This is a genomic window from uncultured Campylobacter sp., from assembly GCF_937981295.1.
Lineage (GTDB): Bacteria > Campylobacterota > Campylobacteria > Campylobacterales > Campylobacteraceae > Campylobacter_B.
In genome coordinates, this window is the sequence record NZ_CALJPC010000071.1 from 57672 (window position 1) to 112550 (window position 54879).

Annotated in this window: 64 protein-coding genes, 1 tRNA gene and 2 pseudogenes (2 of these 67 running past the window's edge); 18 read left to right on the forward strand and 49 right to left on the reverse strand. The window is 47.1% G+C overall.

Going from position 1 to position 54879, the window contains the following annotated elements; translation table 11 throughout:
- The 11 genes from lysA to Q0135_RS06085 all read right to left on the reverse strand — a co-directional run.
- A protein-coding gene (gene lysA / locus Q0135_RS06035; protein WP_297989165.1) for a diaminopimelate decarboxylase crosses the window boundary here: on the reverse strand, nucleotides 1-554 show its beginning. 937 nt of this gene lie to the left of the window's left edge; only the first 554 of its 1491 coding nucleotides appear in the window; it begins with the start codon at nucleotides 552-554; its stop codon lies off the left edge, out of view.
- Nucleotides 555-599: 45 nt separating this feature from the next.
- The gene (locus Q0135_RS06040) at nucleotides 600-1646 is read right to left on the reverse strand and encodes an LptF/LptG family permease (protein ID WP_297989167.1); all 1047 of its coding nucleotides are present in this window, start codon (nucleotides 1644-1646) and stop codon (nucleotides 600-602) included.
- A complete protein-coding gene (gene pth / locus Q0135_RS06045; protein ID WP_297989169.1) occupies nucleotides 1643-2200 on the reverse strand; it encodes an aminoacyl-tRNA hydrolase in 558 nt (185 codons plus the stop codon). The genes Q0135_RS06040 and pth overlap by 4 nt, the downstream gene beginning before the upstream one ends.
- An 8-nt stretch (nucleotides 2201-2208) precedes the next feature.
- Nucleotides 2209-2745 (reverse strand): 50S ribosomal protein L25/general stress protein Ctc, encoded by a 537-nt coding sequence (locus Q0135_RS06050; protein WP_297989171.1) that lies wholly within the window; start codon nucleotides 2743-2745, stop codon nucleotides 2209-2211.
- Nucleotides 2746-2993: 248 nt separating this feature from the next.
- On the reverse strand, nucleotides 2994-4211 hold the full coding sequence (locus Q0135_RS06055) for a type IV pilus twitching motility protein PilT (RefSeq protein ID WP_177388521.1): 1218 nt from the start codon (nucleotides 4209-4211) through the stop codon (nucleotides 2994-2996).
- A complete protein-coding gene (locus Q0135_RS06060; protein WP_297989173.1) occupies nucleotides 4211-5218 on the reverse strand; it encodes a transaldolase in 1008 nt (335 codons plus the stop codon). The genes Q0135_RS06055 and Q0135_RS06060 overlap by 1 nt, the downstream gene beginning before the upstream one ends.
- On the reverse strand, nucleotides 5211-5834 hold the full coding sequence (serB, locus tag Q0135_RS06065; RefSeq protein ID WP_297989174.1) for a phosphoserine phosphatase SerB: 624 nt from the start codon (nucleotides 5832-5834) through the stop codon (nucleotides 5211-5213). Before serB ends, Q0135_RS06060 begins: the two co-directional genes overlap by 8 nt.
- 31 nt (nucleotides 5835-5865) lie before the next feature.
- Nucleotides 5866-6600, reverse strand: coding sequence for a metallophosphoesterase (locus tag Q0135_RS06070; RefSeq protein WP_297989175.1), 735 nt, complete (start codon nucleotides 6598-6600; stop codon nucleotides 5866-5868).
- Nucleotides 6601-6643: 43 nt separating this feature from the next.
- Nucleotides 6644-7651, reverse strand: coding sequence for an N-acetyl-gamma-glutamyl-phosphate reductase (argC, locus tag Q0135_RS06075; protein WP_297989176.1), 1008 nt, complete (start codon nucleotides 7649-7651; stop codon nucleotides 6644-6646).
- A 1-nt stretch (nucleotide 7652) separates the two neighbouring features.
- Complete coding sequence (gene greA / locus Q0135_RS06080) at nucleotides 7653-8144, reverse strand: transcription elongation factor GreA (protein ID WP_297989179.1); 492 nt, start codon at nucleotides 8142-8144, stop codon at nucleotides 7653-7655.
- 48 nt (nucleotides 8145-8192) lie between these two features.
- Nucleotides 8193-9380: a lipid-A-disaccharide synthase gene (locus Q0135_RS06085; protein ID WP_297989182.1), complete on the reverse strand. Its 1188-nt coding sequence runs from the start codon at nucleotides 9378-9380 to the stop codon at nucleotides 8193-8195.
- Between the two features lie 68 nt (nucleotides 9381-9448).
- Here Q0135_RS06085 and Q0135_RS06090 point away from each other — a divergent pair, with 68 nt between their 5' ends.
- The 13 genes and pseudogenes from Q0135_RS06090 to Q0135_RS06155 all read left to right on the forward strand — a co-directional run bounded on the left by Q0135_RS06090 (nucleotide 9449) and on the right by Q0135_RS06155 (nucleotide 19101).
- Complete coding sequence (locus Q0135_RS06090; RefSeq protein WP_297989184.1) at nucleotides 9449-9949, forward strand: hypothetical protein; 501 nt, start codon at nucleotides 9449-9451, stop codon at nucleotides 9947-9949.
- 414 nt (nucleotides 9950-10363) lie between these two features.
- Nucleotides 10364-11143, forward strand: coding sequence for a 5'/3'-nucleotidase SurE (surE, locus tag Q0135_RS06095; protein WP_297989185.1), 780 nt, complete (start codon nucleotides 10364-10366; stop codon nucleotides 11141-11143).
- Nucleotides 11136-11801, forward strand: coding sequence for a ThiF family adenylyltransferase (locus tag Q0135_RS06100; protein ID WP_297989186.1), 666 nt, complete (start codon nucleotides 11136-11138; stop codon nucleotides 11799-11801). The genes surE and Q0135_RS06100 overlap by 8 nt, the downstream gene beginning before the upstream one ends.
- A 216-nt stretch (nucleotides 11802-12017) precedes the next feature.
- The gene (locus Q0135_RS06105) at nucleotides 12018-12341 is read left to right on the forward strand and encodes a hypothetical protein (RefSeq protein WP_297989188.1); all 324 of its coding nucleotides are present in this window, start codon (nucleotides 12018-12020) and stop codon (nucleotides 12339-12341) included.
- Nucleotides 12342-12484: 143 nt separating this feature from the next.
- The gene (locus Q0135_RS06110) at nucleotides 12485-12982 is read left to right on the forward strand and encodes a nitroreductase family protein (RefSeq protein WP_297989191.1); all 498 of its coding nucleotides are present in this window, start codon (nucleotides 12485-12487) and stop codon (nucleotides 12980-12982) included.
- A 2-nt stretch (nucleotides 12983-12984) separates the two neighbouring features.
- Nucleotides 12985-13837 (forward strand): annotated as a pseudogene (modD, locus tag Q0135_RS11425) (ModD protein).
- Between the two features lie 115 nt (nucleotides 13838-13952).
- The gene (gene modA, locus Q0135_RS06125; RefSeq protein ID WP_297989198.1) at nucleotides 13953-14654 is read left to right on the forward strand and encodes a molybdate ABC transporter substrate-binding protein; all 702 of its coding nucleotides are present in this window, start codon (nucleotides 13953-13955) and stop codon (nucleotides 14652-14654) included.
- Nucleotides 14651-15320, forward strand: a pseudogene (locus Q0135_RS06130) (molybdate ABC transporter permease subunit). Before modA ends, Q0135_RS06130 begins: the two are co-directional and overlap by 4 nt.
- A 65-nt stretch (nucleotides 15321-15385) precedes the next feature.
- Complete coding sequence (locus tag Q0135_RS06135) at nucleotides 15386-15931, forward strand: superoxide dismutase family protein (RefSeq protein ID WP_297989201.1); 546 nt, start codon at nucleotides 15386-15388, stop codon at nucleotides 15929-15931.
- A gap of 70 nt (nucleotides 15932-16001) precedes the next feature.
- Nucleotides 16002-16205, forward strand: coding sequence for a hypothetical protein (locus Q0135_RS06140; RefSeq protein ID WP_297989203.1), 204 nt, complete (start codon nucleotides 16002-16004; stop codon nucleotides 16203-16205).
- Nucleotides 16206-16322: 117 nt separating this feature from the next.
- The gene (locus Q0135_RS06145; RefSeq protein WP_297989205.1) at nucleotides 16323-16856 is read left to right on the forward strand and encodes a DUF1104 domain-containing protein; all 534 of its coding nucleotides are present in this window, start codon (nucleotides 16323-16325) and stop codon (nucleotides 16854-16856) included.
- A 466-nt stretch (nucleotides 16857-17322) separates the two neighbouring features.
- Nucleotides 17323-17985: a response regulator transcription factor gene (locus Q0135_RS06150; protein WP_297989207.1), complete on the forward strand. Its 663-nt coding sequence runs from the start codon at nucleotides 17323-17325 to the stop codon at nucleotides 17983-17985.
- Between the two features lie 18 nt (nucleotides 17986-18003).
- Entirely contained in the window at nucleotides 18004-19101 is a 1098-nt protein-coding gene (locus tag Q0135_RS06155; protein WP_297989354.1) for a HAMP domain-containing sensor histidine kinase, read from the forward strand.
- 1048 nt (nucleotides 19102-20149) lie between these two features.
- Here Q0135_RS06155 and Q0135_RS06160 read toward each other — a convergent pair.
- The 6 genes from Q0135_RS06160 to Q0135_RS06185 form a co-directional block, all read right to left on the reverse strand.
- Entirely contained in the window at nucleotides 20150-20746 is a 597-nt protein-coding gene (locus Q0135_RS06160; protein ID WP_297989209.1) for a metallophosphoesterase, read from the reverse strand.
- 83 nt (nucleotides 20747-20829) lie between these two features.
- Nucleotides 20830-22323, reverse strand: a complete 1494-nt coding sequence (locus Q0135_RS06165) for an RNA ligase (protein WP_297989211.1) — start codon at nucleotides 22321-22323, stop codon at nucleotides 20830-20832.
- A gap of 315 nt (nucleotides 22324-22638) precedes the next feature.
- On the reverse strand, nucleotides 22639-23679 hold the full coding sequence (locus Q0135_RS06170) for an isoaspartyl peptidase/L-asparaginase family protein (protein WP_297989213.1): 1041 nt from the start codon (nucleotides 23677-23679) through the stop codon (nucleotides 22639-22641).
- 417 nt (nucleotides 23680-24096) lie between these two features.
- Complete coding sequence (locus Q0135_RS06175) at nucleotides 24097-24534, reverse strand: DUF417 family protein (protein WP_297904949.1); 438 nt, start codon at nucleotides 24532-24534, stop codon at nucleotides 24097-24099.
- Between the two features lie 190 nt (nucleotides 24535-24724).
- Nucleotides 24725-25888 (reverse strand): thiamine-phosphate kinase, encoded by a 1164-nt coding sequence (locus Q0135_RS06180; protein ID WP_297989214.1) that lies wholly within the window; start codon nucleotides 25886-25888, stop codon nucleotides 24725-24727.
- Nucleotides 25889-26013: 125 nt separating this feature from the next.
- Nucleotides 26014-26166, reverse strand: coding sequence for a hypothetical protein (locus Q0135_RS06185; protein ID WP_297989216.1), 153 nt, complete (start codon nucleotides 26164-26166; stop codon nucleotides 26014-26016).
- A 156-nt stretch (nucleotides 26167-26322) separates the two neighbouring features.
- Here Q0135_RS06185 and Q0135_RS06190 point away from each other — a divergent pair, with 156 nt between their 5' ends.
- Together Q0135_RS06190 and Q0135_RS06195 are read left to right on the forward strand one after the other, a co-directional pair.
- Nucleotides 26323-26565, forward strand: a complete 243-nt coding sequence (locus Q0135_RS06190; RefSeq protein WP_297989218.1) for a hypothetical protein — start codon at nucleotides 26323-26325, stop codon at nucleotides 26563-26565.
- Nucleotides 26566-26612: 47 nt separating this feature from the next.
- The gene (locus Q0135_RS06195) at nucleotides 26613-27083 is read left to right on the forward strand and encodes a hypothetical protein (RefSeq protein WP_297989219.1); all 471 of its coding nucleotides are present in this window, start codon (nucleotides 26613-26615) and stop codon (nucleotides 27081-27083) included.
- A 90-nt stretch (nucleotides 27084-27173) separates the two neighbouring features.
- Here the strand turns inward: Q0135_RS06195 and Q0135_RS06200 are convergent, their stop codons facing one another.
- The 22 genes from Q0135_RS06200 to Q0135_RS06305 form a co-directional block, all read right to left on the reverse strand.
- On the reverse strand, nucleotides 27174-28640 hold the full coding sequence (locus tag Q0135_RS06200; RefSeq protein ID WP_297915464.1) for an aldehyde dehydrogenase family protein: 1467 nt from the start codon (nucleotides 28638-28640) through the stop codon (nucleotides 27174-27176).
- A gap of 856 nt (nucleotides 28641-29496) precedes the next feature.
- A complete protein-coding gene (locus tag Q0135_RS06205) occupies nucleotides 29497-30246 on the reverse strand; it encodes an ATP-binding protein (protein ID WP_297989222.1) in 750 nt (249 codons plus the stop codon).
- The gene (locus Q0135_RS06210; RefSeq protein ID WP_297924727.1) at nucleotides 30243-30941 is read right to left on the reverse strand and encodes a 5'-methylthioadenosine/adenosylhomocysteine nucleosidase; all 699 of its coding nucleotides are present in this window, start codon (nucleotides 30939-30941) and stop codon (nucleotides 30243-30245) included. The genes Q0135_RS06205 and Q0135_RS06210 overlap by 4 nt, the downstream gene beginning before the upstream one ends.
- On the reverse strand, nucleotides 30938-31882 hold the full coding sequence (gene fabD / locus Q0135_RS06215; RefSeq protein ID WP_297989223.1) for an ACP S-malonyltransferase: 945 nt from the start codon (nucleotides 31880-31882) through the stop codon (nucleotides 30938-30940). The genes Q0135_RS06210 and fabD overlap by 4 nt, the downstream gene beginning before the upstream one ends.
- 8 nt (nucleotides 31883-31890) lie before the next feature.
- On the reverse strand, nucleotides 31891-32538 hold the full coding sequence (locus Q0135_RS06220; RefSeq protein ID WP_297989224.1) for an FKBP-type peptidyl-prolyl cis-trans isomerase: 648 nt from the start codon (nucleotides 32536-32538) through the stop codon (nucleotides 31891-31893).
- Between the two features lie 50 nt (nucleotides 32539-32588).
- A complete protein-coding gene (locus Q0135_RS06225; RefSeq protein ID WP_297989225.1) occupies nucleotides 32589-33407 on the reverse strand; it encodes a tetratricopeptide repeat protein in 819 nt (272 codons plus the stop codon).
- 1 nt (nucleotide 33408) lies between these two features.
- Nucleotides 33409-33882: an OmpA family protein gene (locus tag Q0135_RS06230; protein WP_291938293.1), complete on the reverse strand. Its 474-nt coding sequence runs from the start codon at nucleotides 33880-33882 to the stop codon at nucleotides 33409-33411.
- 55 nt (nucleotides 33883-33937) lie between these two features.
- Nucleotides 33938-35185, reverse strand: coding sequence for a Tol-Pal system protein TolB (gene tolB / locus Q0135_RS06235; RefSeq protein WP_177389413.1), 1248 nt, complete (start codon nucleotides 35183-35185; stop codon nucleotides 33938-33940).
- Nucleotides 35186-35200: 15 nt separating this feature from the next.
- On the reverse strand, nucleotides 35201-35593 hold the full coding sequence (locus Q0135_RS06240) for a TonB C-terminal domain-containing protein (protein WP_297924718.1): 393 nt from the start codon (nucleotides 35591-35593) through the stop codon (nucleotides 35201-35203).
- An 18-nt stretch (nucleotides 35594-35611) separates the two neighbouring features.
- Nucleotides 35612-36592 carry a TonB C-terminal domain-containing protein gene (locus Q0135_RS06245; protein WP_297962713.1) on the reverse strand — a complete coding sequence of 327 codons (981 nt, stop codon included), beginning with the start codon at nucleotides 36590-36592 and terminating at the stop codon, nucleotides 35612-35614.
- Nucleotides 36585-36983, reverse strand: coding sequence for a biopolymer transporter ExbD (locus Q0135_RS06250; protein ID WP_005869629.1), 399 nt, complete (start codon nucleotides 36981-36983; stop codon nucleotides 36585-36587). The genes Q0135_RS06245 and Q0135_RS06250 overlap by 8 nt, the downstream gene beginning before the upstream one ends.
- Nucleotides 36983-37558 carry a MotA/TolQ/ExbB proton channel family protein gene (locus Q0135_RS06255; protein WP_297894471.1) on the reverse strand — a complete coding sequence of 192 codons (576 nt, stop codon included), beginning with the start codon at nucleotides 37556-37558 and terminating at the stop codon, nucleotides 36983-36985. Before Q0135_RS06255 ends, Q0135_RS06250 begins: the two co-directional genes overlap by 1 nt.
- 2 nt (nucleotides 37559-37560) lie before the next feature.
- Nucleotides 37561-37965, reverse strand: coding sequence for an ATP synthase F1 subunit epsilon (gene atpC / locus Q0135_RS06260; RefSeq protein ID WP_297962715.1), 405 nt, complete (start codon nucleotides 37963-37965; stop codon nucleotides 37561-37563).
- Nucleotides 37966-37975: 10 nt separating this feature from the next.
- Nucleotides 37976-39373, reverse strand: coding sequence for a F0F1 ATP synthase subunit beta (gene atpD, locus Q0135_RS06265; protein ID WP_295151010.1), 1398 nt, complete (start codon nucleotides 39371-39373; stop codon nucleotides 37976-37978).
- A gap of 11 nt (nucleotides 39374-39384) precedes the next feature.
- A complete protein-coding gene (atpG, locus tag Q0135_RS06270; RefSeq protein WP_297900610.1) occupies nucleotides 39385-40293 on the reverse strand; it encodes an ATP synthase F1 subunit gamma in 909 nt (302 codons plus the stop codon).
- A gap of 12 nt (nucleotides 40294-40305) precedes the next feature.
- On the reverse strand, nucleotides 40306-41820 hold the full coding sequence (atpA, locus tag Q0135_RS06275) for a F0F1 ATP synthase subunit alpha (protein WP_297962717.1): 1515 nt from the start codon (nucleotides 41818-41820) through the stop codon (nucleotides 40306-40308).
- Nucleotides 41821-41831: 11 nt separating this feature from the next.
- Complete coding sequence (locus tag Q0135_RS06280) at nucleotides 41832-42362, reverse strand: F0F1 ATP synthase subunit delta (protein ID WP_295099002.1); 531 nt, start codon at nucleotides 42360-42362, stop codon at nucleotides 41832-41834.
- On the reverse strand, nucleotides 42362-42877 hold the full coding sequence (locus Q0135_RS06285) for a F0F1 ATP synthase subunit B (RefSeq protein WP_297989226.1): 516 nt from the start codon (nucleotides 42875-42877) through the stop codon (nucleotides 42362-42364). The genes Q0135_RS06280 and Q0135_RS06285 overlap by 1 nt, the downstream gene beginning before the upstream one ends.
- Nucleotides 42878-42887: 10 nt before the next feature.
- Entirely contained in the window at nucleotides 42888-43310 is a 423-nt protein-coding gene (locus Q0135_RS06290; protein WP_297989227.1) for a F0F1 ATP synthase subunit B', read from the reverse strand.
- A gap of 74 nt (nucleotides 43311-43384) precedes the next feature.
- Entirely contained in the window at nucleotides 43385-44248 is an 864-nt protein-coding gene (locus tag Q0135_RS06295; protein WP_297989228.1) for a ParB/RepB/Spo0J family partition protein, read from the reverse strand.
- The gene (locus Q0135_RS06300; RefSeq protein WP_177389424.1) at nucleotides 44236-45027 is read right to left on the reverse strand and encodes a ParA family protein; all 792 of its coding nucleotides are present in this window, start codon (nucleotides 45025-45027) and stop codon (nucleotides 44236-44238) included. Before Q0135_RS06300 ends, Q0135_RS06295 begins: the two co-directional genes overlap by 13 nt.
- A complete protein-coding gene (locus Q0135_RS06305; RefSeq protein ID WP_297989229.1) occupies nucleotides 45024-45710 on the reverse strand; it encodes a biotin--[acetyl-CoA-carboxylase] ligase in 687 nt (228 codons plus the stop codon). The genes Q0135_RS06300 and Q0135_RS06305 overlap by 4 nt, the downstream gene beginning before the upstream one ends.
- Nucleotides 45711-45724: 14 nt before the next feature.
- Here Q0135_RS06305 and Q0135_RS06310 point away from each other — a divergent pair, with 14 nt between their 5' ends.
- The gene (locus Q0135_RS06310) at nucleotides 45725-45865 is read left to right on the forward strand and encodes a hypothetical protein (protein WP_297962725.1); all 141 of its coding nucleotides are present in this window, start codon (nucleotides 45725-45727) and stop codon (nucleotides 45863-45865) included.
- A gap of 326 nt (nucleotides 45866-46191) precedes the next feature.
- Here Q0135_RS06310 and fmt read toward each other — a convergent pair whose 3' ends face one another.
- The 5 genes from fmt to rplU form a co-directional block, all read right to left on the reverse strand.
- On the reverse strand, nucleotides 46192-47112 hold the full coding sequence (fmt, locus tag Q0135_RS06315; protein WP_297989231.1) for a methionyl-tRNA formyltransferase: 921 nt from the start codon (nucleotides 47110-47112) through the stop codon (nucleotides 46192-46194).
- 118 nt (nucleotides 47113-47230) lie between these two features.
- Nucleotides 47231-47572 carry a hypothetical protein gene (locus Q0135_RS06320; RefSeq protein WP_297989232.1) on the reverse strand — a complete coding sequence of 114 codons (342 nt, stop codon included), beginning with the start codon at nucleotides 47570-47572 and terminating at the stop codon, nucleotides 47231-47233.
- Between the two features lie 127 nt (nucleotides 47573-47699).
- A complete protein-coding gene (gene obgE / locus Q0135_RS06325) occupies nucleotides 47700-48755 on the reverse strand; it encodes a GTPase ObgE (protein WP_297989234.1) in 1056 nt (351 codons plus the stop codon).
- Nucleotides 48756-48865: 110 nt separating this feature from the next.
- On the reverse strand, nucleotides 48866-49123 hold the full coding sequence (rpmA, locus tag Q0135_RS06330; RefSeq protein WP_295151027.1) for a 50S ribosomal protein L27: 258 nt from the start codon (nucleotides 49121-49123) through the stop codon (nucleotides 48866-48868).
- Nucleotides 49124-49133: 10 nt separating this feature from the next.
- A complete protein-coding gene (gene rplU, locus Q0135_RS06335; protein ID WP_040303368.1) occupies nucleotides 49134-49442 on the reverse strand; it encodes a 50S ribosomal protein L21 in 309 nt (102 codons plus the stop codon).
- 219 nt (nucleotides 49443-49661) lie between these two features.
- On the opposite strand from rplU, the gene Q0135_RS06340 reads away from it, so the two are divergent.
- Both Q0135_RS06340 and Q0135_RS06345 read left to right on the forward strand, forming a co-directional pair.
- Nucleotides 49662-50090 (forward strand): hypothetical protein, encoded by a 429-nt coding sequence (locus tag Q0135_RS06340; protein ID WP_040303372.1) that lies wholly within the window; start codon nucleotides 49662-49664, stop codon nucleotides 50088-50090.
- A gap of 168 nt (nucleotides 50091-50258) precedes the next feature.
- Nucleotides 50259-50720 carry a DUF411 domain-containing protein gene (locus Q0135_RS06345; protein ID WP_297989236.1) on the forward strand — a complete coding sequence of 154 codons (462 nt, stop codon included), beginning with the start codon at nucleotides 50259-50261 and terminating at the stop codon, nucleotides 50718-50720.
- Between the two features lie 165 nt (nucleotides 50721-50885).
- On the opposite strand, the gene Q0135_RS06350 is transcribed toward Q0135_RS06345, so the two are convergent.
- The 5 genes from Q0135_RS06350 to rplM form a co-directional block, all read right to left on the reverse strand.
- A tRNA-Gln gene (locus Q0135_RS06350) sits at nucleotides 50886-50959 on the reverse strand.
- A 921-nt stretch (nucleotides 50960-51880) separates the two neighbouring features.
- A complete protein-coding gene (locus tag Q0135_RS06355) occupies nucleotides 51881-52939 on the reverse strand; it encodes an HAD family hydrolase (RefSeq protein ID WP_297989238.1) in 1059 nt (352 codons plus the stop codon).
- Nucleotides 52940-53005: 66 nt separating this feature from the next.
- A complete protein-coding gene (locus Q0135_RS06360) occupies nucleotides 53006-54028 on the reverse strand; it encodes an OmpA family protein (protein WP_297883041.1) in 1023 nt (340 codons plus the stop codon).
- A gap of 99 nt (nucleotides 54029-54127) precedes the next feature.
- Entirely contained in the window at nucleotides 54128-54517 is a 390-nt protein-coding gene (gene rpsI, locus Q0135_RS06365) for a 30S ribosomal protein S9 (protein WP_005869670.1), read from the reverse strand.
- Nucleotides 54518-54519: 2 nt separating this feature from the next.
- Nucleotides 54520-54879, reverse strand: the 3' portion of a protein-coding gene (gene rplM, locus Q0135_RS06370) for a 50S ribosomal protein L13 (protein WP_005869672.1). 66 nt of this gene lie beyond the right edge of the window; the window shows 360 of its 426 coding nt (coding positions 67-426); its start codon lies beyond the right edge, outside the window; it ends in the stop codon at nucleotides 54520-54522.

Consider the following 54879-nt stretch of genomic DNA (forward strand, 5'->3'; position numbering starts at 1 on the left):
ATGTGAAAGTGGATGCCGACGGGATTTAAAAATTTGCTCTTTTTGGCATAAATATACATCTTGCGCGCAGTCTCGATACTAACGCCGAATTTGTTCTCATTTAGCCCCGTGGAGATGTAGGGGTGGGTCTTAGCATCGACGTTCGGATTTACGCGGATGCTGATGCGAGCGGGCTTATTTAGCTTTTGCGCGATCTGCTCGAGGCGCAGCATCTCGGCTTCGCTTTCTAAATTTATCAGCAAGATGTCCGACTTTAGCGCAAACTCGAGCTCGTTATCTTGCTTGCCGACGCCAGAGAATATGATCTTATAGCTCTTTGCGCCGATATATAGCGCGCGGCGCAGCTCGCCGATGCTGACGCAGTCAAAGCCGCTGCCCAGATCCGATAGAAATTTTAAAATGCTTAAATTCGAGCTTGCTTTAATCGCGAAGCAGACGAGCGACTTGCGCGCTGCGAAGGCCTCTTTGAGCGCTATGAAATTCTTTTGTATCTCGTTAAAATCGTAAACGTATAAAGGGGTGCCGTATTTGCGGGCTAAGCTTGAATAATCCATAGAATTTCCACCGATAAATTTTGCGCCATTCTAACAAATCAAGGCTTAACGATGCTTAAAAACTAAAAATGCCGCAAAGCCTAATAGCGCTGTTATGGGCACGATAATGCCAAGTTCTGGGATGATGACGCCGTTGAGAGAAAACCTAATTAACACGAAAAGCACGCCCCAAGCGCACAGCGTAGCGATAAAAAATCCAAAGCTTAGTAGCGCGAGATTAAAAAATCGTCCCGTAACGGGCAGGTAGTAATACAGCACCAATACTGCCAAAGGCGCAAACAATGGAAAAAATATCATATTATAAAGGCTTGCTTTTATAGTGGAGATATTTACGCCTTGATGCGAAAAGGTGCGGATCGAACGCAAAGCATCCCTGATCGAATATACATTACTCGTATCATAAACGCTTGCAATTGAGCTTGGATCAAAGCCCTTAAGCGCCTCGCTCTGCGCGCTAAGCTTACTTTTTAATCCACTTCCTCCAAGTTTAAGCTGCGCTGGTAAAGTAGTAGTATTTACATCGCGCAGATGCCAAATTTTACCTGCGTATTCGCCAGAGCTTGCATGCGAGCGTGAAGCAACGGAGTTATCACCCACATCAAAGATCGTTATATCATTTGCGTTTTTGCCGTTTAGAGCTTTGATGTAGATATATTTACCCTTAAATTTCAAAAACATATCTCCCCCCGTAGGCGATAAATCGGTTAAATTCTTTTGAAATTTTAATGCGTATGCGAACGAGGTGGAATTTAAAGATATAAAGCCCGCGGTGATAAAAAGCGCGATCAAAAACGGCGGCACGATCAGGGCGTTTTTACTCACTCCAAGCGCGTAGAAGCTCACCAGCTCGTTGCTACGGATCATATTAAAGCCCATCAAAATAAGCGCAAAAATAAGACTTAGCGGTAGCGTGTAGCTAAGCGCGACTGCGGCTGTTAGGGCGATATATAAAAGAGCAGTATTTGCGCTTGAAGGAAAATCTTTGAGATTAGTAAGCACATCGATGCCTACATAAAAGCACTCAAGGGCTATTAGCAGGATAAAAAAATACTTCAGATAGGAAAGAGCCGCGTATTTTACGTATAACTTCACACCCTAGCCTTTTTAATCGTAAATTTTTGCGCGATCTGCTCTATATCCGAGCAAATGAGCTCCTCTACCGCGCGCGCGACGTAGGGTAAAATTTCACTCAGCTTCTCGCGCTCGCTTTCGTTAAAATTTCCGAGCACGAAATTTGCCGCATCCTGCCCCTGCTGTTTTTTACCCACGCCGATACGCACGCGCTCGTAATCCGCACCGATTAGCGCATCGATCGATTTGATGCCGTTGTGCCCACCACTACTGCCGCCTTTTTTAAATTTAACGGCGCCCAGATCCAAATCTATATCGTCGTGCACCACAATGATGCGCTCGGGCTTGTAAAAATCATTCACCGCCTTTACGGAGTTGCCGCTTAAGTTCATAAAAGTTTGGGGTTTTAAAAGAAGCAGCGAGCCCTTTTTAAAAAGCTCGCCTTGGAATTTAGACGAGCCGAGCTCGCTAAAGCCGCCCGTCTTTAAAATTTCGTCGATTAGCATAAATCCGACGTTGTGTCTAGTGTCTGCGTATTTCCGAGCAGGATTCCCAAGTCCTGCGATCAGTATCATAGGCGCCCCTATTTAGCCGAAGTAACTCCGACTACCGCTACCGAGCCGTCTAGGATGATGCTGACGCCCTCTTTTACCGGAATGTCTCGGATCAAAAGCGAATCACCTACGTCAAGATCGCTCACATCGAGCGTAAAATCGTTTGGTAGATCTTTGCCGGCGCATTTTACTGCGATACGGCGCTTGGATTGCACCAAAATACCTTTGTTTTTTAAGCCTTTGGCGATGCCCGTTACCTTAACCGGCACTAGATATTTGCTTACCACGTCGTCTTGAACTACGCGTAAATCTACGTGAGTTAGGGTGTTTGTGACGGGGTGCTTTTGGTATTCTTGCACTATAACGCGATATGTCTTACCGCCCACGCTAACCTCGAAAGGAAGATCTTCTTTTGCGCGCATAGCTTTGATAAAGTCGTTTACTTTAAACGCTGCGTTAATATTTTCAAATCCTTTCGCATAAATATTAGCGATTAGATAACCATCTCGTTTTAGGGATTTTGAAGCCCTTTTACCGATACTATCTCTAACGATACCTTCTAACATTAGGTTTCCTTTGTGAAAAAATGAAGCGTGATAATAGCTAAATGTTGCTTTAAATCTATTTAAGCGCCACGATGAAATTTAGAAGTAAAGCCGCACGGAATTTAGCCGATTAAAATTTACGCTAAATCCTGCAAGTCACGGCATATTTGTACACAATGGGACAGACGAATAGAATTCTGCCTGCGCGGCGGCAGGCAGAATTATTTAAAATTTTAAGTTGCAAAATTTAGAATTTTAAAATTTACGACTTAGCGGATCTCTTTTAGCTGTACGACTTCGCCGGCGAGCATCTCCTCGGCGCTCTCTCCGGATTCTGCCGCCAAATCCCTTTTTTTGGCAAGATCGACGTTTTTTATCTGCAGGTCGAGGTCGTTTCGCTTAGAGGCCTTATCCAGCGCCTCCTCACGGGTAATGATACCATCTCTGTAAAGATCGAGCAGGTGCTGATCGAAGGTCTGCATGCCGTAGGTGTTGCGACCATCGGCGATCGCGTCTGGAATTTCATCGTCACGCGCATCAAGTATCATATCCTTAATACGCGTGTTTTTGCGCAAAATTTCAACGACGGCCACGCGCTTGCCCTCGATAGTACGGGCAAGACGCTGAGAGATGACCGCCTCTAGGACGGATGCAAGCGTCATTCGGATACGCTCCTGCTCAGCCTGCTCAAACATCGCGATAATGCGGTTTACCGTCTCTTTTGCGTCGATGGTGTGCACCGTCGAAAACACGAGGTGACCCGTCTCTGCGGCGTGAAGTGCGGTCTCGATCGTCTCCAAATCGCGCATCTCGCCAACGAATATAACGTCCGGATCCTCTCTCAGCGCGGCGCGAAGCGAATCAGCGAAGTTGTTGCAGTCCTCGCCAATAGCGCGCTGATTGATGATGCATTTATCGTCTTTAAATACGAACTCCACGGGGTCTTCAATCGTAACGACGTGGCTGGTTCTTTGTCTATTTATGCGATTTATCATGCTTGCTATCGTGGTCGTCTTTCCGCTTCCCGTAGGCCCCGTAAGTAGCACGACGCCGCGCATAGCCGTGTCGCAAATGTCTTTGATCGAAGGCGGTAGACCTAGATCGTCGATCTCAGGAATTTTAACCGGGATCGTTCGGAAAACCGCGCTGATACCGTCGATTTGAAAGAAAATATTAACGCGGAAGCGATAATCTTCGTTTAGCTTGTAGGTAAAATCCACGCTCTTTTTCTCGATAAGCTCAGGAAAGCGCGTGATGAGAAGCTCCTTAGCTAGCGTCATCGCGTCTTCTTTCAAAAATGGCGTTTTGCTAAATTTTACCAGCTCGCCGTGGATGCGCCCTCTGATGACCGCGCCCGATTTTATATGAAGGTCGCTACCGCCATTTTGGATCAAAAATTCCAGATATTTATTTAGCCTATCTCGCTGCTTAAAATCCAGCGTAGAAGCGTCAACTTGATACTGCGAATAATCTATAGAACCCGCCATCATTTCTCCTTTTTAAGTGTTTTTATTATCTCTTTAAATGCTTCTTCAAAAGCTACCAGACCATCATCCAGCAGCTTTTTATACGCCTTTTTCATATCGATTTTTGCCTCCGTTACGCGAGCGAAAAATTCCTCTATCTGCGCTTCGCTAGGTGGCATTTTGGGTTTTTGATTGCCACTTACAAAAGCCTCTATGGTCTCAAGCGGCGCGGTGTTTACGCAGCCCGGATACATCAGCTCGCTGACGTAGTAGTCCTTCGGCAGATCATTTCCTTTTACGCCTGTGCTCGCAAACAGCGGCTTTACGTAGTTTAAATTTTCTTTAGCGATGATATTGTAACATTTTGAAGCGTTCATCGTGCCGATTTTGCCGGTAGGAAGGCCCGCCGCGACCATTTTTTCATCCAGTAACCTATCGAAACGGCTAACGAAGATGCTAATTACGGTTTTTGGTAAATTTGCCTTAGGGAAATAACGGCGAAAGCCCGCGATACCCTCTTTTATCGCCTCGATACATTTTGCGGTCTGCTCCGGCGAAAAAACCAAGGTCGCGTTTACGCTAATCCCCTTTTTTAGCAGATCGCGCATCGCTTCGTAGCCCGCCTTGGTCGCAGGGATTTTTATCATAACGTTTGGCATGCCGATCGTGCTATATAGGTGCTTGCCCTCGCGATACATCGCCTCGGCGTCGTCTGCAAAGCACGGATCAACCTCGATGCTCACAAAGCCGTCATCGCCGTTGATAAAATTTTTAAGCAGGCTCTCTGCCGCGCTTCTGATGTCCGCGGTGGCTAAAATTTCATACAGCTTTTTAGGCTCTTTTTTTCTAAATTCCTCTTTGGCTGCATCGTATGCGGAGGAGCTTAGGATCGCATTTTTAAAGATCGTGGGATTGGAGGTAGCGCCGTTAATTATCCCTTTTTTGATCAGCTCGTCGAAATCTTTATCGATAAAATCGCGCTCCAAAAAGTCGCACCAAAGGCTGAAATTTAGGGCTTTATCATACATATTTCATAATCTCCTTCAAATCCTTTTTTTCAATGCAGACGCTCGCGTGCTCTTTTAAAATTTCATTCGCGCAAAAGGCGATTTTAAGTCCCGCCTCGCGAAACATCGAAACGTCGTTCGCGCCATCTCCCACGCACATTACCTCGCTTGCGCTTAGGCCCATCAGCGATTTAAGCTGCGCGAGCAGCGCCCCTTTTGAGTATCCAAACATCATCTCGCCGCCGAAAAGCCCGGTTAAAATTCCGTTTTTTTCATGCAGATAGTTCGCAAAGCTCGCATCAAAGCCCAGTTTTTTCTGCGCGACGTCCGTGGCTAGATGAAATCCGCCGCTAAAGACGATCACTTTTATGCCTTTATTTTTCAGATACGCGATGATCTCGCTAGCGCCGCAAACAAAAGGCAGGCTTTCTGCGATAGCTTTGGCATCGCTAAGCTTCATCCCCTTTATAAGTGCCACTCGCTCGCTAAGGCTCTCGAAAAAATCAAGCTCGCCCGCCATCGCGCGCTTCGTAATTTCGCTAACTTGTCGCTGCGTGCCCATTTTAGCGGCGAAAAAACCTATCGTCTCGCCGTCCATCAGCGTAGAATCAAAGTCGAAAACACAAAGCTTTATCATAAATATCCTCGCAAAAATTTAGGAATTATAGCTAATTTAAGTTTAAGTTTTTTGGAATTAGCATAAATTTTTCGCTTTTTGCGACCTCGTAAATTTTGCTCCTAACCCCGAACGAGCATAAATTTATATATTTTTTTTCGCCAAAATATAAAATTTCATCTTGATGATAATGCCCCTCGATGATCAAATTTGCCGCGTAAAAATCGATCTTCGGCGCGATTATATCCTTAAAATTTGGCATTTTTTTGTATAGATTTTTCCCTTCTTGCGATTTTAAGATTACTTTTGAAATTTTAAATTTTAAAGCGCGATCGAGCAGGTCCATAAATTTCAGAAAAGCTCTGTTTCGCAGCGAAAGCAGCGCAAACTGCATTAGACGCGGCAAAAACAGATCGCCGTGCGCGATCTGTACCGCCTCGTCGCTCTCGTAGATAAATTTAACGGGTTGCGCGCCGTTTGGATAAACTTTTGCGCGGGGAAAAATTTCGCGCAGATTAAAATCGTGGTTGCCCTCGAAGTAAAAAATTTCGCATTTTTGCGACAGCTCGTTTATTAGCGCGATCTCCTCTTTGTAGAAGCGCTGCACGTAGGTCGTGTTTGCCAAAAAATCAAACATATCGCCCATCATAAAAATTTGGGGTGGCGGCGTAGGCTCAGCCTTCAGTGCGCGCAGAAATTTCAAAAATTGCGGTCTGCTCGCGCCCGCGTGCGCATCGCCGATAAAGATCGCGCCCGGTTTTATCGCCTGAATTTGATTATTTTGCATCTAGGCTCCCGCGCGTAACGGCTTTTGCGAAAAAGTTCATTGCTTAAATTCCGTGCGCGATACGCGGCAGTGCCGTAGCTTCGGCGAAACCGCACATTAAATTTGCGTTTGCGACCGCCTGCGACGATGCTCCGCGCAAAAGATTATCGATCGCCGAGTTGATCCAAATTTTATCGCCCGCAGTTTTTACAAAAATATCGCAAAAGTGCGTTCCTGCGACGTTTTTTATACTCACGGGCTCGCTACGGACGCGCACGAAAGGCTCGTTTTCGTAAAATTCCCGCAGCACCGCCTCTGCGTCCACGCTCTTTTGCAGCACGCCAAACGCGCTAACCAGCATTCCGCGCGTAATCGGCAGCAAATTCGGCACGAAAAGCGTGCTAAATCCGCCGCCTCTTAAAATTTGCAGCTGCTCCTTGATCTCGTCTGCGTGGCGATGCGAGATCGGCGAGTAGGCGCCCGCGTTTTCGTTTACGCTTACGAAATGGCTGCTTGCTTTAAGAGCCTTACCTGCGCCGCTTACTCCGCTTTTTGCGTCGATAAATACGCCGGTATCCGGATCGAGCAGCCGCACGAACGGCGCGAGCGCCAAAATAGAGCAGGTGGGATAGCAGCCAGGATTTGCCGTAAGCCGCGCGGTGCGGATCTTTTCGCGATTTAGCTCGGGCAGTCCGTAAACGGCGTGGGCTAAATTACGAGGGTCTAAATGAGCGGTGTAGTTTTTCTCGTAAAGCTCGCGGCTTAGGCGGTAATCAGCCGATAGATCAACTACCTTGACGTTTTTAAATTTTAAAATTTCACGGGCAAATTCCATCGCTTTTCCATGCGGCAGCGCCAAGAAAATAAGATCGCATCTTTGTGCCGCAACGCGAGCGTCCGCAGCTTCTACGCACATCTCAAACACGCCGCGAAGCTGTGGGAAAATTTCGCTTATCTCGCCCTGCGTCGAAGCTCCTAAATACGAAATTTCAAAGCCCGGGTGGGAAAGTAGAATTTTAATCAGCTCAAGCCCCGTATAGCCACTAACGCCGATGATGCCTACTTTTTTCACGCTAATTCTCAAATTTAATCGGCTTGTATTCGACGCTTAGAATTTCCACATCGCGTGTGCCTGATGGTAGCTGAAGCACCACCTCATCGCCCTCGGCTTTGCCTAAAAGCTGGCGCGCAAGCGGCGTGTTTATATTGATGAGCTTGCGCGAGATGTCCGCCTCGCTAAGTCCTACGATCGTGTAAACCTCCTCCCGCTCGGTCTCCACGTCCATAAAGGTAACGGTGGAGCCGAATTTTACGTGGTCGTGCTCGTAGGTGGAGGGATCGATGATTTTTGAGCGAGAGACGATGTCGCTAAGCTCGGCGATACGCGATAGCAAAAAAGCCTGCTCTTCGCGCGCTGCGTGGTACTCGGCGTTTTCTTTCAGATCGCCGTGTCCGCGCGCGATGTCGATCTGCTGCACGATGTGAGGCAGCTTCACGCTCTGAAGCTCTTTGAGCTCGGAGGTGATCTTTTCATATCCGTAAAGCGTCATTGGTTCGGTCGTCATAATCTTCCTTTCTTTTTATCAAATTATATAAGCTTTAGCCTTAAAATTTTAGCTCGCAGGCTGCGTTAAAATTTTTGCCACGTTTTCGCTGGAGCCGAATTTCAGATAATCTCGCAGCTTTTCGCTCGCAAGTTTAAATTTCGCGGCGTCGCAGCGCTCGTATGCGGCGAGTAGGTTTTGCGCGCTTACTTCGGATTGCAAAAGCTCCTCATGTAGCGGCTCCTCGCCCAAAAAATCAAAAATAATATTCGCAAGCCCCACGTGCTTTAGCTTTACGAGCTTTCGCGCGAGCCAAACGTCAAACGCGCGAGCCTTGTAGCACAGCACGAACGGAGTGCCGATGAGCGCCGCCTCAAGCGTCGCCGTACCCGAGCAGATGAAGGCAAAATCGCAATCCTTAAGCGTGGCGGGAGTATCGTTTGCGATGCTAAAGCCGCCCAGAGGCCCGTAAATTTCATCTCTTTGATCCATCAGATGCGGCGGGATTATTAAGACTCGCTCGCTATTTTCAAATTTAGGCACAAGGGCTCTAAAAATCGGCATCAGTCTTGAAATTTCAGCCCTGCGCGAGCCCGGCATAAAGGCGATCTTGCCCTGCTTTTCGTAGCTTGTTTTTTGGAATTTTATCTCATCAAGCAGCGGATGTCCCACGAAAGAGTATTTTGCGGTTTTAGCGCTTTGGCTGCTTTGGTGCGCGGCATCCTCTTTCGGCGCAGCGTCTTTATCTTTTGTTTCTTGTAGCGCCGCGTCTTTGCTCTCCGCTTCTTGCGACACGGCACTTTTATCTCCCTTGTAATCCGTGCCGAAAAATTTCGCCTCAAAAGGCCAGATGGAGAGCAGATTGTCGCAAAACGCCTTCAGCTTCTCCGCTCTGTGTGGCTTCCATGCCCAAACCTGCGGCAGGATATAATATGAAATTTCCGCGCGCGCGCTGCTTTCTTTGATCGCGCGGGCAAGCGGCAGATTAAACGCGGGCGAGTCGATCAAAAGCACGCGATCGCACTCCGCCGTAAGCCGCGTCATCTGCGCCATCGCGCGCTTGGCTTTTAAAATCAGCGGCAGAATTTCAACAAAGCCCATCGCCGAAAACTCGCTGCTTTTGTATATCGGCGAACCCAGCTTTTCATCGAAAATTCCGCAAATCTCGCAAGCGGGATCGAGTTTTTTAAGATGCGCTAGAACCTCTTTAAAATGCAGATTCGCCGAGGGTTCTAGGCAAGAAATTAAATATTTCAAATTTAGCCTTTTAAATTTTTGTTAATTATAGCAAAATGTGCTAAAATTAAGCCGACAAAGGATTTAAGATGAGAAATTTTAAAATTTTAGCGCTATGCGGCGCGTTCGTGATGTTGCTAGGCGGTTGCGGCGCGGCTAAATACCAAAAGCGTCAAGTCACCGAGGATCCCGCAGTAACGGCGCGTTTTGAGGCGCTTAGTAAGCTAGGCTCGCCCGCACTCGTCGCTAAAGCCGCAGCTAGCGAGATCGCAGCAGACGTAGGCGGCGCCAAGCCCCACGTTAAGGTCGCGCAGTTTGCCTTCCTCGAAGAAATTAGCGCACAAGGAAGCGATCTGATCTATGCCTACTCGCTAAGCCCTGGCTGGGCGAGCCTGAAAAGCTCCGATCGGCAAAAATATCTCAAATTGCTAGCCAAGGATATTACCGAAAATGACTGCAACGCACCTAGTACGCGAGCTTTATTGCGAAGCGGAGTGCGCGAAGTGCACCGATTTTTCTACGATTATCCAAGCTCGCATCTACTTGATTCGCAAGTAAGTGAGGAGATATGCCGTAAAGCGGAGTTGTAGAATATCTCGCATAATTTTATGCCGCGGATTTACATCGGCGCGAAAGCGAAATTTTATGGTGTAAAATCTGTGATAATTTAAAAGGCGAAATTTTGTGGCGAGTTGCGGAGTGCGGTCGCAAAATTTAATTTAAGGAATTTCGAAAACGAAATTTAGGCGATGAAATTGCGTGGCAGGCTATAAAATTTGCAGCGAAAAAAGATAAAATTTCGTAGCAAAAAGACGGAATTTTTCTATGAATTTTGTAATCTAAGTTCGTGATGGAATTTTTGCGAAAAAATTTGGCACGATGAAATTTTACGCCGCGCAAGCTAAGTAGCAATTTTTGCATAGTAAAGAATTGAGCGTTAGAATTTTTGCAGATAGAATTCCGCCCCGATAGGTCTGTCGTGAAATTTTAGCTAAAGAGAGAATATGAAAGAAATTTTAATCACCAATGACGACGGATTCGAAGCGCGCGGTCTTTTAGAGCTCGCAAGCGCGCTAAGATCGGTCGCAAACGTCACCATCGTAGCGCCGAGCTCGGAAAAATCGGCATGCTCGCACTCGCTCACGCTCACGCGCCCGCTTAGATTTGTAAAGCTCGATGACGGATTTTTTAAACTCGACGACGCTACGCCCGCAGACTGCGTGTATTTGGCGCTCCGCGCGCTGTATAACCGAAAGCCCGATCTCGTGGTAAGCGGCATAAATCACGGCGCCAACGTCGCGGAGGACGTGACCTATTCGGGCACTTGCGGAGGCGCGATGGAGGGGGTTTTGCAAGGCATTCCCGCGCTTGCGGTGAGCCAGTTTTACGTCGCGGACTCGCTGCAGCGGTACGGATTTGATCTTGCATGCGAGCTCGCGGTGGAGCTGGTTGAAAAAATCTTTAAAAACGGCTTTCCTCTGCCGCTGAAGCAGTTTTTAAATTTAAACGTTCCTGCCGTCTCAAAGCAAGATTTTAAGGGGCTTTCGGTTGCTGCGTGCGGCGAGAAGCTCTACGATACCGACGCGCAGCTAAACCGCAATCCGCGTGGAATTGAGTATTATTGGCTCGGCAAATCTACGCTCAGTTTTGATGCAAGCAAAAACGAAAATAGCGACATTTCGGTACTTTTTGAGGGGCGGGCGACGTTAAGTCCGATCAAGCTAAATTTGACCGCGCACGAGCAGATGAGCGCGCTAGAAAGGTGGATGAAAAACGATGAGTGAGGTCGTAGTAGACCGCTTTTCGCGCTCGCGCCTGCTTTTCGGCGAGGATTTTGCAAGGCTTCAAAGCGCTAAAATTTTAATCTGCGGCTGCGGCGGCGTGGGTGGAGCGGCGATAGAGGCGCTGTACCGCAGCGGCGCGGTAAATCTAAGCGTGATCGATTGCGATCGCTTCGAGATAACCAACCAAAATCGCCAGCTTGGAAGCGAGTGCCTAGGCGAGCTAAAATGCGAGGTTTTCGCGCGCAAATTTAAAGGCGTGAGCTCGATCGCCGCTAGGATCGGCGAGGAATTTTTGTCGGAATTTGATCTGGCAAAATTTGATTTCGTAATCGACGCTATCGATGACGTGGGCGCTAAGATCGCTCTTGCGCTGCGCTGCAGTGAGGCTGGCGTAGGGTTTGTAAGCTCGATGGGCGGCGCAAAGAGGCTCGATCCCGCTAGGACCGAAATCCGCTCAATCTGGCAGACGCAAGGCGATCCGCTCGCGCGCAAGATCAGATATGAGCTGCGAAAGCGCGGCTTTGCGGGCGATTTTGACGTCGTCTGCTCTAGCGAGCCGCCGCGCGTCAAATCGATGGGCAGCTTCATGGGCGTGACTGCGAGCTTCGGGCTTTTCATCGCAAGCTACGTCGTGCGCAGGCTGATAGGCGATCGATAAATTTAAACGCTTAAAATTTCATATCGTTTCGGCGCACGGCTCCGCCTGATCGTGTTTTGCGGTTAAATTTTAGATATTTTGAACTTTGGATCCGAGCGCGCTCTGCGTGCGGTACGGCGCGGCAAGTGCTTTGCGGACGCGCGCGCGGTTAAAATTCAAAAGCGGCGAAAGCGGAATTTTACCAGACGACGAAGATAAAATTTGCTCGGCGCGAAAGTGAAATTTCGTTCGCCACGAAGGATAAAATTTTATCCGCAAAGATCGGCGCTCACGCGCGAGATGAAATTTAAGGACCGCGCGAGCTACACGCACATGCCGATGTATACGGCGCGCAGTTTTAACAAGCCAGATAGCGGTCTAGGATTAAAATTTAAATACGCGGGTCGCGAACTTGCTCGTGAGCGAAATTTAAGCAAGCCAAGTTTACGCAAATGTTCTTTGCGGCGGATTTTCGCAGCAGCGCGATTTGAAATTTTATCGCAGTTGCGCGCGCTTTTTGATGCAAAAAGAGGCGCACCCAGGCAAGCAAAACTAAATTAGCGCGCATCGGCCACCACGTAGCGCCTAAATAGCGTAAAGTGTAAGCGAGGCTCAAGCAAACGCAGCGGCAAGCTTACTTCTAAATTCCATTTTTTACCGCTCGCAAAAAGCGGAATTTAGAAATTTAATTTAAAGGAGCAGCGATGAATGAAATTTTTACACGCACGAGCGTGCGAAACTTTACCGAGAAAATGCCGAGCGACGATCAGATTGAGCTCGTGCTAAAAGCCGCGATGCAAGCCCCTAGCGCGGGCAACCAGCGCTCATGGGAGTTTTACGTAGTGCGCGACCGCACCGCGCTTACGCTACTTAGCAGCGTCGGCACCTACGGCGGCTGCACGAAAGATGCGCCGCTTGCAATCGTAGTTTGCACGCGCAAAAGCGGCTTAAAATTCCAGCCCTACGCTCGCTACGACTGCGCTTGTGCGGCAGAAAATCTCTGGCTGGCGGCGCACCATTTGGGGCTTGGCACCACGTGGCTGGGCGTAGCGCCCGATATTTACGCGATGGAGCGCGTAAGAGAAATTTTGGATCTGCCTGGGCATTTAGAGGCGTTTTGCATTATGCCTTTGGGCTTTCCGTCTCGCGTCACAAAGGCGCATTCACGTTTTGAGCCCGCTAAAATTCACTTCGTAGACTAGATATGTTTATTTCACAGAGTAAAATCGACGATCTAATCGCTAGCGACGGCGCGTTTTTGGACCTTACGACCGAGCTTTTACGCGGCTGCACGGATTTAAATGCGCCCGCGCGGCTTTCGATCGTAACGAGACAGGATCTGATCTTTAGCGGCGGGCAGATTGCGCGCGAGGTAGCGGCGCGCTTTGGTTGCGAGACGCAGCATCTAGCGCGCGGGGGAAGCGCATTTTGCGCGGGGGATGAAATTTTTAGCGCGCAGGGGAGCTTCGAGAGCCTGCATAAAGCCTGGAAGATCGTTCAGATCGTGTTTGAGTACTCCTGCAAAATTTCAACCTACGCGCACGAGATGGTTGCGCTGATGCGAGAGGCTAATCCGCGCTGCATGCTGGGTGCGACACGCAAGAGCTTTCCTTTTGCGAAGGAGCTTTGCGTAAATGCGCTGATCGCGGGCGGTGGAACGATGCACCGCCTGGGGCTGCACGACAGCGTCCTGTTTTTTTTCAAATCACATTCGCGCGTTTGCGAGCTTTGGCGAGTTTTGCGCGCAGATTGCTAAATTTAAAGAGCGCGCGCCTGAGCGAAAGATCATGATCGAAGTGGCGAGCGAGGGCGAATTTAGTGAGCTCTTAAAATACGCGCCTGATGCGATAATGTGCGATAAGATGAACCCGAGCGAGCTTAGAGCCTGCGTTTTGAAGCGAGATGAGACGGCGCCGCAGATTAAAATTTGCGCTGCAGGAGGCATAAATAAAAATAACTGCGCCGAGTTTGCAGCTACCGGCGCGGACGTGCTCGTAAGCTCGGCGGTTTGGAATCAGGGCGTGTGCGATCTAGGCGGAAAGATAGAATTTATCTAAATATTAAATTTTAAATTTTAAGGCACAAAAGTCTAAAAAAGGGCATAAAAACGCGATTTATTAATAAATAAGAGTATATTTTGTAGAATTCTTAAAATTTCAAAAAAGGATTTTCATGAAAAAAATTGCTTTTATTTTAGCGCTTGCGGCAAGCGTCTCGTTTTGCGCGGATCAGCTGATCATCGCGGCCGGCGGCGGATACAAAAAGCCCGTCTCGGCCGTGATCGAAAATTTGAAAAAAGAGGGCATGGACGTGGCGGGATCGTTTGCCAACCTCGGCCAGCTCGTCATTCAATCGCGCAAGAATAAAATTTCATTCATCGTGGGCGACGAGGCGTTTTTGAAAAAAAGCGATCTAAATATCACTAAATTTGAACGCGTCGGGCGCGGCACGCTCGTTTTAGTAACGCCGAAAAATATCAAAATAAACGATGTCTCAGAGATCGCAAAATTCGATAAGATCGCAATGCCCGATCCTAAAAAGGCGATTTACGGTATCAGAACGAACGAGTTTTTGCAAAACGCCAAGATGGACGGAGTAAAAGATAAAATTTTAGCCGTCGCGGGCGTGCCGCAGGTAGTCGCTTACGTCATCAACGGCGAGGTGCAGGCGGGCTTTATCAACAGCACCGAAGCGGTCGCCAAAAAAGATGAGTTCGGCTCGATCATCTACATCGACGAGAGCCTCTACAGCCCCGCATACATCGGCATCGCGAGGCTTAGCGCGTGCGGTGATGAAGCGCTTTGCGAAAAGGTGATGAAGGAATTTCAATCGGACCGCTCAAAAGAGATTTTTTCAAAATTCGGCCTTAAATGAGCGACATAGCTTGGATCACACATCCTCTGATACTAAGCGCCAAAGCCCTATTTTTGCAGTTTTTTGCTGCTGATTTCAATAGGGCTGGCAATTGCGTATTTTTTAGCTTTCAGCAAAGCTAAATTTAAAAAAATCGTCGAAATTTTAGTGATTTTTCCACTCATCTTCCCGCCGATCGCGACGGGATTTTTGCTTCTTTACATCTTCGGAAAGAGCGGATTTATCGGCTCTGCGTTGAATTTAGACATCGTTTTTAACTTTTCTTCATTGGTAATCGCCGCATTTTTGGTGGGGCTGCCGCTGTTTGTAAAGCCCGTGTGTGCGAGCTTTGAGCTCTTTCCTAAAAGTCTAATCGAAGCCGCGCAAATTTTGGGCAAAAACAGAGCTCAAATTTTCCTCTTCGTAATCCTTCCAAGCTCGCTTAAAACGCTCGGCTCCGCGCTTATTTTAGCGCTCTCGCGCGGGCTTGGCGAAGTGGGTATCACGCTGATGCTGGGCGGAAACATCGTGGGCAAAACCGACACGCTAGGCCTTGCGATCATGGGCGCCGTGTATGACGGAGAAAACGAGCGGGCGCTGATTTTAAGCGTTTTGCTCGTGATTTTCAGCTTGATTTTATTCTTCGCGATAAGTCTTTTAGATAAAAAGCGAAATTTGTCTAATTGAAAAAAATTATTTTTAAGTATTTTTTTGATAGAATTGCAAACGCATTTCATTTTAAAGGATTTATCATGAAGAAATTTCTAATTTCATCAATTTTAGTCGCAAGCGCCTTGATCGCTCACGAGCACGGCGATATGCAAAATTTCGACCCTAAGTCTGGCAAGCACCTCGTCATCAATATGGAGCAGCTGGGCGAGAAGGGCAACGTGAGCGTCGGTGAGGTCGTAGCGGTCGAGACGAACTACGGCGTGGCATTTTTCCCAAATTTAAAGGGTCTTGCTAGCGGCGTGCACGGCTTTCACGTGCATCAAAACGCCGACTGCGGCGCGACCGAGAAGGGTCTAGGCATGAAAGCGGGCGGCCACTGGGATCCGAGCGACACCAAAAAGCACTCGTTTGCTTGGGACGATAGCGGTCACAAGGGCGATCTGCCTGCGCTTTTTGTCGATGCCGAGGGCAATGCGGTCTATCCGGTGCTAGCTCCGAAGATCAAGAGCCTAGATGAGCTAAAGGGCCACTCGCTAATGGTTCACGTCGGCGGCGATAACCACAGCGACCATCCGAAGCCGCTTGGCGGCGGCGGCGCTAGAATGGTCTGCGGCGTCATAAAATAAGCTTCTTCGCGGATGAAATTTAATTATCCGCAATCTCTAAATTTAGCAGCCCTGCGGTTAAATTTACGCGATGAAATTTCGCCGTCCGCAGCGCCGAGATACGCCCGCTCTGCCGTTAAATTTACGCACGGCGGGCTTTGATACAACTTATGCAGCGCGAAATTTTATGCTAAATTTACGCGCTGCGCAGCACCCTCTCCTGCTTAAAATTTTAAAATTTAACTCCGTTTGCGCTCATTACGCCCTGTTTTTGCCGCAGCGCAAAATTTTCTAAATTTAAATCAAAGTTCTAAATTTACGGCGCCGAGCTATTTTGGCGGCGTGAGCTTCATTTAACTTTTTCTTCACGACTTTTTTCTACAATCACGCTAACTTTCACAAAGGAGAGAGAATGAAAAAGATTGTTTTAGCAAGTGTTTTAGTCGCGGGCGTGCTGTTCGCCGCAGATTTTAGCTCAAGCAGCCCCGAGCAGATCAATGCCTCGATCGCCGGCGCGGACGCCAAGAGCTTAAGCGAAGCGGCGTTTGAGATCGACAAGCGCGCAGGCGAGCTAAGAGCGCAGGCAAGGGATCTTAAGCGCGGATTTAAGATGGAGTTTAAAAAGAAGCTGGACGCTATGAGCGTCGAGGATCGCGAGAAATTCCTGGACGAGTTTAGAAAAAACTATAACGCTCAGGCGGGCAAGCTAAGCGTCGAGCAGGCGGATAGGCTTGATATCGAGCTTAAAGACCGCGGCAATTTCGGCAAATTTAAAAGGCCTGCTTGCGGGTTCGGTCCGCACAGATCGCATATGGCCCCCGGTGAGTGCGGCCATATGCCGCCTAGAGGGATGGGTGACGGCGCGGGTCCGGCAATGCCGCCAAGAGGCGATATGCCGTGCAATCAAAATGCTGGCGCCGCTCCGTGTCCTATGACGCAGCAATAGCTGCCCGCGCGCAAGCTACGTAGTTCCGCGCAGCACTTGCGCGGAATTTCGTTTTATCGAAACACGGCGCGAGAATTTTAGCTTGAAATTTATGCGGCGTAGCGCCGATGAAATTTCGCAAAATTTTATCGGCACAGGCGAGGTTTTTGAAATTCTGCGCCGTAAAATTTTATGTTGCGGAATTTAGAATTTTGTAGCGGCGGAATTTTAAAGCCCAATGTTTTGCCCGTAAATTTTAAAATTCCGCGGCGTGAAAATTTTATATCGTAAAATTTTAGTTTCTTGTGCTGCGCCGCGCGAATAATACTAGGCGAGCGATCTTACAAGCCTAAATTTAGTAAGCATACTTTTGAGCTAAGACGCGCCGTTTTCGCTGCGATAAAATCTGCCGTGAAATTTCGCAATTAAATTTTACGTGGAATTTCACAGAGTATAATTTCAAAAATTCTACGCAAGGAGGCGAGCTATGGCAAGGGTTTTGATCGTCGAGGACGAGGGGATGCTGCTAGATATGATGTGCACCTATATGCGCGGCGCGGGGCACGAGGTAAGCGGCAGTAAAAGCTACGACGAGGCGCTCTCTTTAGCGTACGAAAAGAGCTTCGATCTGTGGATCTTCGACGTCAAAATCATCGGCGGCAACGGCTTTGCGCTACTTCGCGAGCTGCGCGAGGCGGGGCGTGGAGCACCGTGCATTTTCACGACGTCGCTAAATACTCTGCAAGACGTCGAAAGTGGCTTTAAAAGCGGCTGCGACGACTACCTCAAAAAGCCTTTCGAGCTAAAAGAGCTGGCTCTGCGCGCAGATAATCTACTAAAGCGCACCTTCGTCCACAACGCCGCCCTGCGCGAAAATATCGGCGGAAGCTTTAGCTTCGATATGGCTCAGCGCGCGCTTTATCACAACGGAAGAGCCGTGCCGATGCCTCAAAAGCAGGCGCGGCTTCTTGCTCTGCTTCTGAAAAACCGCGATAAATTCCTTAGTAAAGATGAAATTTTCGCCGCGCTGTGGGACTACGACGAGAGCCCGAGCGAGCTTAGCCTGCGCGTTTATATCGCGGAGCTGCGAAAAATTTTGGGCAAGGATCGCATCATAAACGCTTCCAAGCTTGGCTACAAATATCTCTAGGAGCGCGCCGTGTCCAAAATGCGTCAAATTCTACCGATTTTTTTGCTCTATACGCTCACCAGCGTCCTGTTTTTGGCACTGGTAAGCAGTGTATTTTACGAGCGGGAGAAGTTTTTTATCGCGGATCGCGATGCCTTTGCGATCAGGGATTTCAAGCACGGCTTAGAGGCTAAGCTAGCGCGCGGCGGGCGCCTAAACGAGGGCGATTTCGACGCCATGCAGGCATACGCGGCGGATCTGAATAGCAGCGATGAGATCGCGCGGGATTTTGAGCCGAAGGATGATGCGCCGCGCGTGTATATGGAGGGAGCGAGCAGGATCGAGCAGTTTAATCTCGCCGCCAAGGACGGCACGGAGTACTACGTAGCGATCAAAACTGAGGCGCTTGAGGGCAAGCTGGCGGCGCTGAAGCTTAAAATTTTAGCTGTGAGCGCGCTTGTTTTGGCGCTTATTTTGTTGATCGCGTATTTTATCATCCGCCTTTCACTGCGCCCGCTTTATGAAAAGATCGAGTTTCTTGACGGCTTCATCCGCGACACGACGCACGAGATAAAAACCCCGCTTAGCGTGATTTTGATGAGTATCGAGCTTTTTGAAACCGAGCCGAAAAAATATCTGGGTAATATCAAGGCGGGCGCAAATACGATAAACGCGCTATTTGAGGATCTAACCGCGCTAAGCTTAAACAAAAGCGGCAGCAGGCGGGAGGTAAATTTAGGCGAGCTAGTGCAAAGCCGCATAGAGTATTTCGGCGTCTCTGCGGAGCAAAAGCGCATAAGCTTAAGCGCCGATCTGCGCCCGGTAACCTTTTGCGCGGATGAGTTTAAGCTGCGAAAAATCATTGACAATCTGCTTGGCAATGCGATAAAATATTGTGATGAGCTCGGCTGCGTCGAGGTGAGCCTAAGCGAGCGCTCGCTTCGCATAAAAAACAGCGGCGCGGGCATCGCGCGGCAAAATCTGCCGCATATTTTCGAGCTTTACACCCGCTTTGATCAACGCAACGGCGGCTTTGGCATCGGGCTTTTTATCGTGAAAAAATACTGCGACGAGCTCGGGCTTAAAATTTCGTGCGATAGCAATGAGGATTGGACGGAATTTGAGGTGAAATTTTAACTTTACACAAATGAAATTCTGCGCAAACGAAATTTTAGAAGGCGGGCTTGCTAGGCTTAACCGCGTGAGTTTAAATTTAGCTAGCGCGATTCCGTCCGCAAAATTTGCGCCAGATTATAATTTGACGGCGGAATTTGCGCATGTAATTCGGTCGCACCCACAAAATTTCGCCCGCCGGTTTGCAAAATACGCAGCGTAAAATTCTACGGAATTTCGTGAAATTTTATTTGGACGCGAGCAGAATTACGGCGGCTAGGGATAAAATTTGCAGCAGTTCAGATAAAACCGCGCGCGACAATCGGCAAAATTCCGTAAAAATTTCGCGGCGCGCCGATTGGGTTCGCCCTTGCTCTGTTACTTCATACGCGCCGTATTCATGGCTGCGCAAAAGGCTGTGTCGTTTTAGGTTTCGTACTAAAATATCTATTTGCTTCTCATTCTTGCCGCTCGGTGTGTTGGCGTGGACTACGCGCGAGTAAATTAAAATTTAGCTCCGTCACGCCGAAGCGAAGCTTTATTAAAACGATTGGAGCAGATATTTTAAGCGCGTAATCGTCTTTTAATACGCACCGATCTTTTAAAGCGTGCGGCAAATTTTAAAATTTGCGCGTAGGCAAAAGGGCAAAATTTGAGCGGTGAAGCTAGGTTTTATCGCTTTTAAATTTGACTTCGTCTTTCATATAAAATCAAATTCTGGGATTTTTGAATAAGCTATTAAATTTAACCAAATTTGACCCCGCCCGAGTCAAAATAGGTGGGATCGAATTCGATCATTTCTTGCCGAGCGCTTACCTGCTCTCTGCGCTATCTGCTAACCCGATCATTTCTCGCCAAGTGGCCAATAAACGATCGGTTTGGCTCCAAGTCTTGCTTCGCCGTGATACATCCCTAGCTTATCTTTCGTCCACGCAAAGCCCGTGTGTCAGTGCTTGTCGATAAAGATACCGCCGAGTCCTTTGCCTATCCCGGTATTATGCGGGTGCTTTTGTAAGATATTGCGGCAGGCTACGCTTAAATCAATGCTGCGGCTGTCCGCGTTTAGCCCGGATCACGAATATCTTGCCGCGATTTGCCTTTGCCCTAAAATTTGCACGATCTCCTCTAAGCTTAAAATTTTGCCGTGCGAGTCAAAGCCTACGTTTAGTATGCGCCCCTCTAGGCTGGAAGCGCGGTCGTGCAAGTGTCCGTGAAGCATAAAAGAGCCTCGCGAGGCGTGGTTGTGCTCCTCTACGGGATAGTGAAACATACAGATGCTCATACCCGCCTTGCCGTCCTTCATCGCGCCCGCGCCGCCGTCAAAATTTAGCTCCTTGTAGTGCAGGATATCGCTAAAAATAGGATTTCCGTCATCTTTTAGCTCGCGCAGCAGCGCTTCTTTGTTTTGGCTAATGAGCGTATCGTGGTTGCCTAAAATCAACACATGCGAGCCGTTTAGCCTACGCGCGACGCTTTTTAGATCCTTCAATTTATTGCAAAATGCAAAATCTCCCAGATCATAAACCGTATCCTCTGGCCTCACTACGGCATTCCAGAGCTCTATTAGCTTTTCGTTCATCTCGCTTACATCGTTAAAAGCCCTAAATTTAGGGCAGTATTTCATAATATTGCCGTGATAAAAATGCAAATCGGAGGTAAAAAATATCATCATTTTCCTTTAAGCTTTAATCGCCGCATCGAATTTACGCTTTACGTTCAAATTTACGCGGCGTCAAATATTCGCGCTAATCGCTAAACTTTTTCTAAAAATTCTTTTATAAAGCCTAGCTTGCCCTGCTCGTCAAGGGATCTAAATTCACGCTCGTTTGCTTTGATGTGATCGACCAATGGGTGAAATTCCTCATCGAGCTTGGTTTTATCCAGTTTGCCGGAAAGCGCCTCGTTTTTACTGCGAGCGAAAAATTTATTCACGAGATAATAAGGCGTTTTCATCTTAAAGCAAAAATCGTTTTGGCTTGGGATATACACCATAAAGCCCTCGAATTTCGCCTCTTTGACTATATTTTTAAGCTCCGCAAAGGTCGTTTTTAGATACTGCTCGCCATCTTTATAAAAAGGTCTTTTTAGTGCGCCAGCGGTACTTGCGGCGATCTTATCCAGCTCAAATTCGCTCTCTTGCGCGCCGGTTTTAACGTCGATAAGTCCGATAAAAGTCTCTCCAAGCTCCTCTTCTACAATGTGCGGATCGCTCTCGTCGGTGATCTCAAATAAAAAAGTTTTATTTGGATAGCGTTTGAAAATCTCTTCAAATTTACAGCAGTGCTCGCGCGTCATCTGTGCAAATCTACTATCGGTCGATCCCGTCGTAGAGTAGATGACGCGGCGGTTAAAGCTCGCGCCGCTCTCGCCAATATCTACGTAGGTGCAACACCCCAAAAAGCCGTTTACCTTTCGCACGGCAAGCACGGGCGTATCGTCTGTGATATCGATAGGATAAAGGCTTTTGCGCGAGGTAAATTCCGAGTAGTTATAGACCTTTTTAAACGGACGCACGATGATATTTAAATTATCGTCCATTATGAGTCCGCGCATCTCAAGTAGCGCCTTATCCCAATCGGCTTTGAAAAAGACGCGTTTTGAGTATTTGTAGGTGCGAAGCTCGGGATAAAGCTCGCTTTGACGCGCACTCCAGAGCCTTTTATCCTGCGTGGCGGCGATATATTTTTTCGTTACGTAGGTATTTTGCGCCGCATCAAAGGGCAGATCGCGCCTGTTTAGAGCTGCCGCGTCTTTGATCTTTTGCGCTACGCTTTCGCTCATAGGATTGACGGGCGGGATCAAAATTTCGCCCTCTATTTTGTTGTTTGCGACCTTGATAAACATCGCTATCACCGTATCTTCATCGACGCCGTGCTCGGAGGCGAAGAAATTTTGCATTCTAAAGCATTCGAAAATAAATCCATTCTGGGCGGCTTGCTCTTTTAGGCTTAGCAGCTCTTTGGTGCGCGCACTCACGTTGCTAAGCACGATAAGAACGTCTTTATCTTTGTTTTCCATGGCAAATTTATACGCCTGCTTTATCTCGCGGGCGACCTTGCGCTTTGCATCCTCCAAAAGCTTCGGCGACCAAGTATAAACCCCCGCCTCATCGGTTAGAAACATATCGTTTTCCAGATGATAAATTTGCGCCTGCGGGTATTCGTTTCGAAATTCTTTAATCTTCTCTTTTGCGAAAGTCGTTTTACCCGAGCCCGCGTGTCCGCGAACGACTATAAATTTTTTCATTTTACCGCCTTGATTTTATGTGGCGATATTCTACCTGAAATTTGAGTGCTTTGGTATCAAGAAATATGGATTTCGGTAAAATTTAAGGCTCGGTGGAGTTTAATACCCCTTGTTTTGAGCCTAAGTTAAAGAGAGCCGATTTTAAATAGAAAATTTGCGCTTCGCCGAGGTGCTGAAAGTAAAATTTAACCGAATTTAGCCTCGCCGAAGCGCTTGATCGACGAAGGCGCTAAATTTGATAGATGTGCGATAAAAAGCGTATTTATCCTCGCTATTTGATTTAAATTTAGCCCCGCAAAGGGGCTAAATTTACGTTTATTTCTCCCCTAACGGCCAATAAACGATCGGTTTGTCTCCGAGCCTTGCTTCGCCGTGATACATACCTAGCTTATCTTTAGTCCACGCAAAGCCGGTGTGTCCGTGCTTGTCGATCGAGATGATGCCGCCGCTACCGCCTAGAGCTTTGACCTGGGCTACTGCATCTTCGGCTGCTTTTTGCACGTCGGAGGTTTTGTATTTATACAGAGCTGAGACCTCGTGCGCGGCGTTTACGCGCATGTAGATGTCGCCCGTGCCGGTGCAAGAAACCGCCACCGAGTCGTTGTCGGCGTAGGTTCCGGAGCCTATTATCGGGCTATCGCCGATGCGGCCGGTCATTTTGTTGGTCATGCCGCCCGTGCTGGTCGCTGCGGCTAGGTTGCCGTTTTTATCCAGCGCGATCGCGCCTACGGTGCCAAGATATGGACGCTCGTGTAAATTTAACGACGTCTTTTTCGCCTTTTCGCTATCAAGTAGCAGCTTTTGCTTCTCTTTGGCTTTTTGCAGCGCGTCGTATCTAAACTGCGTGAAAAAATACTTCTGATCGACCATCTCCAGGCCGTTTTCTTTAGCGAGCTTGTCGGCTCCCTCGCCCGCAACAAGCGTATGCCACGTCTTATCCATCACGAGTCTGGCGCCTAGAATCGGGTTTTTGATATGACGCGCCATCGCGACCGCGCCCGCTTTTTTGGTCGAGCCGTCCATGATCGAGGCGTCGAGCTCGTTAAATCCGTCGGATGTAAATACCGCGCCCTTGCCCGCGTTGAAATTCGGATCGTCCTCAAGCACCATAATGGCCGCCGTTACGGCATCCATCGCGCTACCGCCTTTTTCAAGCACGGCTTGACCCGCTAAAAGCGCTTTTTTCATCGGCTCCTCGCGGATTTTAAACTCCTCCTTGGTTAGATCAAGTCCGCTGGTGCCGCCGTGAATGACGATGACTGGGGAAAATTTCTCCTGCGCATTCGCAACCGTTAGCCCGAGCAGAGCTAGACTCGCCGCCATAAAAACGGCCTTTGAGAGTGAAAAGTGCTTCATATCTCATCCTTTCGAAAAAATTGGAGAATTTCTAAGGAATGATATAACTTTGCGCTTTTCGTTTCGCTTAATCAAACGCGAATTCGGCCGGATCTAAATCTAATGCTTTGAGCTTAGGATTAAGCTTTCGCCGTCAAATTTAACGCGACTAAATTTGTGGCACAATCTGATAGGTCAATTTAAATTTTATAATTTTGAGTTTGTGCGTTGGCAAAATTTAATTACCGCAGCTCGATAAATTTCAACCGTGCGTCATAAAATTTTAGCGCGCGGTCGTATTTTAAACGGCGCTACGCAAGCAAGCAAACTCAAGCACGCAACCGCTAGCAAAGCAAGCTTTAAATCAAAACGCCTCAAACTCGCCGTGCGCGATCATTTAGTGTTGCGTCGGAACCGACGCCAATATGTTTTGATGGCTCAATCGCAGCTTTTTTCTCCGCGGCAAAGGCGCGCCAGGTCGTATTTTAGCAGCACCAAGCCAAGGCCTAGCAAGAAAAGGTCTTTAAAGATAAAGCCGTCGATCTTGCCCAGCTGCGGCAGTAGGCTGAGCGTGCTCAGCGCCATGACGATCACGATGAGATCGCCCACGATGCCCGCCTTCGGCTTGAAAAAGCCCGCGATGAGCGAGAGATAACCCACGGTCTCCACCACGCCCAAAAAATAGCTCGCGCCGGCGTCCCCGAGCGCTGACGGTAAAAACGAAAGCCACGTCTGCGAAAAGAGCGGCTTTAAAGCCTCCACCTCGAACTCAAACCACTTGTAGTTGCCCATCACGGCAAGCACGATGATAACGGAAAGTCTTGCGAATATAATATCCGCGTCGCCTGCGACAAATTTTTTTACGATCTCCCTCATACGGCTCCTTTGTAAATTTTGTAGCGGTATGATAGCGAGCTTGCGTGTAGGCTACGTGAAGGAGCGAAATTTCAAATTTCAAATTCCTCGGCTTCATAAAATTCTACGCCTCCACAAAATTTCGTGGCTCCACAAAATTTGAAATTCCATGCCGCGCGCCTTAAAAATTTAAAGCGAGCTCGGCAAAATTTCAAGGCGCGAAGTGGTGTGAGCTGCCGTGAAATTCCATAGAGCTTTGCGGCGTGCGCGGGCAAACCTCGGCGATGATATTGATCGAAACGCCCGCCTTAGCGGCAATTGCGTAGATTTTGGGCAAAAACTTCGGCGCGAAGCTGAACAAAATCTCGTACTCCTCGCCGCTTTGCAACGCAGCCTCGCTAGGGCGGGCGATCCAGCGCACACCCACGCCGCTAGCCTCCAGCAGGCGGGGCAGATCCTGCGCGAGCCCGTCGCTAATGTCCATCGCCGCGCTGATGAACTTCGCCGCCTTGTAAAAAAACTTATCGCGCAAGACGGGCCTAACGAAGCGCGAATTTTTTGAAATTTTTGCGCGCATATCCTCGCGCAGATCAAACACTGAGCCTTCGTACGCGGGGCTTTGAGACACGGAATTTTCGCATGCGAGGCTTTGCGCCGTAGGGCTCTTGTGATCGTCTCTGCTCCGCGACACGGAATTTTGCGCCGAATTTTCGGCGTCCAGGCTTTGTAGTTTAGCGCGCGCAGATGAAATTTTATCGTCCGGGCTTCGCACCTCATCGCCAGGATTTTGTGCCGCTGAAGCCTCAGTATTTAGGCCCTGCAGCGCGTTATTTGAGCTTTGCAGCGACGAAATTTTATCGTTTCGGTTTTGCGTCTGCGAGCTAGCGGGCGAAATTTCATCTCTTAAAAGCACCGCTAGATCGCGCCCGACGCTACCCAGCTCGCCGGTATGCGCGATGAGATCGCCCACGCGCGCGCCGCTGCGAAACACTGGGCGCTTGCACTCGCCGATCAGACTCACGCTAAGCGCGATGCGATCCGAGCCGATCGTGTCGCCGCCGATGATCCGTATGCCCCACTCGCGCGCCGTTTCGCTCACGCCCGCGCACAGCTCGTCGATCTCGCGCGTGCCGATCTCGCGCGGCAGCGCAAGCCCCAGCAGGGCGTATTTGGGGCGCGCATTCGTCGCGATCATATCCGAGATGTTCACGAGCATCGCCTTTGCGCCGATCTCGCGCAGGCTCAGCCAGCCACGGCGGAAGTGCACGCCCTCGACGAAAAGGTCCTTGCAATACGCCCGCTCGCCGATTACGGCGCAATCATCGCCGTTAAGCTTCGATCTAAATTTCTCAAAAATATACCGCTCCTTATCCATGCGCCCTCCATTAAATTTAGCGTTACGCCGCAGCCGCGCGAAAGCTAAGAAACCCGAATTTGCGGGCCTTTGTTTAAATTTCATCGTATACGCGCAGCAGGAGTTCTACGCTCTGCTTTGCAAGATTATAGCGTAAATTTATATTTTTGCCGCGCGAGTTTGCCTGCGGTTCGGTGCGGCTCGATAGCAAAATTAGTAATCGCATGAGCTTTGGGACTTAGCGCGGCTCGGTACGGACGAGGTCTGCGATAAAACGGCGCCGAGGTTGTTTCTTGCATGCACTCGCCTACGCTCACTCGCACAGATGACGGCTCTTTAAACGGCGAGTTTGAAATTTTAAAATTTAGCCGTAGCGCAGCGAGATTAAATTTAAACGCTGCGTAAGCGTAGTGAAGTTAAAATTCGCCTGAATATTTTATATAAACGGAGGGCTAATGGGCATTTATTATGATCTGGCTAGAGGCTGGTTTATGTTTCTGCTACTTGGCGTGATTTTGCTCAATAGCGTTTATGTAAAGGGTAATTATATAAAGCATTTTTTTGATTTTAATGTATTGATTGAGTCTGTGAAAGAAACCAAAGAAAATTTAGGTTTCGCACACAAATTTATAGGCGTATTTTATTGCGTATCTCATTTATTGCCTATTTTTGCATTTATTTGGGACTTTTTGCATTAATATTAAAAATATTTGTTTATTAAATTTGGAAAATCAAGGAATTCCAGATGAACGATACCAAACCGGATGAGCCGCTACTAATCATAAAAAGGGCGAGGCGTTTTTATGGACCTTTTTATGCGGTAGTTAAAATTTTACAATTTTATATCGCCATTGTTTTTATAATGCTTGATAAACCTTATGCTCCTATCGTAGGCTGGATAACGCTAATCGGTCTTTTTTATACGACGGTTATTCCGAATTGCTTTAAATTTATTGCGTGCTACGATGATAAAGTGATAGTAAGATATATATTTTGGCAAAGGATTCTAAAATATGATGAGATTAAATATATTGCTACATTTGCATATCTGCCTGGAGGCGAAACATTTTGCCTAAAACTAAAATTTAATTTGGCAAATATCGTATTTAATCTAAGCTCGATTATTTTGCCTTTAAGCTATATAACAAAAGAGGATTTTGAAAAATTAAAAATTTTAATGAGTGATAAAAATATCGAATACAGGGATTTTATCTAAACCGAAGCAGTCTTAAAATCAAATACTCAATCAAGTCAATCAGAATAAAATTTCGGGCGGCGCAAACCGCCCGAAATACCGCGCTAAGCCTTACTGCTCGTAAAAGCCGCTCGGTTTGGAGATCGTGTCGATGTAGATGTTTTTGGTCTGGGTGTAGTGATCCAGGATCATCTTGTGCGTTTCGCGACCGATGCCCGATTCTTTGTAGCCGCCAAACGGCGCGCCGGCGTGGATCTGGTTGTAGGTATTGACCCACACGCGACCCGTCTCAAGCAGGCGTGCGACCGTGAGCGCCTTTGCGATATCGCGCGTAAATACGGCGCCGCCTAGTCCGTAGAGGCTGTCGTTCGCCATGCGGACGAGCTCGTCTTGATCTTTAAATTTAATCACGACGCCCACAGGACCGAAGATCTCCTCCTGCGCCACGCGCATGTCGTTGCGCACGTCCACGAGTAGCGTAGGCTCGACGAAAGCCTCTCCCGCGCTATGTCGCTTGCCGCCCACGGCGATCTTAGCGCCCTCTTCTACGCCGATTTTTACGTACTCTAAAATTTTATCGGCTTGCTTTTTGTTGATCTGGCATCCCATCTGGGTATTCGGATCGAGCGGATCGCCCACCTTGATGCGCTTAAATTTCTCCACGAGCGCCGGTACGAATTTATCGTAGATGCCCTCCTGCACAAAAATTCTACTTCCCGCGCAGCAGACCTGGCCTTGGTTGAAAAGAATTCCCAGCTGCACGCCGTCGATCGCAACATCGAAGTCGCAATCGTCAAAGATGATATTTGCGCTCTTGCCGCCAAGCTCAAGCGTAGCGGGGATGATCTTTTGCGCCGCGGCTAGCGCGATGCCTCTGCCGACCTCGGTCGAGCCCGTAAACGCGAGCTTATCGAGCCCTTTGTGAGTGCGGACGAACTCGCCTGCTTTGCTTCCCTTGCCGGTTACGACGTTGATGACGCCCTTTGGAAGTAGCGGCGCGATTAGGCGGATGAACTCCAAAATGCTAAGGCTGGTCTCGGAGCTTGGCTTAAATACGCACGTATCGCCCGCAGCAATCAGCGGAGCGAGCTTCCACGCGCCCATCAAAAACGGGAAATTCCACGGCACGATCTGTCCTACTACGCCGATCGGCTCGCGTAAAACGACGGATAAATAGCGCTCTTTTAGCATATTGGCGCTGCCCTCCTCGCCCAAAATCACGCCCGCAAAATAGCGGAAATGCTCGATCGACCACGCTACGTCGACCGCGCGCGTCTCGCGGATCGGCTTACCGTTGTCGATAGTCTCTACGGTCGCGATGAACTCGGCGTTTTGCTCTAGGACGTCGGCGATCTTATTTAGCAGCGCGCTGCGCTCATAAACGCTAGTGCGACGGAAGCTCTCAAACGCCTTGCGGGCTGCGGCGACCGCTCTATCGACGTCGGCCTTGCTAGCATCTGCGATCTTTGAAATTTTCTCGCCGGTAGCGGGATTAAAAACGTCTAGGCTCGCGCCGCCTTCGGCACCCACAAACTCGCCGTCGATGAAAAGCTTATAGCTTGGTTGGATTGTAGCCATGCTTACTCCTTTGTGAAATATGACATTCGCTATTATATATCCGCGGCGATTAATGCGGCATAAATTTCGGAGCGAAAATCGGTTAAAATTTCGTAGTGTGTAAATTTGAGGAGCAGTACGACGCGAGCGAAATTTTAAAATTTAATCTGAGCGAGCGACAGCGGAGGGTTTGAGGAGTTTTGAATCCGCGTGAAATTTAAGCCCTCGCGAGCGGCAAAATTTCAAAATGTAACGTTTATGAAACGAGAGCGTAAATTCGGCTGCGCGAAATTTTAGAATTTTGCTCCGATAAAATTTTAAAATTTGGCTCCGTTTGAATTTTGAATTCGGCTTCGTTAAAATTTTAAAATTTTGCGGGGTAAAATTTCTAAAACATTTTTTGAGATGAAATTTCCAAAATTGTCTTTCGCGCGAGCTTTGCGAGCCTCTTAACGCTCGCTCGTAAGGCTCCGCTTAGTACGGGCGGCTTTTGAGCAAGACGAAAGTACGGCGCCGAAAACAGCCGCGGCTGTTTCGCAAAAACAGATACAGCGACGCACAACTTACTATCGCTTGTAGCTTCTCGGGCACAGAGGGCACAGTCGCTCATGCGCATAGCTTCGGACGCAGAAGCACACCACTCTAGCGCAGTCGGACGCAGGGGCTCAATCGCTCGCGCCACAACTTAGATGCGGTGGGGCGACTACTGCTCGCACTGCGGCTCGCAGCTCGTTTGAGCACGGGGGAAGATAACTACTCTGCGTGCGTCAGGCTCATTCAAGCCAAAAAATCGAACTGGGCGCGCGAAACTCATGCTATCGCAAGAACTGCGCGCTTTGAATTCGTTTGAGCGAGGGAGTGCAAACCGCTTAAAATTTTAAAATTTAGGCTCGAAAAAGGTCTCTTCGTGGATGTTGGCAAAGGCGGCTTGCAGGCTGATAAAAAACCTCGGATGGGCCTTTTCGTACTGCGCCAAAAGCTCCTTCGTAGCGGCGCGCGCAGTGGGCTCCTTGCCGCCGTATTGCCTCGCGGGGCAAACCTCCTCCTCGCGCATGATCGGAAGCTCGTTATCTCTGGCGCAGGCGGCGATTTGGCGCTCGCGCGTGAGAATGAACGGGCGGATGATCACAAGCCCATTTTCGGCGACGTAGCGCGGAGCGAGGGTGCGCAGCGCGCCGTTGAAGGTGAAATTCATAAAAAAGCTCTCCGCGGCGTCGTCAAGGTGGTGGGCGATGGCGATCTTATTAAAGCCGTGCTCAAGCGCATAGGAGTAGATGTAGCCGCGCCTCATACGCGAGCAAAAGCTACAAAACGTGGTGTTTGCGCGGATCTTTTCCTTGCCGAATTCAAAAATTTTAGTATCGATTATCTCGTAGGGGATCTCGTGCTCTTTAAAATGCGCGCTTATCTCGTGCAGGTCCTCGCCGATGCCGTAGGTGACGGTAACGGCTCGAAACTCCCAATCTAGCGGGCTTACGCTTTGGAAGTGCTTCAGCACGTGCGCCAAGCTCATGCTGTCCTTGCCGCCGCTAAGAGCTAGTAAAATTTTATCGCCGCGCTTGAACATCTTGTATTTGGCGTTGGTTTGTCCGACGCGGCGAAGTAGTTTTTTGGAGAGGTTTATCATAGCCTTTCGATCATTTTTAGGACGAAATTTGCGCTCGTTTGCGCGCTTTTGACCATAAACTCGTCAAAGTCAAACTCCGCTTTGTGTCCCGCCTCATCGCTTATCGCGCGCAGCACGCAAAACGGCACGCCTAGCGCGTCGCACACCTGCGCCACGCTCGCTCCCTCCATCTCGACCGCGCTCGCGTCAAACGTCCGCTCGATCCAGCTCTTGCGCTCCTCACCGCTTACGAACTGATCGCCGCTAGCTATGACGCCTGATTTTAGCGTGATGCCTAGCTGCTCGGCGACGCTTTGCGCGATAGAATTTAGCTTCGCATCGGTTTGGACTGAAATTTTACTTCCCGGCACGAATCCGTGCGGATGCCCAAACGCCGTGATATCCAGATCGTGCTGCACGAGCGCGGTAGCGTATAAAATTTCGCCGATCTTAATGCCGCGCTTCAAAGCCCCCGCGACGCCCGTAAAAATGAGCGCGCGCGCGCCGAATTTCTCGATCATAACCGTAGCGGTCAGGGCAGAATTTACCTTACCGATCTTCGAATACGCGATCACGAGATCGTGGCCGTTAAGCTTAGCGGCGTAGAATTTATTATTCGCGTGCTCCACGGCCTCCACGCTCACACTCCGCTCGCGCAGCGCAGACAGTAGTGGCTCGATCTCTTCGGGCATAGCACCCAAGATCGCTACTTTCATCCGTTCTCCTTTGCAAATTTCAGGAACTCATCTAAGCTCGCAAGATCCGTGATGCTGAAGGTTGGCTTCTGCGTGATCTTTTTGTTTATACCTTTTAAAACCGCCGCGCCGAACTCGACGAAGCAGTCCGTCTCGCTCTCATAATTTTTGATGCTTTGCTTGTAAAGCACTGGGCTAATAAGCTGGGCTTTCAGCAGCTCTAGCGCTTCGGATTTTGTCCTGTATACTCGCGCCGTGGCATTAGCGACGACGGGGGCAAAGCTCTCTTTTAGCGCGGGGCGTAAAAATTCCAAAAGCTCGTCGCTAGCACTCCCTAGCATCGGACAATGGCTCGCGACGCTCATATTCAGTAGCATTGCGCGCTTTGCGCCCGCGGCTTTAAACTCGCTCTCAAGCGATGCGAGATCATCTTTTTTACCCGCGACTACAATCTGCCCATCGCAGTTATAATTCGCCGCCCAAACCTGCTTGCCTGCGCTCGTCGCATCCGCGCAAATTTTTTCAACTGCCTCGTCGGCAAGAGCTAAGATCACCATCATTCCGGCGCCTTTGCCCTCGCAGGCGCTCTGCATGAGCCCGCCGCGAATATTTACTAGCTTTAGCATCTGCTTCGGCTCTATTCCTCTCGCAGCGCTTAGCGCACTAAACTCGCCCAGCGAATGTCCGAGCAAAAACTGCGGAGCGATGTTAAGCTTTTCTTGATCCAGCCTTTCTTGTAGCGCCGCAAGCGCCATCATGGAATTTAATGCAATCGCGGGTTGCGTAAATTCCGAAACGTCGAGCTTATCGTTAGGCTCAAATAGTAAATTTTTAAAATCGATATCGGTAAAACTTGAAGCCTCATCCAAAAGCGCGCGCGCAGATGCGGAGTTTTCGTAAAACTCCCTGCCCATGCCTACGCTTTGGCTGCCCTGTCCGGGGAAGATAAAAGCAAATTTCATAAAAAATCCTAATGTTCGTGGTGGTGCCCGCCGCAGCACTCGTGATCTTTTTCGTGATTGTGACCTCCGCAGCATTCATGACCGTCTGCATGCCCATGGCCTCCGCAACACTCGTGATCCTCTGCGTGATCGTGTCCGTGTCCGCCGCAGCACTCGTGCCCCTCGTGATGATTATGTCCGCAGCCGCAGCTGTGAGCACCCTCCGGCTGGCCGGTAAGAATTTCGTCCGCCGTCGCTTCGCGATTCTCGACGATTTTTACGTTAAATTCCAGCTCCTTGCCCGCGAATGGATGGTTAAAGTCGATGGTAACGTCCTGCTCGCCGATAGCTTTGACGCTTACGCGGGTAGTCGCGCCGTCCTCCGCCTGACCGAAAAGCTCCATGCCCACCGCCAGATCGATGCCCGCGAACTGCTCTTTAGGCAAGATTTGCACGGCGTCCTGCTTATACTCGCCGACTCCGTCGCTCGGGCTTATTAGAACCGTTTTACTCTCGCCCGCTTGTAGATTTAAAATTTCATCTTCCAGCTTTTGGATGATTTGATCTTTACCGCTAAGAAAGGCGATCGGGTCGGAGTTTAAATTTGACTCTAAAATTTCGCCGGTTTTGCCGTCTTTTAGCTCGTAATGCATCTTTATAACTCGGTTGTTAGCCATAGTTTTCTCCTATTTAAAATTTTATTTTTGATTTTATATTTAAATTTAGGTTATCTAGCGGGCGCGGCTTTAGCTTCTTTGGAGTCCGGGTATGAAGCCTTTAACGCTTTGTAGAATTTATCTGCGCTGTCTTTATCGCCGATCTTATCGAAGCTGATCGCGGTATGATAAAGAAGTTTTGGGGTGTAGTCTTGGCTCTCGTTGTGCGAGATGCTCTTTTTATAGTAGTTTATCGCTTCTGCGTATGAGCCGGAAAAATATGAAATTTCGCCCAGCATATAGTTTGCCTTAGCGGGCTTGTAGTTCTTAGATACTAAATAATTATAGCGCTCTTTTGCGCCAGAATAGTCTTTTTTCACATATAAAGCGTCGGCCTCTTTTAATACCGAGGCTTGATCTTTTGATTTAAAATCGGAGTCTGATTTTGTACTAGCAGGGGCTGAAGCAGTGCCTGCGTCTAATTCAGCGTTTTTTTTTACGCTGCCGCTGCTGCCTAATTTTTTATTGATTTCAGCAATTTGGGCTTTTATAGTTGCGATATCTCGTTTCATCTGATCTAGCTCGCTGTTGCCTTGGCTTTTGCCGGTAGCGCGAATTTCTAGATCCGCCACCCTGTTTTCCAGGTTCGAAATTTTAGAATTTGTTCCTTCAAGGACGCTTCGCAAACCTTCAACACTCTCGCGTGTATTATCTACACTAGTTTGCATTTCGCTTATACGCTTGCGGTTATCGCGCAATACTTGCTCGTTTTCAGTTAGTCCGTAAGAGCTGCCTGAATCAATATTGCCAGCATCAAATGCAGAAGTTTCTGCATTTAAAAAAGTGGCAGCTCCCAAAAGAGCCACCACCATGAAATTTTTAAATTTCAAATTAGAATCCAACTTTGAATTCGTCGCGTCTGTTTTGAGCGTCGCACTCTTTAGAATGCTCTGTGCAAGCCATATTGCTCTCGCCGTAGCTTACTACGGAAATTCTGCTCTCATTTACGCCTTGAGCAACCAATGCGTCTTTAGCTGCAGTAGCTCTCTTTAGACCAAGAGCATAGTTGTACTCATCAGAACCCCACTCATCGCAGTTACCCTCAACTTTAACGGTTAGAGACTCTGCGCCTGCTTGGTTGAATAAAGCTGCGTTATTATTGATTGTGCCTTGCTGATCGGCTCTAATATTAAATTTATCAAAGTCGAAATAAACAGTACCAACTTCACTTTGGATCTGAGATGCCAAAGCAGCTAGTCTATCTGCATTACTTGTGCTTGTAGTATCGGCCTCTGGGGTCTTTTTAGAACAACCGCTCAATAATAGAGCAGCAACTGCTATCGAAGATAAAACTAAATGTTTCATTTTCTATCCTTTCAAAAAAAATTGAAGTCATTATATCACGAGATTTTTTAATATTTTACCAATCAACCGATTGAATTTTACCCACTCTTAACGGAAATTGAAAACTTTTATTCTCGTTAACCCTGATAATACCTACCGAGCTTCCGCTGCCGTCTTGCTTAATAAACATAATGCTGCCGCCATCGCTAGAAAATCTAGGAAACATATTTTTGCCACTAGCCGTTAACTGGCGAATCATATCGGTTTGGGTAGAGATTAAATATATATTAAATCCGCCCCCGCCGTCGCGACTAGAGTAAGTAACATAATTGCCATTTGTGCTAATGGAATTGTTATTTTTGCCGTGATAGACGAGCTGCTGAACGTTACCGCCGTTTATGCTAGTGGCAAATACGTTCGGATAGCCCAGACGATCGCTCACAAAAGCCACGCGCGAATCGCCGTCGATAAAATTTCCATTTACATCAATACCAGCGTAATCTGTAATTTGCTTAGCGCTGCCCGAAGCTATATCATACAAATAAATATCGGGTTGATCTTTAGGCGCATTGGTAATTAGAAGCTTTCTGCCGTCGGCACTTACATCCGAAGCTATTGTCATGCCGTGACCGGTAAAAATTTTACTCTTGCTGCCGTTGGATAGATTAAATTTATAGATAGCGGGCGTATTTTTATTGACATAGTAGGTATAATAAAATTCGTTCTGCGCTGCGCTTGCCCATTTAGGGAAGATATTTAATCCGCCGCGAAGCACAACCTGCTGGTAAGTAAGCGTATAGTCAGCCACCATGATCTCGCTCTCACGCGTCGAAGTGTAGCGAGAGAGCAAAATCATCTCCTTCATCCAATCGACGTTTGAGTACCCTAGCTGCTTGACGATCTCAGATACCGCCATGTGTGCCAAAAACGGATACTTTTCGGCATTTGAAAGCGTAAAGCTCTTCTCGTACATCACCCTGCCGCTGTTCGCTTCAAGTACTTTGGCTTTTAGGCTCATCGGCGAGCTTTTATCACTTACCGCGTAGCGCACGATCAGAGCGGCACCGCTAGAGCCTAGATTATCGGAAGCGCCCGCATCATAGCTGCTTTGTAGATACTCGTCGCTGACTTCAAAAGTCGCGCCGACCTTTAGATCGCCCACCATAAGTTTAAAGAATTTGTTGCCAAATTCTGAATTTGCAAGGTTCGATGCATCCTGAACAACGATTTTAGGTAGATTTACCCCTTCGTTTACGATAGACATAGTCGCATCTGCCGCGAAAATGCTACTACAAAATGCAAGAATCAAAAGTAGTTTCTTCATCTTTTCTCCTTAAATTTAATTTGATTTCGCAATCTCGGTTAATCTTATATTAAGTTTATGAAGTTTATTATCCGGGGATTTTGAAAAATTTTGCTCCGAAAGCCCCTTTAAAAATCTGTCAAGCTTTTGGTTAAATTTTATATCGCGACCTAACTCGATAATTTTATAACCCACCACTCGTCCGTCCGCGCCGAAAGTAACCTCGACCGCTGCGTCATCGTTAGTGGTAGCATCTTGTTTTAGCCACAGATATTCTAGCTTCTTTACAATATCTCCATAATAAGCCCTAAATTCTTTAGAATTTTGAATTTCAGTGTTTAAATTTGAAGAGGTAGAATTTTTAGCAGAATCCACATCTTCTGCAAAAAGCATACAGCAAAAGGCAAAAATACAAAAAAGTCTCTTCACTTTTTTTCCTTACAAATTCTAATTTGTCTTCATTACGTCGGACATCCTAGTATCAATCTCGTGCGACGCTCCGTCGGGAGATTTCGGGAAACTCTGAGTCGATAGATTATCCAAAAAATCTCGCAACTTCTGGTTAAATTCCGTCTCTCGCCCCAGCTCTATAATAGTATAATCCGCTACTCGCCCATCTGCGCTAAAGACTATCTTAATCCTTGCGTCGTCCTTCGCGGTCGCCACATATCTGCTCCATAGAACTTGAAGCTTCTTCTCGATAGCGCCGTAATAAGCGTTATACTCGCCCGTCCTTTGCGTCCTGCCGCCAAGCTTATCGGATTTGACGACAGCATTTTTAGATGCCGCTTTATCCTTAGCACTAGAGGTGGCGGTTTCTTTATCGGACTTTTTGTTACTCTGAACGGCGTCGCTAGCTTTAGCGCTCTCCTCAAGCTTCTTATTGTCCTTAGTCGTATCCGAAAAAAGATCGCTCAAGCTCGGTTTTTCCTCTTTTTTTGGCTCCGGCTTAGTTTCCTCTTTTTTCTCTACTACTTTTTCGGAAGGTTTATCTTCCAACTTAGGCTCAGGCTTGGGCTCCTCTTTTTTGGGCTCAGCTTTAGGCTCGTCCTTTTTAGGTTCCGGCTTCGGCTCTTCCTTCGGCTTTTCGGGCTCTTTCGGTTTCGCCTGCACCGGAGGCGGCGGAACTACTTGCGCCGTAGTCTTAATTTTATCCTCCGGCACGTCCTTAATATTCTTATTTTCAAACTCGCCCTGCTTCGTTTCTTTAGCGATTTCAGGCGCGGACGGAAGTTTATCATCTATTTCGAAATCAAAAGTAACATCCATATAATCGTTGGGATTGTCGGTATATTTTTTAAATTTTTCCTGCGGCTTTGAAATTTGATATAAAAGAACGAAAATCACCAGCAGATAGGCAAAAAGGGCGATTAAAAACGATTTAAAATTATCGTATTTAACCCCCGTAAAATTTGAATAATTAGCCATTTGTTTGAAGCGCGACTTTAGTAAAACCCGCTTGCTTTAAGCTCTTTAAGACAAACATTACATCGTCATAAACGAGTCTCTTATCGGCTTGGATATAGACGGGTTTTTCCAAGCTATACTTGCCGGTGCCTTTAAGCAACACGAGATTATCCGGGAATTCAGCTAGGCTCATCGAGCTTTTGTCGATATAAACCTTGCGATCTTCGCCGATACGCACAAGCAAGAATTCTGCGGTATTTTCCGAAACCTGTGCTTTTGAGCCGCTAGGCAGTTCAATCTTCTCATCGTAGATAATCGCCGTTTGCGCGACCATTAAAATCGCTAGCAAAACAAGCATAATATCGACGAGCGGAGTGATATTTAACTCTGGATTTTCGTCGAAATTATACATTAAATAGCTTTTCCAGTGTTTGCTTTAAATAGCAAAATATCCGCTGTACGATTTATAATGCTCATAACTTCGTATGCTTTGCGTTTTATAAGTAAGCTAAAGGTGTATGCGGGTATCGCTACAAAAATTCCACATCCTGTGGCAACCAGGGCCTCGCTAATCGCAGGAGCGATAGTATCGATGCCGGAATTTCCACCGCCGAGCTTGGAAAATGTGTGAAGTATGCTAACAACTGTACCGAACAGCCCGATAAACGGCGAAGTGGAGGCGACGATAGATAGCCAAGTAAGTCCGCTAGTGGAGTCGCGTTCGGCCTTGCCTTTATAAATTTCCAAGGCTTCTTTTGAAATTTTATCGGTATTTACTTTTTGAAAAATAGAGCCCGAAAGCGAAATCCTACCACCCATCAGCAAGGATTCGAGTGCCTTTGCTTCGCGGTGTTGCCACGCACTAAGCCCTACAAATCTAGAGATCAGAATCGTAAAGGTTACGATAAAATAAATGGACAACCAAGAGAGCACGAATATCGTAATAAACGTGCTTCTTGAAAAATAACTTAAAATCAGATCTAACATATTTAATTTTGCCTTGCGAATTCGTCGACTCTAGCCATGATTGCTGCGGAATTTGCCGCATCGGAGCTAATAGATGCAAGCATATCTTTGGCGCGCTGCAAAGACTTCGCTACGGCGCTTTCGCTATCGCCTCCGATAGCTACGGCTTGAGTGGCTAGAATAGTAGTTTTTTCTTCGGTAACTTCCAAAAATCCGTCGTTTACCAAAACAAGCTGCTTTTTGCCATCTTTATCTACGATCTCAACGACTCCGCCTTCGCTTTTATCTTTAAGCCCCGTTAGCAAGCTCGCATGCCCCGGCAAAATACCCATTTCGCCAGTAATGCCGGGGAGTTGGACGGATTTGACTTCGCCCGAAAAGACCATCCCTTCGGGCGTAACGATATCTAAAAGCAAAAATTCTTTCATCTTAAAATTCCTATGCTTTCATCTTCTCAGCTTTTGCCACTACCTCGTCGATATTTCCTACCATATAAAAGGCATTCTCCGGCAGATCGTCGTATTTGCCCTCTAAAATTCCCTTAAAGCCAGCGATAGTTTCCTCTAGCGAGATATATTTACCCGGACTTCCGGTAAATACCTCGGCTACGAAAAACGGCTGAGATAGGTAGCGTTCGATCTTTCTAGCGCGCTCGACTACGAGCTTATCCTCTTCGCTAAGTTCGTCCATACCCAAAATCGCGATAATGTCTTGCAAATCTTTATATTTCTGAAGCACCGCTTGGACGCCGCGAGCGACCTTGTAATGCTCCTCGCCGATGATTTGTGGATCAAGCATTCTTGAGGTCGAATCAAGCGGATCGACGGCAGGATAAATTCCTTTTTCGGCGATCGCTCTGTTTAAAACGGTCGTCGCATCAAGGTGCGCGAAAACGGTCGCAGGCGCAGGGTCGGTAAGGTCGTCCGCAGGCACATAAACGGCCTGAACGGAGGTGATGGAGCCCTTTTTAGTAGAAGTGATGCGTTCTTGCAGTTTACCCATTTCGCTAGCAAGAGTAGGCTGATAGCCGACCGCCGATGGAATTCGTCCCAAAAGCGCGGACATCTCCGAACCCGACTGCGAGAAACGGAAGATATTATCGATAAACATCAAAACGTCAAGCCCAAGCTCGTCGCGGAAATACTCAGCCATCGTAAGACCGGTTAGCGCGATACGGTTTCTCGCCCCCGGCGGCTCGTTCATCTGGCCGTAGGTCAAGGCGACTTTATCCAAAACTCCAGATTCTTTCATCTCGTTATAAAGGTCGTTTCCCTCTCTCGTTCGCTCGCCGACGCCCGCAAATACGGAGTAACCGCTGTGTTTGAAAGCGACGTTGTGGATCAGTTCCATGATGATGACAGTCTTGCCGACGCCAGCACCGCCGAATAGCCCTACCTTACCGCCCTTTGCGTAAGGGGCTAGCAGATCGACTACCTTAATGCCGGTTTCAAAAATTTCACTCTTCGTGCTTTGATTTTCAAAGCTAGGCGGATCTCTGTGGATCGACCAGCGGGTTTCAAATTTTTCATCCTCGCCCTCGTCGATCAGATCGCCCGTGACGTTAAAAATTCTACCCAAAACCTTCTCGCCCACAGGCACCGTAATAGGCGCACCCAGAGCCGTAGCCTCAAGCCCTCGCCTAAGTCCATCGCTCATATCCATAGCGATCGTGCGGACGCGATTGTCTCCAAGGTGCGCGGCTACCTCTAGGATCAGCCTGCGATGAGCGCCTTCGACGTCAAATTTAACTTCGATAGCTTCATTAATCTTCGGTAAGTAGTCCTTGAAATCGACATCGACCACGGGACCCATTACCTGAGAAATTATTCCTTTCATCCGTTTTCCTTTCATTTCATTGATTCGACGCCGCTTATGATCTCGATAAGCTCAGTCGTGATAGAGCCTTGTCTGGCTTTGTTGTATGCTAAATTTAACTGCGATACGCGTTCTTTGGCGTTATTTGTCGCATTCTCCATCGCATTCATTCTCGAGCAGTGCTCCGCCGCCAAAGAGTCGATCAGCGCGTAATACATGCTGTAGCTAAGATAGCTCTGGATTAAATTTAACATCAATGTTTCTTCATCCTCAGGGCTTTCAACCTCTACTTCCAATGTAGATGTTTTTAAAGCGTCCTCATTAATCGCAGGCTCACCGATCGGCACCAACGTATTTACCCGCATCTCTTGGGTAATCATATTCAAATAGCCGTTATGGATAAGTATAACTTCGTCAGTTTTACCTTCGTTAAAATCCTTAACCGCGGCTTGGACGATTTCGTTAGCTTTCTCGGACGATGGAGATGAGCTCACGCCGATATATCGCTCCAAAAGCTCAATGCCTTGAAAATCAAAATACTCTATCCCCTTTTTGCCGACGGCGCGAAGGCGAACCTTGATCTTTTTAGCTTTAAGCTCCTCGATCAAAGCTTTGATCTTTTTGATGGTATTGATATTAAAACCGCCGCAAAGCCCTTTATCTGCAGTGATAAACAGCAGATCAACCACCTTTACCTCTCGAGTGGTATCAAAAATTCTAAGTTTTTCGTCGTTGCCCGAATTATTGCCTACGTAATTTTTAACGCGCGCAGAAATTTCACCCAAGACCTCGTTAATCTTCACCGCATAAGCTCGCGAGCGCATCGCCGCTTCTTTAGTGTTTTTAAGCTTAACGTTGGAGACCAGCTTCATAGCTTTGGTAGTCTTCTCCGTATTTCTGACGCTTTTGATTTGAAGTTTTATATCCTTTAAATTTGCCATAATTTAGCCTTCTTAAGCGGCAAATGTCGCTTTAAAGTCATTTAGAGCCTTGATTAAATTTTCTTCCAAATCCTTCTCGATGGTCTTTTTGCTTCTGATCTCTTCAAAAATTTCAGGATATTTCGCCTCGATATATGGATATAGCTCAGCTTCAAATTTGCCAATTGAGCTCGTAGGCACGTCGTCTAAAAATCCGCGGCTTCCTGCAAAGATGATGACCACTTGATTTTCGACCGGAAGCGGCGAATAAGGAGGCTGTTTTAAAATTTCGACCATTCTTTGTCCGCGATCCAGCTGCTTACGACTGCTCTCGTCCAGATCGCTCGCAAACTGTGCAAATGCCTGAAGTTCGCGATACTGGGCAAGATCTAGGCGTAAGGTTCCCGAGACCTTTTTGATCGCTTTAATCTGCGCAGAACCCCCGACGCGGCTAACCGAAAGACCTACGTTGATCGCAGGGCGAATTCCAGAGTTGAATAGACCCGATTCTAGGAAAATTTGACCGTCAGTGATAGAGATAACGTTTGTAGGGATATACGCCGAAACGTCGCCTGCCTGCGTCTCGATAATAGGAAGCGCCGTTAGGCTGCCTGCACCGAGTGCATCGCTTAGTTTGCTAGCGCGCTCAAGCAGGCGGGAGTGCAGGTAAAATACATCGCCAGGATACGCCTCACGTCCTGGCGGACGGCGCAAAATAAGCGACATCTCGCGATATGCGACCGCATGCTTGCTAAGATCATCGTAGATGATAAGCGCGTGGCGGGAGTTATCTCTGAAATACTCGCCCATGGTGCAGCCCGAATATGGCGCCAAATACTGAAGCGCAGCCGCCTCGCTAGCACCCGCCGCAACTACGATCGTATAATCCATCGCGCCGTATTCTTCAAGCTTTTTAACGACTTGCGCGACGGTAGATTGTTTCTGTCCGATCGCTACATAGATGCAAACGACGTCTTGGCCCTTTTGATTGATGATAGTATCAACAGCAACAGTGGTTTTTCCTGTTTGGCGGTCGCCGATGATGAGCTCGCGCTGTCCGCGACCGATCGGCACTAATGCATCTATCGCTTTAAGACCGGTTTGAAGCGGTTCGTGGACGGATTTACGAGCCATGATACCTTTGGCCTTTTCTTCGACAAATCTAGTGTCGCTAGTCTCTATCGCGCCCTTGCCATCGATTGGCTCGCCTAGAGCGTTTACCACGCGACCGATTAATGCATCACCTACCGGAACGCGCAAAAGCTTACCCAGTCTTTTAACGCTACTACCTTCGTTAATACCGCTAGTATCGCCTAAAATAACGATGCCGACACTGCTTTCTTCTAAATTTAACGCAATACCACGAGCTCCGTTTTCGAATTCGACCATCTCGTTAGCCATTACGTTTTTTAAGCCGTAAACATTAGCAACACCGTCTGCGACCGAAACGACCTTGCCGGTTTCTTCGATATCAACGCTAAGATCGAAATTTTCGATTCGCTCTTTGATTATGCTACTGATTTCGTCTGCCTTAATTTTCGCACCCACGCTTTACTCCTTTAAATTGCTTTTAAAATATATTCGCTCATTTTTTGTTTCAATCTATCAACTGAAAAACTAATCTCAAATCCAAGATCCTCAACTTCGATCTTAATGCCTTCAAGCTCGCTTTTAACGGGTTGAAGAGTAATATCTGCATTAAATTTCTTTGAAATTTTAGTCTCTAGCTCTTTTATTTTCGCGGCGTCTATTTCGGTGGCGGAATAAATTTTGCCCAAATATTTATTATCCAGCGCCGCAATATTCTTGCGCAGTTCCTCGACTATCTGCGGGATTAGTGCAATACGCCTATTCTTAGCTAAAAGTTTAATAAAATTTACGATTTTTTCGCTTGGATTTTTTATAAACGACGCAATAAGTTCCACTTTGGATTCCTCTTTTAGCGTCGGAGATTTTACAATATCTTGGAATTTTGGAATTCTAAATGCGCTCGCGACGCTCTCTAACGTCTGTAAAACAGAGCCTAGTTCATCTTTTTTATAGCTCAGTATAAGGGCGTTTACATATCTTTTCGAGGTGTTATTTATCATCATCCGACCTTTTTCTCTACGATTTTAACTAGCTTATCTTGACCGAATTTAATGTCATCCGATGCAAAAATATCATCCAGAATCTCGCTTACGACCTCTTTTTTGATCTTGCGCGCCTCAAAGCTTTTCTGCTCATCGAAAGATTTTTGCAAATTCGCGATCTCTTGCTCGGTTGCATTTTTTATCTTTTCGGCGGCGAACACGATCTCTTTTTTAGCAGTTTCAATTAAAGCTGCGCCTTGAACCTTAGCATCTTGCAAATCTTTTTTAGCTTGTTCCTTGCGAGCTGCAGACTCTTTTAAAATTTTTTGATTAGCCTCAAGTCTAGATGCGATGCCGTTGATTCTACCTTGATATGCTGCTTTAGCGGGACCTTTTAAAAGATAAAATAAAATTCCAAAAAACAAAATGAAATTTATGCTTCGCCACAGCACGTCGTAATCTTTGACTCCATCGTGCTCGCCACTTGCTAAAACAAGCGCGGGAATTATAAATAAAAATAGATATTTTTTCATACTGAAATCCTCATACTTTAGCCACAGCGCTGCTTAGAGCATTTTTAAATTCCGGAATTTTGGCTTGCAACTCATTTCTTAGGCTACGTCTTTGCTCATCCAAACCGCCTAAGAATTGATTGAAATCCTCCTCCATCGCGGCTTTTTTCTCGGCTATTTCTCTAGCGGCAGCCTGCTTCGCACTATCCATCGCCTCTTGCTTTATTTTAACAGCTTGCAACTTCGCAGCATCCATGATCCTTACGATCTCTGCTTTATCGGCATCTGCATCCTGTGCGTTTTTCATCGCATTTGCCTCATCTTCTTTAATAATAGCTTCTCGCTTTTCCATATGCAAAAGTAGCGGTCTATAAAGCTTGATATTTAAGAAGTAAATCAAAGCTAAAAATACGACGATGGTCGTTATCATGGCGGTCAAACTTACGTCTAGCATCGCACCTCCTCCAGGTCAGTTTTAAACAAAATGCGTATTTTACAATATGAAAAATTAAAATACACTATAAAAAATCATCCGATTTTCTTTAAAAACTCGGAAATTTGTAAAATTTCGCTAAATTCGATCGAAATTTTACGCTCTTTGATACTTATTTTACCAAATTGATCAAGCTTGGCCTTTAGCTTTAAAAGCTCGGGCTTGAAGCTTTGAAATTCTGCGCCAGGCTTTTTCTCTTTCGGAACGGTTTTATCTTTGAGCTTTTTGACTAAAGTTTCAGTATCTCTTACGCTTAGGCGCTGTCCTAAAATAGTATTTAGAGCTAAAATTTGATCCTCTTTTTCAAGTCCAACCATTATCTTGGCGTGCCCTTGCGAAATTTTATCCGCGCTTATGGCGTCTTGCACTTCGGAGCATAAATTTAAAAGCCTTAGCGTGTTGGTAATCTGCGTGCGGGACTTTTTGATGATGTCGGCTAACTCCTCTTGCGTGATCCTATATTCGCCGATAAGCTCCTTATAGGACTTAGCAAGCTCGATAGGATTTAGATCCTCGCGCTGGATATTTTCGATGAGGGCAAGCTCCCTTAAATTTTGAGATTTTATGTCCGCGACTACGGCTTTGATTTTACTCTCGCCCAAAAGCTTCGTTGCTCTTAGGCGCCGCTCGCCGGCGATAAGGACGTAAGAATCATCTTTTTGAATAACGATGATAGGCTGAATAAGCCCGTGACGGGCGATGCTTTCGCTTAGCTGCCTAAGTGCCTCCTCATCGAAGCTTTGACGCGGTTGATATGGATTTGGCTCGATTTTATCGACATCGATTTCGATAACTAAGCTATCGGCATTTCCGCTTTCTAGCTCCCTGTTATAGGAGCTTTCTACGTCGTCTAAAATCGCACCGAGCCCACGCCCGAGCGCTCTTTTTACCTTGCCCATTTTTGCTCCATTATGGATTTAGCGAGGTCTTGATAGGCGATGGAGCCGGCGGATTTTATATCGTATAAAACCACCGGCTTGCCGAAGCTTGGGCTTTCGGCTAGCTTAATATTGCGCGGGATGATGACTAGATCATCACTCTTGCCGATACGAAAGAGCTTATCGTCAAAATACTCGCGTAAATTCGCGACCGTTTCTTTAGCGAGGTTGTTTTGCAAACTATACATCGTAGGCAAAAATCCGCGAATTTTTAAATTTTTATTGAGCGTTTGCTTGACAACTTTTACGGTATTTAGGATCAGCGCGACGCCTTCAAGTGCATAGAATTCGCACTGAATCGGGATGATGACGCTATCGCTTGCGACCAAGGCATTTACCGTAATGCTACCGAGCGTCGGCGGCGAATCTATGATGATGAAATCGTATCTGTCCTTAACCTCCGAAATTTTATTTTTTAGCATTAGTTTGAAGTCTTTCTCTTCACTTACTTCGCGCTCGATGCCTACAAGTCCGATATTTGACGGCACTAAATCCATAAACTCAAGTTCGGTTTTTTGGATCACTTCGGACATGCTCTTACGCCCCGTTAGGACGTGATAAATGTTAAATTCAAAGTCGCTGCGGTTAAAGCCAAGTCCGGTCGTAGCGTTCGCCTGAGGGTCTACGTCGATCAGTAGGACCCGCTTTTTCTTTATCGCTAGCGACGCAGCAAGATTAACCGCTGTGGTCGTCTTTCCGACGCCGCCTTTTTGATTTGCAATCGTAATTACTTCACTCATCTTAAAGCATAAACCCTTTCTTCGTTTATTATGATCGATCCGTCTTCGCAAAGTTTAGCCTGCGCAAGCGAAATTTTTTCGCCGCCTAGATGAACACTAAATTTTTGCGATTTTTGGAATTGTAACGAAAAATTTCTAAAAATTTGCTTCCACGAGATTTTATTTTCATATAGCGCAAAAAAGCCCTCTATAGCGTCTTTTGCGCTGATTTTTATATCTAAAATTCCCGCATATTCGGGCGCGCCGAGTAGGTTCATGCCGATGCCGCAGACGAGGGTATTTTTGATCTTATTCGTCATCGTCCCACCGATTTTGCGCTCATCTACATAAAAATCGTTGGGCCATTTAAGCCAAAGCTGCGAACCGAGTGATGCGAGAAGCTCCTGCATGATCATCGCAAAATATATGCTCGCCGACTGAGGCGGCACGTCCGCGGGCAGATCGCTCTGCGCGACACAGAACGAAAATGCGAGATTGCCGCTTATGCTCTGCCAGTCGTTGCCGCGCGAGCCGATACCGGCGCTTTGGCGATTTGCGGCGATCGCAAAAGGCGGCATTATCATGCCTTCACGCACGGCATCTACTAAAAACTCCTGCGTAGAGGGCATTTGCTCTACAAATTCTACTTGCAAAGCCCCCTCCTTGCGTAAGACGAAGCGCTCGCCTTGAAATATTGCAAGCATTTAAATTCCGCGCTGTGATAGAATTTTGCAACAAGATAAAATTTAGCACGATTAAATTTTACGGCGTAGCGGAATTTTATGCGATGAAATTTAGCGATTTTACTAAATTTTTCGGTGATACGGATCTTTTTGACAACACGGCGATAAAATTTTAAAGCTCCGCCTCGTAAAAATTCTGCGGCACGATCATAGAATTTTAAGCGGTGTGTGTTCGGTGCGACGCCGCAAGGTTCGCAACTGCCAAAGCGAAATTTAAAGCTCCTGCGAGCGTAAAATTTTAAAGTATAGAAGCGAGGTTTTAAAATTTTATAAAACCTTAATTTTGGAGCTTCGTTTCGAAATTCCGCGCGGTAAAATTTTACTTTACGATTGCAGCGATACCCAAGGCATAATTTCGCCGCGATCCCAAAAGCGCGGCGCAAATAAAATCCCCGCATAGCATCAAAAGCGTGGCATAAAACGCGAGAATTTAAAATCCCGCTTAGCATAGCAGATCGCCGATCTTTAGCCGCTTACCGTTTAGATACGCGCTAGCATCCACTGGCTTTTTGCCCGGCTCTTGTACCTTTAAAATCTTAACTGCGCCTTCGCCGCATGCGACGCCAAAGCCGAGCTTATCGACGCTTAAAATTTCACCCGCGCGTTCAAATTTACGCCCGCTAGATTCGCGCAAAAGCTCTAGTTCTAAAATTTTTAACCCGCTAGCTAGATAAATCCCCGGCCAGGGCGTTAGCGCGCGAAATTTATTATAAATTCGCTCCGAGCTTTGCTCAAAGCTAAAAAGTCCGTCAGATTTTGCGATTTTTTTGCAGTGCGTTGCCTGCGCGTCATCCTGCTTAAGCGGCGTCAAATTTGCAAAATTTCGCAGCACTCGCACTATCAGCTCGCCCGCCAGATCACCTAGTTCGTCAAACAGCTGCGCCGCCGTTTTGTCCTCGCAAGGCGTGTAGGCAAAATCAAGCATATCGCCCGTATCAAGCCCCACATCCATCATCATCGCCGTCACACCCGTCTGCTTCTCGCCCGCTAGTAGTGCGCTTTGGATCGGACTTGCGCCGCGGTATTTAGGCAGGATCGAGGCGTGCAGGTTTATGCAAGGCGCGATATCAAGCACGGCCTGCGGCAAAATTTTACCGTATGCCGCAACCACGATGAAACCCGGCTTTAGCTCTTTTATCTGCGCCGTAACCGCCTCGTCTCTTAAAGTCGCAGGCTGAAAGATGGGCGTGGCGGACAGGTGCTGCTGCGCGTAGACTTTAACCTCGCTTGGAGTTAAAATTTGTTTCCTGCCCACAGGCTTATCGGGCTGCGTGAATACAGCCGCGATCTCAAATCTCGTCTCCGCAAGCGCGCGCAAAATTTTAGCCGCATACTCGGGCGTACCCATAAAAACTATATTCATTCTTTTCCTTTAAATTTAGTCAAATCGCATTGCTAGCGATAATGTGGGTGCTGGCAATGTATGAAGTAAAATTTTACGCAAACCCCTAAGCAAACCGAAGTCCGCACTCGCCCGCGCGCTATTTGACGGCAGATTGATTTTCATCTCCGTCTTGATCCTTCCACGGCCAAAAGGCGCACGGATCTTCGGACCAATCAATCTTTGCAGAGGATTTCGCCCTCAGCTCTTCTAGGCTAATCTTACCGTCGCGATTAGCATCGAGCCTCTTAAATTCCGAGCCTGAGCGCAGATTTAACTCTACTTTTAACCCAGACGGCACCTCGCTCGCCATCCACTCCTGCAAGCTCAGCGCACCGTCGCGATCCTTGTCGTTAAACTCCATAAAATTCGGCACCGGATCGGCGGGATCGCAACCGTATGCGCCGAAGAATAAAAATACTAGAATAAAAATTTTATTCATTTCGCATCCTTAAATTTTATCATTTTGCGGCGTTTGCGAGCGATAAAAATAAAATTTAACCGCGTATACGGGCGCGCTTAAGACCTGCGTTCATCAAAACCCCTCTACGGCGCGGCTTTAGAGCAACCTACGGCTCCTTTTTAAGCAGCTCAAGCAGGTTAAATTTTAGCTCGTTTATATTTTGTCCCGTCGCCGAGGAGATCGGCATCACGAAAAACGGCTTGGCGGCGTCAAACTCATAAATATCTTGTTTAAATTTCATCTCGCCAGCTGTACCTACAAGCCCCAAGTGCGTCAAAAATGCATCAAATTTTTCCTGCAAATTTTCGGCCGCGTCCGCGCGAGTTAGAGCGATCGCGTAGTCTCTTTTTGCAAGCTCTCCTGAAAATTTCGCCGTCTCGGCCCTCAGCGCGTCAAACTGCTCCTCAAGGCTGCGGTAGTTCGCAAGATCGAGCATAAAAAGTAAAATTTTCGTGCGCTCGACGTGTTTTAAAAACTGCACGCCAAGCCCGCGCCCTTCGCTTGCGCCAAGGGTGATGCCCGGGATATCGGCCATGACAAAGCCGCTGTATTCGTCCACCTCGACGAGTCCGAGCTTTGGCGTAAGCGTGGTAAACTCGTAGTTAGCAATCTGAGGTTTGGCGTTTGAGACGGTCGAGATTAGTGTGCTCTTGCCTACGTTTGGAAAGCCCACGAGCCCAACGTCTGCGATGAGTTTTAGCTCCAGTCTCACCTCGCGCGTCTGCCCCTCTAGGCCTTTTTGCGCGTATTCGGGGGCTTGATTGATCGAGCTTTTAAAATGCACGTTGCCAAGCCCGCCCTTGCCGCCTTTTAAAAACAGCTTCGTTTCGCCGTCGTTTAGCATATCAAGCACCAGCTCGCCGCTATCCTCGTCGTAAACGCTGGTGCCCGGAGGCACGATGAGATAGAGATCCTCACCGCTTTTGCCGGTCTTTTTGCGACCCTCGCCGGGCGCGCCGTTTTGCGCTTTAAACTCCCGCTTGCCCTTGTAGGATGAGAGAGTGTGGGAGTTTTTATCGACCCTAAAATACACGTCGCCGCCGTCGCCGCCGTCGCCGCCGTCGGGACCGCCTGAGATGACGAATTTTTCGCGGCGGAAGCTGACGCAGCCCGCGCCGCCGTCCCCTGATTTGACACTAAGCTTTACGCTGTCTATGAACATAGCTATCCTTAAATTTAAAACGGCAATTATAGCCAAATGAGTTGAAGATAATTTTTAAACGGATGAAATTTTAAAAGAGGGGCTTGCGCCCCCGAAGATTTTAGCGATATTTACGCAGCCGGATAAACCGATACTTTTTTACGATTTTTGTCTTTTCGCTCAAATTTTACGACGCCGTCGATCAGCGCGAAAATCGTGTGATCGCTACCCATGCCTACGTTGCTGCCCGGGTGCGTCGCAGTGCCGCGCTGACGGATGATGATGTTGCCTGCGCGGACGAACTCGCCGCCGAATTTTTTGACGCCCAAGCGGCGTCCGATACTATCTCTATTATTTTGGGTTGAGCCTTGACCTTTTTTGTGTGCCATTTCCTATCCTTTATGCGTTAATCGAAACGACTTTGACGCGGGTGTATTGGCGTCTGAAGCCGCGTTTTACTTTTGAATCTTTACGTCTGCGTTTTTTGAAGATAACGACTTTTTTATCCTTGCCTTCGCAAACGACCTCCAAAACCACCTTGGCACCCTTTACGAACGGTGCTCCTACCTTTAACTCGCCGTCGTTTAGCGCTAAAACTTCGCTAAGCTCGAGCTTTGCTTTCGGCTCAGCATTAAAATGGTCTAAATTTAGGTAGTTGCCCTCTTCGACCTTATACTGCTTGCCGCCGTGTTTGATGATAGCATACATCAAAAATCCTTTAAAATTTGGTAGCCAAAAAGGCATTTGCCGTGCAAAATTTAAAAGCCCGTTTGGTATGAAACTTTGAATATTATCCGAAATTTTATAAATTCCTACTGAAACGCCTCGCAAAATTCCTAGGAAATTTCAAATTTGAAGGGCTCGGATTTATTTTAAACTAAAGATAAATGTGCTACTATCGCAACGAAATTTTTGAAGGAGAATTTTATGAGAAATTTAATAGCTGCGCTCGTAGCAGCGGTATTTTTTATCGGTTGTTCCAACTGGAATATATCCAACGAACCAAGCGGAGTACGCAATCAAACAAAATCCCAAAGCAGCAAAACAAATATCGGCGGCGTAAATGATAAAGTCCAAGAGGTCTCCACCGCAGGCACCACTGATATGGTCGAAACGACTTTGCCCGATAGCACAGGCATGACTAATGCGCCGAAAGATCGCAGCGATGCATTTCATATCAATCAAGTAATTTCTGCATGGAATAAACAGCCAGACTCCATCAAAACAACCGAAGACAACGGCAACATCTACACCTGGAAAAACTATAAGCCGGGCTGCGACGTATCACTTACCAGCGACTCGGAAGGCTACGTATCAAAATCCGCTATCAAATCAGCACTGTCTCAGTGTCTATAACCAACTTATCCGCCTTATCCGCGACGCCGAAATTTTAAAATTTCGTAAAATTTCGGCTTACGAGCGGGTACTGCTTCACCAAATCTAATCTTAAAATCCTACGGTTCACTCTTAAAAATTTACTATTCGTATTGTATAATTGAGGACTTTTAATCACTGGAGTAAAATATGAAGAAAATTTTATTTGCAGGTGCGCTTTTAGCGGCATTAGGAAGCTATGTCGCGGCGGGCGAACACGTCAAGGTATATCACGGCGAGAGCTGCGGCTGTTGTCACAACTGGGCAAAATATATGGAGCAAAACGGATTTGAAGTCGAGATGATTTCGCTGGCCGATGAGCCACTTATTCAGAAGAAGAATGAGCTCAAACTTCCGCTGGAGCTCGCTAGCTGCCACACCGCGATCATAGACGGATATGTAGTCGAAGGGCATATGCCAGTAGGCGAAATCCGCACGTTACTAAAAAATAAGCCTAAAGACGTTATCGGCATAGCAGTACCTGGCATGCCACTAGAAGCACCAGGTATGGAGCAAGGCTCTCAGCCCGAGGTCTATGACGTGGTAGCGTTTAAAAAGGATGGCTCGTATCAAAGCATCGCCACTTACAAAGGCAAAGAAAAAATCAAATAATCCGCCGCTTTAAAGCGGCAACTTACTTATTAGCTCGCTAAAATTTTGCGTATTTTATGGCTCAACGCAATTTGCTTTAGCCGGCAAATGCTGCCATGATCTGCAAAAATGATGCGCAAATTAATTTCAAACGCTAGCTATGATAAAGGGGATTAAAAATTTAAGTGGATGGGCTAATAGGGGTCGAACCTATATTCACAAATCCAGAGTTTGTTGTCCTGCCATTAGACGATAGCCCATTGCGGAAGCGGTATTTTATAGAATTTTGCTTTAAAAAAGCATAAGAGCGGGTGGAATTTTAAAATTTTGCAGAATTTTAATTAAATTTAAAGCCCTGCTGCGCCTAAACGATAAAATTAAAACGCAAAAGCTAACGCTGCTTTCATAGGCTTTGATAAAAGAATATGGCTGCTCGCCGCGGAGCTAAATTTTAAAATTTGGCTAGTTTATCCTATATTTACGCCTTCGCGAGCTATTTGTCGCAGGATGAAATTTTAGCATATAAGCCTGTCTTCAAAACATATATGTTTAGTGCTCGCTGGGCGCGGGCGCGGCCTTAAATGCTATAAATCGCACCGAAAATCCGCAGCGAGCATGATTGCGACAAAACCTGAATACAGCACTCTAAATAAGTGTCAAATAGACTTGCGGCAAGATCGCACAAAAAGCCTGTCAAATACTTGCCTCAAGCGGAGCGTAGAATTTATTGCTACTAAATGGGGTCTAAACTAAAATCAAAACCAAAATTTAGGCGCGAAGCTTACATGAAATTTCTTGCAAAGGCCGTTCGCAGGCTCAAAAGATATTGCGAAATTACATAAAATTTGACTGCGGTAAAATTTTCTCATACATTGTGTTAATACCAAACATTCGACGAATCAAATCAAGCACGACGAACAAAGTGAAATCTCTCATATATCGTTATATGGCACAGGCTATTTTGCTAGACCAGAGCAGAAATATGCGAAATTTAACTCCGCGCATCGTTTGAACACTTAGAAAGTGCCTTGCTTTCCAGCTAAATAGCACGAGCAAATTCATATCGCGTGCTGTTTAAAACTCAAAAATTAATTGGAAATTTTAAATTTCGGGCGCGGGTTCACTTCTAAGTATTCGCAAAAATAACGTATCAAAGCTAGAAAAAATTCGCTTTATTGCACCTAAAATTTTGATGAAATTTCGCGTATCAGCTCAACCGCCTCTTTTGCGTCCGCACATACGAACTCAAAATGCGCCCGTAACTCCGAGGCGCTGCCGTAGCCGCAGCTTACGCCCACGCTTCGCACCGCTGCCGACTTTGCCGCGATGGCGTCAAGCGACGTATCGCCGATCATAAAGATATTTTGGCTTACAGAAGGCAGAATTTCGTCACTGCAAATTTTGTCATAACAAGGAGTGGAATTTAGCTCATGCGCATCATAAATTTTACTGCCGCGCGCACCGCTTTTATAGCTCTCGCCCTCGATGCCGATACCGCTCTTTTGGCTCTTATCACCAGCCTCATGTCTATCGCTCTTTACTTCGCTTAAATCTTTAAACGAAATTCTATCAGAATTTTGACTCGCAATACTGCTTAAATTTTGCTCGCAAACTTTGCTAGGATCAGGATCAAGCGCAGAAAGGCTCTTTAAATCAGGCGCCGAAATTTCACTCAAAATCGTGTTCCTGCCAGCAGCGCTTGTGTTTTCATTGGCAGTCGCGTCGTAAGTTTTACCGCGAGTCACATGCGGGCTTTTGCTAGCAGTCGCGCCGCAAATTCCTAAATTTTCGAGCGCCTTTAAGATCGGTTCGGCGCTTGGTTTGGGGTTTTGCACATCCTCTCGCCCGACGATGGTGCCAAAAAATTTCGCAATACCCAGATGCTGCAATAAAATTTTAGAAAATTTCGACGTCTTGGTCGTCACGACGCCTAAGTTTGCAAACTCGCTCGCCGCACGAACCGCTTCGAACGCACCGCTTAGCAGAACGGTCTGATCCAAAAAAGTCTGCGCGTATCGCTGTTTGTAGGCGAGCACGAAATTCTGCACATCGCGCGTCACACCTAGACGCTCAAACATTACCTCTAACGGATGTCCGATAAGCTTTTTAATTACTTCGTCGCTAGGCTCTACGGCGCCCAAATGCGCAAATGCATAATGAAAACCATCTAATATCGCGGGCGTGGAGTCTATGAGCGTACCATCGAGATCAAAAAGCAGAATGGTTTGAAATTTTGGCATTTTAAAATTTAGTTTGGATATAAAAAAAGCGGAGCCGAAGCCCCGCTTATGTGGATCTAGAAAAGATTATTTTCTAAATTTAGCATCTACGCGTCTATTTTGAGCGCGACCTGCTTTAGTAGCGTTTGTAGCGATAGGCTTAGTCTCACCGTATCCTACAGTAGTGATTCTGCTAGCATCTACGCCGAAGCTCTTAAGCGCACCTCCAACTGCAGCAGCTCTGCGCTCGGAAAGCTTTTGATTATACGCATTCGAACCGGTGCTATCGGTGTGACCCTCTAGGATTACTTTGTAATCAGGGTGAGCTACTAGCACGTCGCTTACGTTTTTGATCTGGTTCATAAACTCAGGAGAAATTTTTGAGCTATCTGTAGCGAAATTTACGCCTAAATTTAATCTAATAACCTTCTCGCAACCATATTCATCTACAACTACGCCAGCAGGTGTGCCTGGGCATCTATCGACATTATCGCATACGCCGTCGTTATCTGCGTCTTTGCAGCCTGTAGGAGCGGGAGCGGCAGCTGGGGCTGCGTCAGCATATCTCTTGCCAAAATCAACGGCAAAGCCTAGAGTATAGAACAATACGTGGTTGCCGTCGTCAAATCTGATAGCATCGCGTGCTTCAAGTTTTGTAGCGAAGTTGTCGGTGATATAGTATTTTAGACCCAAGCCGTATTGACCGAAGCCGCTATCTTGATCGCCATCGTTGTAAACGTCTTTAGTGTAATCCATATATCCAAGACCTAGCAAGCCGTATAATTTGAAATTATCGGTGAAATTTACCAAGTCTTTTACAGCATTGATGTGATAATATTTAGCGTCAGGCTTATCGTTGCCTACTCTGTGAGCTAAATCCTCTACGCCAATATTGCGAGAGTAATCAAAACCAACCTCTACTTGATCGATAAACGAATCTTGTAGATTTTTGGCAAGACGTAGACCGAACATAAAATTCGAATCCAAATCCATATTGCCCTCATGAGTCATTCCACCAATAGTAGGGGTGATCTCCCAGTGATAATCAGCATCGCTAGCGAACAATGCGCTGGATGCACACAAGCTTAATGCAAGTAGAACTTTCTTCATTAAACATCCTTTCAAATAAAGTTGTAATTTGATATTACCATAAAATTTTTAAAGAATTTACAAATTTGCGACAATTTCGCCACAAATTTGTAAAAAACATTATCTCTTAGAGAACTGCGGGCTTCTGCGCGCTTTGCGGCGACCGAATTTCTTTCGCTCAACCACGCGGCTATCGCGAGTTAACAGACCTTTTGGCTTAAGAGCCGCTCTAAAATCTTTATCCATCGCGGCAAGCGCCTTTGAAATTCCGTGCTTTAGCGCATCCGCTTGAGCCGAATATCCGCCGCCCAAAGTCTGCGCGGTGATATCCATCGAGGTCTCTTGTTTAGTCGCTAAAAGCGGCTGAACGACCCTTAGTTTGATCGCTTCGTGACCGCCTAGCCAGGTGTTTAGATCCATACCGTTTACTACGATCTTGCCGCTTCCAGGTTTTACCCAAACCTTAGCTACGGCAGTTTTTCTCTTTCCGGTTGCATAAATTGTCGCCATGATTATTTTCCTTTTTTAGTTGTTTGCGCAGTATGAGGGTGCTCGCCGCCTTCATATACGAATAGCTTTTTGATCATCGCCTTGCCGAGCTTCGTCTTAGGAAGCATGCCGCGAACCGCAAGTCTGTAGAGCTTTGCAGGATTGTTTTTAAGCAGGTCTTGAAATTTCACGCTCTTTACACTTCCGAAATAGCCCGAGTAGCTGTGATAAAGTTTATCGTCGCCCTTGTTATTGCCGGTAAATACGGCTTTTGAAGCGTTGATGATAACGACGTAATCTCCGCAATCCACGTTTGGAGTGTAGCTTGGTTTGTGTTTGCCGCGTAGCAATACCGCAACTTCGGTAAGCATTCTACCGAATCT

What these genes read in the sequence shown, in the direction of transcription:
- Q0135_RS06255 (WP_297894471.1), bottom strand. Translation starts at nt 37,558, where the DNA reads ATGTTAGATCTGATTTTAAGTTATTTTTCAAGAAGCACGTTTATTACG.
- Q0135_RS06150 (WP_297989207.1), top strand. Translation starts at nt 17,323, where the DNA reads ATGGCAAGGGTTTTGATCGTCGAGGACGAGGGGATGCTGCTAGATATG.
- Q0135_RS06285 (WP_297989226.1), bottom strand. Translation starts at nt 42,877, where the DNA reads ATGAAAAAATATCTATTTTTATTTATAATTCCCGCGCTTGTTTTAGCA.
- surE (WP_297989185.1), top strand. Translation starts at nt 10,364, where the DNA reads ATGAAAGAAATTTTAATCACCAATGACGACGGATTCGAAGCGCGCGGT.
- Q0135_RS06230 (WP_291938293.1), bottom strand. Translation starts at nt 33,882, where the DNA reads ATGAAACATTTAGTTTTATCTTCGATAGCAGTTGCTGCTCTATTATTG.
- Q0135_RS06175 (WP_297904949.1), bottom strand. Translation starts at nt 24,534, where the DNA reads ATGAGGGAGATCGTAAAAAAATTTGTCGCAGGCGACGCGGATATTATA.
- Q0135_RS06190 (WP_297989218.1), top strand. Translation starts at nt 26,323, where the DNA reads ATGGGCATTTATTATGATCTGGCTAGAGGCTGGTTTATGTTTCTGCTA.
- Q0135_RS06200 (WP_297915464.1), bottom strand. Translation starts at nt 28,640, where the DNA reads ATGGCTACAATCCAACCAAGCTATAAGCTTTTCATCGACGGCGAGTTT.
- fmt (WP_297989231.1), bottom strand. Translation starts at nt 47,112, where the DNA reads ATGAATATAGTTTTTATGGGTACGCCCGAGTATGCGGCTAAAATTTTG.
- Q0135_RS06155 (WP_297989354.1), top strand. Translation starts at nt 18,004, where the DNA reads ATGCGTCAAATTCTACCGATTTTTTTGCTCTATACGCTCACCAGCGTC.
- atpG (WP_297900610.1), bottom strand. Translation starts at nt 40,293, where the DNA reads ATGGCAAATTTAAAGGATATAAAACTTCAAATCAAAAGCGTCAGAAAT.
- Q0135_RS06295 (WP_297989228.1), bottom strand. Translation starts at nt 44,248, where the DNA reads ATGGGCAAGGTAAAAAGAGCGCTCGGGCGTGGGCTCGGTGCGATTTTA.
- rpsI (WP_005869670.1), bottom strand. Translation starts at nt 54,517, where the DNA reads ATGGCGACAATTTATGCAACCGGAAAGAGAAAAACTGCCGTAGCTAAG.
- Q0135_RS06300 (WP_177389424.1), bottom strand. Translation starts at nt 45,027, where the DNA reads ATGAGTGAAGTAATTACGATTGCAAATCAAAAAGGCGGCGTCGGAAAG.
- Q0135_RS06090 (WP_297989184.1), top strand. Translation starts at nt 9,449, where the DNA reads ATGAGAAATTTTAAAATTTTAGCGCTATGCGGCGCGTTCGTGATGTTG.
- Q0135_RS06205 (WP_297989222.1), bottom strand. Translation starts at nt 30,246, where the DNA reads ATGATAAACCTCTCCAAAAAACTACTTCGCCGCGTCGGACAAACCAAC.
- Q0135_RS06290 (WP_297989227.1), bottom strand. Translation starts at nt 43,310, where the DNA reads ATGCTAGACGTAAGTTTGACCGCCATGATAACGACCATCGTCGTATTT.
- Q0135_RS06355 (WP_297989238.1), bottom strand. Translation starts at nt 52,939, where the DNA reads ATGCCAAAATTTCAAACCATTCTGCTTTTTGATCTCGATGGTACGCTC.
- rplU (WP_040303368.1), bottom strand. Translation starts at nt 49,442, where the DNA reads ATGTATGCTATCATCAAACACGGCGGCAAGCAGTATAAGGTCGAAGAG.
- fabD (WP_297989223.1), bottom strand. Translation starts at nt 31,882, where the DNA reads ATGAAATTTGCTTTTATCTTCCCCGGACAGGGCAGCCAAAGCGTAGGC.
- Q0135_RS06160 (WP_297989209.1), bottom strand. Translation starts at nt 20,746, where the DNA reads ATGATATTTTTTACCTCCGATTTGCATTTTTATCACGGCAATATTATG.
- Q0135_RS06305 (WP_297989229.1), bottom strand. Translation starts at nt 45,710, where the DNA reads ATGCTTGCAATATTTCAAGGCGAGCGCTTCGTCTTACGCAAGGAGGGG.
- pth (WP_297989169.1), bottom strand. Translation starts at nt 2,200, where the DNA reads ATGATACTGATCGCAGGACTTGGGAATCCTGCTCGGAAATACGCAGAC.
- Q0135_RS06070 (WP_297989175.1), bottom strand. Translation starts at nt 6,600, where the DNA reads ATGCAAAATAATCAAATTCAGGCGATAAAACCGGGCGCGATCTTTATC.
- Q0135_RS06165 (WP_297989211.1), bottom strand. Translation starts at nt 22,323, where the DNA reads ATGAAAAAATTTATAGTCGTTCGCGGACACGCGGGCTCGGGTAAAACG.
- Q0135_RS06055 (WP_177388521.1), bottom strand. Translation starts at nt 4,211, where the DNA reads ATGGCGGGTTCTATAGATTATTCGCAGTATCAAGTTGACGCTTCTACG.
- modA (WP_297989198.1), top strand. Translation starts at nt 13,953, where the DNA reads ATGAAAAAAATTGCTTTTATTTTAGCGCTTGCGGCAAGCGTCTCGTTT.
- Q0135_RS06170 (WP_297989213.1), bottom strand. Translation starts at nt 23,679, where the DNA reads ATGAAGCACTTTTCACTCTCAAAGGCCGTTTTTATGGCGGCGAGTCTA.
- Q0135_RS06340 (WP_040303372.1), top strand. Translation starts at nt 49,662, where the DNA reads ATGAGAAATTTAATAGCTGCGCTCGTAGCAGCGGTATTTTTTATCGGT.
- Q0135_RS06135 (WP_297989201.1), top strand. Translation starts at nt 15,386, where the DNA reads ATGAAGAAATTTCTAATTTCATCAATTTTAGTCGCAAGCGCCTTGATC.
- Q0135_RS06145 (WP_297989205.1), top strand. Translation starts at nt 16,323, where the DNA reads ATGAAAAAGATTGTTTTAGCAAGTGTTTTAGTCGCGGGCGTGCTGTTC.
- Q0135_RS06195 (WP_297989219.1), top strand. Translation starts at nt 26,613, where the DNA reads ATGAACGATACCAAACCGGATGAGCCGCTACTAATCATAAAAAGGGCG.
- obgE (WP_297989234.1), bottom strand. Translation starts at nt 48,755, where the DNA reads ATGTTCATAGACAGCGTAAAGCTTAGTGTCAAATCAGGGGACGGCGGC.
- serB (WP_297989174.1), bottom strand. Translation starts at nt 5,834, where the DNA reads ATGATAAAGCTTTGTGTTTTCGACTTTGATTCTACGCTGATGGACGGC.
- rpmA (WP_295151027.1), bottom strand. Translation starts at nt 49,123, where the DNA reads ATGGCACACAAAAAAGGTCAAGGCTCAACCCAAAATAATAGAGATAGT.
- tolB (WP_177389413.1), bottom strand. Translation starts at nt 35,185, where the DNA reads ATGAAGAAACTACTTTTGATTCTTGCATTTTGTAGTAGCATTTTCGCG.
- Q0135_RS06320 (WP_297989232.1), bottom strand. Translation starts at nt 47,572, where the DNA reads ATGAATAAAATTTTTATTCTAGTATTTTTATTCTTCGGCGCATACGGT.
- greA (WP_297989179.1), bottom strand. Translation starts at nt 8,144, where the DNA reads ATGACGACCGAACCAATGACGCTTTACGGATATGAAAAGATCACCTCC.
- atpC (WP_297962715.1), bottom strand. Translation starts at nt 37,965, where the DNA reads ATGAAAGAATTTTTGCTTTTAGATATCGTTACGCCCGAAGGGATGGTC.
- Q0135_RS06060 (WP_297989173.1), bottom strand. Translation starts at nt 5,218, where the DNA reads ATGTATGATAAAGCCCTAAATTTCAGCCTTTGGTGCGACTTTTTGGAG.
- Q0135_RS06100 (WP_297989186.1), top strand. Translation starts at nt 11,136, where the DNA reads ATGAGTGAGGTCGTAGTAGACCGCTTTTCGCGCTCGCGCCTGCTTTTC.
- Q0135_RS06180 (WP_297989214.1), bottom strand. Translation starts at nt 25,888, where the DNA reads ATGGATAAGGAGCGGTATATTTTTGAGAAATTTAGATCGAAGCTTAAC.
- Q0135_RS06110 (WP_297989191.1), top strand. Translation starts at nt 12,485, where the DNA reads ATGAATGAAATTTTTACACGCACGAGCGTGCGAAACTTTACCGAGAAA.
- Q0135_RS06050 (WP_297989171.1), bottom strand. Translation starts at nt 2,745, where the DNA reads ATGTTAGAAGGTATCGTTAGAGATAGTATCGGTAAAAGGGCTTCAAAA.
- Q0135_RS06280 (WP_295099002.1), bottom strand. Translation starts at nt 42,362, where the DNA reads ATGATAAATAACACCTCGAAAAGATATGTAAACGCCCTTATACTGAGC.
- Q0135_RS06345 (WP_297989236.1), top strand. Translation starts at nt 50,259, where the DNA reads ATGAAGAAAATTTTATTTGCAGGTGCGCTTTTAGCGGCATTAGGAAGC.
- Q0135_RS06250 (WP_005869629.1), bottom strand. Translation starts at nt 36,983, where the DNA reads ATGTATAATTTCGACGAAAATCCAGAGTTAAATATCACTCCGCTCGTC.
- atpD (WP_295151010.1), bottom strand. Translation starts at nt 39,373, where the DNA reads ATGAAAGGAATAATTTCTCAGGTAATGGGTCCCGTGGTCGATGTCGAT.
- Q0135_RS06245 (WP_297962713.1), bottom strand. Translation starts at nt 36,592, where the DNA reads ATGGCTAATTATTCAAATTTTACGGGGGTTAAATACGATAATTTTAAA.
- Q0135_RS06210 (WP_297924727.1), bottom strand. Translation starts at nt 30,941, where the DNA reads ATGAAAGTAGCGATCTTGGGTGCTATGCCCGAAGAGATCGAGCCACTA.
- Q0135_RS06185 (WP_297989216.1), bottom strand. Translation starts at nt 26,166, where the DNA reads ATGCAAGAAACAACCTCGGCGCCGTTTTATCGCAGACCTCGTCCGTAC.
- Q0135_RS06220 (WP_297989224.1), bottom strand. Translation starts at nt 32,538, where the DNA reads ATGGCTAACAACCGAGTTATAAAGATGCATTACGAGCTAAAAGACGGC.
- Q0135_RS06140 (WP_297989203.1), top strand. Translation starts at nt 16,002, where the DNA reads ATGAAATTTCGCCGTCCGCAGCGCCGAGATACGCCCGCTCTGCCGTTA.
- Q0135_RS06360 (WP_297883041.1), bottom strand. Translation starts at nt 54,028, where the DNA reads ATGAAGAAAGTTCTACTTGCATTAAGCTTGTGTGCATCCAGCGCATTG.